47 protein-coding genes and 2 pseudogenes are annotated in these 54,653 nt (G+C 73.5%); 31 read left to right on the top strand and 18 right to left on the bottom strand.

Going from position 1 to position 54,653, the window contains the following annotated elements; genetic code table 11:
- Positions 1-663: 663 nt before the first annotated feature.
- Both IH80_RS0127420 and IH80_RS0127415 read left to right on the top strand, forming a co-directional pair.
- Positions 664-936, top strand: coding sequence for a DUF3253 domain-containing protein (locus IH80_RS0127420; protein ID WP_030964056.1), 273 nt, complete (start codon positions 664-666; stop codon positions 934-936).
- Between the two features lie 391 nt (positions 937-1,327).
- Positions 1,328-1,771 (top strand): transglycosylase SLT domain-containing protein, encoded by a 444-nt coding sequence (locus IH80_RS0127415; protein ID WP_051810016.1) that lies wholly within the window; start codon positions 1,328-1,330, stop codon positions 1,769-1,771.
- A gap of 454 nt (positions 1,772-2,225) precedes the next feature.
- Here the strand turns inward: IH80_RS0127415 and IH80_RS0127410 are convergent, their stop codons facing one another.
- Positions 2,226-2,966, bottom strand: coding sequence for a ferritin-like domain-containing protein (locus IH80_RS0127410; protein WP_030964054.1), 741 nt, complete (start codon positions 2,964-2,966; stop codon positions 2,226-2,228).
- 440 nt (positions 2,967-3,406) lie between these two features.
- On the opposite strand from IH80_RS0127410, the gene IH80_RS41050 reads away from it, so the two are divergent.
- Positions 3,407-4,507, top strand: coding sequence for a hypothetical protein (locus IH80_RS41050; protein WP_051810014.1), 1,101 nt, complete (start codon positions 3,407-3,409; stop codon positions 4,505-4,507).
- A gap of 285 nt (positions 4,508-4,792) precedes the next feature.
- On the opposite strand, the gene IH80_RS0127390 is transcribed toward IH80_RS41050, so the two are convergent.
- Complete coding sequence (locus tag IH80_RS0127390) at positions 4,793-5,785, bottom strand: DUF4344 domain-containing metallopeptidase (protein ID WP_078906772.1); 993 nt, start codon at positions 5,783-5,785, stop codon at positions 4,793-4,795.
- 483 nt (positions 5,786-6,268) lie between these two features.
- Between IH80_RS0127390 and IH80_RS0127385 the strand changes: the two genes are divergently transcribed.
- Together IH80_RS0127385 and IH80_RS0127380 are read left to right on the top strand one after the other, a co-directional pair.
- Positions 6,269-7,753 carry an exo-alpha-sialidase gene (locus IH80_RS0127385; protein ID WP_037881242.1) on the top strand — a complete coding sequence of 495 codons (1,485 nt, stop codon included), beginning with the start codon at positions 6,269-6,271 and terminating at the stop codon, positions 7,751-7,753.
- A gap of 52 nt (positions 7,754-7,805) precedes the next feature.
- Positions 7,806-8,156 carry a hypothetical protein gene (locus tag IH80_RS0127380; protein ID WP_234432398.1) on the top strand — a complete coding sequence of 117 codons (351 nt, stop codon included), beginning with the start codon at positions 7,806-7,808 and terminating at the stop codon, positions 8,154-8,156.
- 132 nt (positions 8,157-8,288) lie between these two features.
- On the opposite strand, the gene IH80_RS0127375 is transcribed toward IH80_RS0127380, so the two are convergent.
- The 3 genes from IH80_RS0127375 to IH80_RS0127365 all read right to left on the bottom strand — a co-directional run bounded on the left by IH80_RS0127375 (position 8,289) and on the right by IH80_RS0127365 (position 10,896).
- Positions 8,289-8,963 carry a deoxynucleoside kinase gene (locus tag IH80_RS0127375; protein WP_030964046.1) on the bottom strand — a complete coding sequence of 225 codons (675 nt, stop codon included), beginning with the start codon at positions 8,961-8,963 and terminating at the stop codon, positions 8,289-8,291.
- A gap of 462 nt (positions 8,964-9,425) precedes the next feature.
- Positions 9,426-9,878 (bottom strand): LysR substrate-binding domain-containing protein, encoded by a 453-nt coding sequence (locus IH80_RS44920; protein WP_051810011.1) that lies wholly within the window; start codon positions 9,876-9,878, stop codon positions 9,426-9,428.
- A 277-nt stretch (positions 9,879-10,155) separates the two neighbouring features.
- The gene (locus tag IH80_RS0127365; protein WP_199819312.1) at positions 10,156-10,896 is read right to left on the bottom strand and encodes a rhomboid-like protein; all 741 of its coding nucleotides are present in this window, start codon (positions 10,894-10,896) and stop codon (positions 10,156-10,158) included.
- 292 nt (positions 10,897-11,188) lie between these two features.
- Here IH80_RS0127365 and IH80_RS0127360 point away from each other — a divergent pair, with 292 nt between their 5' ends.
- Entirely contained in the window at positions 11,189-12,076 is an 888-nt protein-coding gene (locus IH80_RS0127360; protein ID WP_030964043.1) for a C40 family peptidase, read from the top strand.
- 83 nt (positions 12,077-12,159) lie between these two features.
- The gene (locus tag IH80_RS0127355; RefSeq protein WP_030964041.1) at positions 12,160-12,543 is read left to right on the top strand and encodes a hypothetical protein; all 384 of its coding nucleotides are present in this window, start codon (positions 12,160-12,162) and stop codon (positions 12,541-12,543) included.
- Between the two features lie 91 nt (positions 12,544-12,634).
- On the opposite strand, the gene IH80_RS0127350 is transcribed toward IH80_RS0127355, so the two are convergent.
- A complete protein-coding gene (locus IH80_RS0127350) occupies positions 12,635-13,594 on the bottom strand; it encodes an MBL fold metallo-hydrolase (RefSeq protein WP_030964040.1) in 960 nt (319 codons plus the stop codon).
- 146 nt (positions 13,595-13,740) lie between these two features.
- Positions 13,741-13,911: pseudogene (locus IH80_RS42720) on the bottom strand (ATP-binding protein); the annotation flags it as partial.
- A 353-nt stretch (positions 13,912-14,264) separates the two neighbouring features.
- Here IH80_RS42720 and IH80_RS0127340 point away from each other — a divergent pair.
- The 4 genes from IH80_RS0127340 to IH80_RS0127325 all read left to right on the top strand — a co-directional run bounded on the left by IH80_RS0127340 (position 14,265) and on the right by IH80_RS0127325 (position 18,683).
- On the top strand, positions 14,265-14,588 hold the full coding sequence (locus IH80_RS0127340; RefSeq protein WP_234432397.1) for an antibiotic biosynthesis monooxygenase: 324 nt from the start codon (positions 14,265-14,267) through the stop codon (positions 14,586-14,588).
- 198 nt (positions 14,589-14,786) lie between these two features.
- Complete coding sequence (locus tag IH80_RS46250) at positions 14,787-15,302, top strand: hypothetical protein (protein WP_030964035.1); 516 nt, start codon at positions 14,787-14,789, stop codon at positions 15,300-15,302.
- A gap of 212 nt (positions 15,303-15,514) precedes the next feature.
- The gene (locus IH80_RS46940; protein WP_158943639.1) at positions 15,515-17,095 is read left to right on the top strand and encodes a lipase family protein; all 1,581 of its coding nucleotides are present in this window, start codon (positions 15,515-15,517) and stop codon (positions 17,093-17,095) included.
- A 115-nt stretch (positions 17,096-17,210) separates the two neighbouring features.
- Positions 17,211-18,683 carry a hypothetical protein gene (locus IH80_RS0127325; protein ID WP_030964033.1) on the top strand — a complete coding sequence of 491 codons (1,473 nt, stop codon included), beginning with the start codon at positions 17,211-17,213 and terminating at the stop codon, positions 18,681-18,683.
- A gap of 52 nt (positions 18,684-18,735) precedes the next feature.
- Here the strand turns inward: IH80_RS0127325 and IH80_RS0127320 are convergent, their stop codons facing one another.
- Positions 18,736-19,518 carry a lysophospholipid acyltransferase family protein gene (locus tag IH80_RS0127320; protein WP_051810004.1) on the bottom strand — a complete coding sequence of 261 codons (783 nt, stop codon included), beginning with the start codon at positions 19,516-19,518 and terminating at the stop codon, positions 18,736-18,738.
- A gap of 227 nt (positions 19,519-19,745) precedes the next feature.
- On the opposite strand from IH80_RS0127320, the gene IH80_RS0127315 reads away from it, so the two are divergent.
- Both IH80_RS0127315 and IH80_RS0127310 read left to right on the top strand, forming a co-directional pair.
- The gene (locus tag IH80_RS0127315) at positions 19,746-21,038 is read left to right on the top strand and encodes a HEAT repeat domain-containing protein (RefSeq protein WP_051810002.1); all 1,293 of its coding nucleotides are present in this window, start codon (positions 19,746-19,748) and stop codon (positions 21,036-21,038) included.
- Between the two features lie 159 nt (positions 21,039-21,197).
- Complete coding sequence (locus IH80_RS0127310) at positions 21,198-21,785, top strand: hypothetical protein (RefSeq protein ID WP_030964028.1); 588 nt, start codon at positions 21,198-21,200, stop codon at positions 21,783-21,785.
- A 184-nt stretch (positions 21,786-21,969) separates the two neighbouring features.
- On the opposite strand, the pseudogene IH80_RS46240 reads toward IH80_RS0127310, so the two are convergent.
- Positions 21,970-22,273: pseudogene (locus IH80_RS46240) on the bottom strand (hypothetical protein); the annotation flags it as partial.
- Positions 22,274-22,338: 65 nt separating this feature from the next.
- Here IH80_RS46240 and IH80_RS0127305 point away from each other — a divergent pair.
- Both IH80_RS0127305 and IH80_RS0127300 read left to right on the top strand, forming a co-directional pair.
- Positions 22,339-22,734, top strand: a complete 396-nt coding sequence (locus tag IH80_RS0127305; RefSeq protein WP_030964027.1) for a nuclear transport factor 2 family protein — start codon at positions 22,339-22,341, stop codon at positions 22,732-22,734.
- Between the two features lie 121 nt (positions 22,735-22,855).
- The gene (locus IH80_RS0127300) at positions 22,856-23,296 is read left to right on the top strand and encodes a VOC family protein (RefSeq protein WP_030964026.1); all 441 of its coding nucleotides are present in this window, start codon (positions 22,856-22,858) and stop codon (positions 23,294-23,296) included.
- Positions 23,297-23,330: 34 nt separating this feature from the next.
- On the opposite strand, the gene IH80_RS0127295 is transcribed toward IH80_RS0127300, so the two are convergent.
- Both IH80_RS0127295 and IH80_RS0127290 read right to left on the bottom strand, forming a co-directional pair.
- Entirely contained in the window at positions 23,331-24,695 is a 1,365-nt protein-coding gene (locus tag IH80_RS0127295; protein ID WP_030964025.1) for an NAD(P)/FAD-dependent oxidoreductase, read from the bottom strand.
- A gap of 119 nt (positions 24,696-24,814) precedes the next feature.
- Positions 24,815-25,330, bottom strand: coding sequence for a MarR family winged helix-turn-helix transcriptional regulator (locus IH80_RS0127290; RefSeq protein WP_199819311.1), 516 nt, complete (start codon positions 25,328-25,330; stop codon positions 24,815-24,817).
- 72 nt (positions 25,331-25,402) lie between these two features.
- Here IH80_RS0127290 and IH80_RS0127285 point away from each other — a divergent pair, with 72 nt between their 5' ends.
- The 6 genes from IH80_RS0127285 (at position 25,403) to IH80_RS41045 (ending at position 32,192) form a co-directional block, all read left to right on the top strand.
- Positions 25,403-27,520 (top strand): MMPL family transporter, encoded by a 2,118-nt coding sequence (locus tag IH80_RS0127285; RefSeq protein WP_030964023.1) that lies wholly within the window; start codon positions 25,403-25,405, stop codon positions 27,518-27,520.
- 672 nt (positions 27,521-28,192) lie between these two features.
- Positions 28,193-28,504: a hypothetical protein gene (locus IH80_RS0127280; RefSeq protein ID WP_158943637.1), complete on the top strand. Its 312-nt coding sequence runs from the start codon at positions 28,193-28,195 to the stop codon at positions 28,502-28,504.
- A gap of 8 nt (positions 28,505-28,512) precedes the next feature.
- Positions 28,513-28,749 carry a hypothetical protein gene (locus IH80_RS0127275; RefSeq protein WP_030964019.1) on the top strand — a complete coding sequence of 79 codons (237 nt, stop codon included), beginning with the start codon at positions 28,513-28,515 and terminating at the stop codon, positions 28,747-28,749.
- Entirely contained in the window at positions 28,746-29,864 is a 1,119-nt protein-coding gene (locus IH80_RS0127270; protein WP_030964018.1) for a radical SAM/SPASM domain-containing protein, read from the top strand. The genes IH80_RS0127275 and IH80_RS0127270 overlap by 4 nt, the downstream gene beginning before the upstream one ends.
- Positions 29,865-29,886: 22 nt before the next feature.
- The gene (locus IH80_RS0127265) at positions 29,887-30,993 is read left to right on the top strand and encodes a radical SAM/SPASM domain-containing protein (protein ID WP_078906768.1); all 1,107 of its coding nucleotides are present in this window, start codon (positions 29,887-29,889) and stop codon (positions 30,991-30,993) included.
- Positions 30,990-32,192, top strand: a complete 1,203-nt coding sequence (locus IH80_RS41045) for a 2OG-Fe(II) oxygenase (protein ID WP_051809999.1) — start codon at positions 30,990-30,992, stop codon at positions 32,190-32,192. Before IH80_RS0127265 ends, IH80_RS41045 begins: the two co-directional genes overlap by 4 nt.
- A gap of 60 nt (positions 32,193-32,252) precedes the next feature.
- On the opposite strand, the gene IH80_RS0127255 is transcribed toward IH80_RS41045, so the two are convergent.
- Positions 32,253-33,161, bottom strand: a complete 909-nt coding sequence (locus IH80_RS0127255; protein WP_030964014.1) for a glycosyltransferase family 2 protein — start codon at positions 33,159-33,161, stop codon at positions 32,253-32,255.
- Positions 33,162-33,250: 89 nt separating this feature from the next.
- Entirely contained in the window at positions 33,251-34,093 is an 843-nt protein-coding gene (locus IH80_RS39750; RefSeq protein ID WP_051809998.1) for a 50S ribosomal protein L11 methyltransferase, read from the bottom strand.
- A 252-nt stretch (positions 34,094-34,345) separates the two neighbouring features.
- Between IH80_RS39750 and IH80_RS41040 the strand changes: the two genes are divergently transcribed.
- The 3 genes from IH80_RS41040 to IH80_RS0127235 all read left to right on the top strand — a co-directional run bounded on the left by IH80_RS41040 (position 34,346) and on the right by IH80_RS0127235 (position 39,492).
- A complete protein-coding gene (locus IH80_RS41040) occupies positions 34,346-37,744 on the top strand; it encodes a LodA/GoxA family CTQ-dependent oxidase (RefSeq protein ID WP_051809996.1) in 3,399 nt (1,132 codons plus the stop codon).
- A complete protein-coding gene (locus IH80_RS0127240) occupies positions 37,744-38,853 on the top strand; it encodes an NAD(P)/FAD-dependent oxidoreductase (RefSeq protein WP_051809994.1) in 1,110 nt (369 codons plus the stop codon). Before IH80_RS41040 ends, IH80_RS0127240 begins: the two co-directional genes overlap by 1 nt.
- Before the next feature lie 117 nt (positions 38,854-38,970).
- Positions 38,971-39,492 (top strand): DUF4396 domain-containing protein, encoded by a 522-nt coding sequence (locus IH80_RS0127235; RefSeq protein ID WP_030964009.1) that lies wholly within the window; start codon positions 38,971-38,973, stop codon positions 39,490-39,492.
- Positions 39,493-39,660: 168 nt separating this feature from the next.
- Here the strand turns inward: IH80_RS0127235 and IH80_RS0127230 are convergent, their stop codons facing one another.
- Complete coding sequence (locus tag IH80_RS0127230; RefSeq protein WP_030964007.1) at positions 39,661-40,002, bottom strand: HopJ type III effector protein; 342 nt, start codon at positions 40,000-40,002, stop codon at positions 39,661-39,663.
- A 192-nt stretch (positions 40,003-40,194) separates the two neighbouring features.
- Here IH80_RS0127230 and ligA point away from each other — a divergent pair, with 192 nt between their 5' ends.
- On the top strand, positions 40,195-42,267 hold the full coding sequence (ligA, locus tag IH80_RS0127225) for an NAD-dependent DNA ligase LigA (RefSeq protein WP_051810018.1): 2,073 nt from the start codon (positions 40,195-40,197) through the stop codon (positions 42,265-42,267).
- A gap of 113 nt (positions 42,268-42,380) precedes the next feature.
- On the opposite strand, the gene IH80_RS0127220 is transcribed toward ligA, so the two are convergent.
- Entirely contained in the window at positions 42,381-43,127 is a 747-nt protein-coding gene (locus IH80_RS0127220) for a lytic polysaccharide monooxygenase auxiliary activity family 9 protein (RefSeq protein WP_051809992.1), read from the bottom strand.
- A gap of 102 nt (positions 43,128-43,229) precedes the next feature.
- Positions 43,230-44,567: a fibronectin type III domain-containing protein gene (locus tag IH80_RS42705; protein ID WP_158943635.1), complete on the bottom strand. Its 1,338-nt coding sequence runs from the start codon at positions 44,565-44,567 to the stop codon at positions 43,230-43,232.
- Positions 44,568-45,130: 563 nt separating this feature from the next.
- On the opposite strand from IH80_RS42705, the gene IH80_RS0127210 reads away from it, so the two are divergent.
- From IH80_RS0127210 to IH80_RS0127195, 4 genes are all read left to right on the top strand, one after another.
- Positions 45,131-45,790, top strand: coding sequence for a maleylpyruvate isomerase N-terminal domain-containing protein (locus tag IH80_RS0127210; protein WP_030964002.1), 660 nt, complete (start codon positions 45,131-45,133; stop codon positions 45,788-45,790).
- A gap of 293 nt (positions 45,791-46,083) precedes the next feature.
- The gene (locus IH80_RS0127205; protein WP_078906766.1) at positions 46,084-47,724 is read left to right on the top strand and encodes a vWA domain-containing protein; all 1,641 of its coding nucleotides are present in this window, start codon (positions 46,084-46,086) and stop codon (positions 47,722-47,724) included.
- Between the two features lie 252 nt (positions 47,725-47,976).
- Positions 47,977-48,990: an SPFH domain-containing protein gene (locus tag IH80_RS0127200; protein ID WP_030963999.1), complete on the top strand. Its 1,014-nt coding sequence runs from the start codon at positions 47,977-47,979 to the stop codon at positions 48,988-48,990.
- Positions 48,987-49,883 (top strand): hypothetical protein, encoded by an 897-nt coding sequence (locus IH80_RS0127195; protein ID WP_030963998.1) that lies wholly within the window; start codon positions 48,987-48,989, stop codon positions 49,881-49,883. Before IH80_RS0127200 ends, IH80_RS0127195 begins: the two co-directional genes overlap by 4 nt.
- Positions 49,884-49,996: 113 nt before the next feature.
- Here IH80_RS0127195 and IH80_RS41035 read toward each other — a convergent pair whose 3' ends face one another.
- Together IH80_RS41035 and IH80_RS39745 are read right to left on the bottom strand one after the other, a co-directional pair.
- Entirely contained in the window at positions 49,997-51,619 is a 1,623-nt protein-coding gene (locus tag IH80_RS41035; RefSeq protein ID WP_158943633.1) for a sigma-70 family RNA polymerase sigma factor, read from the bottom strand.
- Positions 51,620-52,061: 442 nt separating this feature from the next.
- Positions 52,062-53,714 carry a hypothetical protein gene (locus IH80_RS39745; RefSeq protein WP_037881238.1) on the bottom strand — a complete coding sequence of 551 codons (1,653 nt, stop codon included), beginning with the start codon at positions 53,712-53,714 and terminating at the stop codon, positions 52,062-52,064.
- A gap of 246 nt (positions 53,715-53,960) precedes the next feature.
- Between IH80_RS39745 and IH80_RS41030 the strand changes: the two genes are divergently transcribed.
- Positions 53,961-54,371, top strand: a complete 411-nt coding sequence (locus IH80_RS41030) for a hypothetical protein (protein ID WP_051809986.1) — start codon at positions 53,961-53,963, stop codon at positions 54,369-54,371.
- Positions 54,372-54,396: 25 nt separating this feature from the next.
- The coding region (locus IH80_RS42695; RefSeq protein ID WP_158943631.1) for a helix-turn-helix domain-containing protein at positions 54,397-54,653 on the top strand (257 nt) is incomplete at its 3' end.

The following is a 54,653-nucleotide window of genomic DNA, read 5'->3' as shown; positions in this document are numbered from 1 at the left end:
CGCCCGCACCGCGGAACACACGCCCGCGCCGCCGCCCCTCCGTACGGCTGAGTGCAGCCAGTGCAGCCAGTACAGCCCCCGCCCCGGAAGCCGGACCATCCACCGCAGACGACCAGAAACCCCGCCCCCCTTGACCGAAAACGACAAACACCCCCCACGGGATGGCCGGGATGCCCGCCCTCCGGGCGCCGGCCGCCCCGAGGGCGGCCTCCGACCTCCGCGGAAACCCCGTCCCGCACCCCGTCCCGCGTTCCGGCGAGCTCCTCCAGTCGCCCCAGCCGCCCAGCCGCTCCCGCGTCCGCGTCCGCCCGTCCAGCGGCACGTACGACACCAGCCGCACCGCCGTTCTCCGGCCCGAGCCACCCGTGGTGGGCTCCACGCGCAGCAGGCCCACGCGCGCGTTGCGCAGGTACTGCGCCGTCGAGCTCAGCCCCACCCCGCCCGGGCAAGGTCGCCGCGGGACCCGCCCGGGGGCCGCCGTGCCGGGGACCGCCGTCCCGGTCGAGGGGCGCCGGTACGGGCGCCCGCACCGGCCGGGCGCCCGTCACCGCTCGGCGACCCGGGGGACCGCCCGCTCTCGGTGAGAGCGGTGTCCGTGCGTCCCCCGCCGCCGGGCCGGCCCGGCGGCGGGGGAGGGGCGGTGGCCGGTGCGACACTGGCGCGGTGACCGGTACCGATCGGCAGATGGACCGGCGGCTGGAGCGCGCCATCCTCGAACTCCTGGACCGCCGGGCCCCCACCGCGACGATCTGTCCCTCCGACGCCGCGCGCGCCGTGTACGAAGGGGACGACGACGGCTGGCGCGCCCTCATGGAACCGGCCCGCCGTGCGGCCCGGCGGCTGGTCGCCGCCGGCGAGGTGGAGGTCGTCCAGGGCGGCCGCCCCGTCGACCCGGAGCAGGCCCGCGGTCCGGTCCGTATTCGCCGCACCCCATGAGGACACAGCCCAAACCGCACATCTCCTTTGATTTCGGTGCAATACGGACATGCAGCCCAGTCTCTCGAAGGGGTACACGCGGTGACGCTCGGTGAGATCCGGGCGCCCCGGGGGTGAGCCGCCCCATAGGACTCACGTCACACACGAACCGGGATAGTAGACCCCCACGGTCCGCCGCGCCCCCCTCCCGTCCCGCTCCCACCTGCGCGAATCCCGCCCCGCCCCCCACCAGGCCGTGGGGCCCCGACTGCGAAGCCCCCTAGTAATGGCGGTCGTTGCCAGGGCGGTGGGGCGTCGGTAGAACTGGATGAGTCGCCGGGCGGCACGGGTTCCTCACCCACCGCCGACGAACCCCTCTCCACCGCGTGAGTGGCTCACGCATGCCCCAGGCATGCCGCGACCGCCCCAGTCCCCTGTGGAAGGAACCTCCGTGTCCAACGCCGTCATCCGCCGCATCGCCGCCTCCAAGAAGGCCCTCGCAGGTACCGTCGTCGCCCTCGGCGTCGCCGGCTCCATGCTCGCCACGGTTCCCGCCCAGGCGGCCCCGATGAGCGCCAAGGCGATCGCCCAGCAGATGATCAAGGACCCGGCGCAGTTCGCGGCCTTCAACAACATCGTTTCCCGCGAGAGCGGCTGGAACCACACCGCCACCAACGCCTCCTCCGGCGCGTACGGCCTGGTCCAGGCCCTGCCGGCCTCGAAGATGGCCTCCGCGGGCGCGGACTGGAAGACCAACCCGGCCACCCAGATCAAGTGGGGCCTGGACTACATGAACGAGCGCTACGGCAGCCCCGTCGGCGCCTGGAACTTCTGGCAGACCCACCACTGGTACTGAGCCACCAGCGGGCAGCCGACGCACACCACGAAGACGCCCCGGCCGGGACCTCCCGGCCGGGGCGTCTTCGCATACCCGGGGCCGCGTACGCGCGGACCGGCAGGAGCGCGCAGCGGGTGGTTCTCCCCGCCGCCGCCCCCCGCGCCCCCTGCGCCCCGGTCCCCGCACCGAGCCGTGACCGCACCCGCTCCCGGAGGGCGGTCCGGCCGTTGTCACCCCGGGGCCGGGCCGTCGCCGAACGTCCCGGGCAGCGCCTCCGCGGCCGGCCGCCGCTCCAGCCGGCCGGCGACCGCCGACGGCCCTGCCCCCCAGTACGCCGCTTCGCCGAGGAGCGCCGCGACCGCGCGGACCGTCCGGAGGCCCTGCCGCGGACGCCGCCGAGGAGGGTGCGTTCCCCGCCCCGCGCCGGCCCCCCCCCGCCATCGCCTCGGCCGCCCGCCCGCGCCGGCGGCGGTCACACCCGGGTGCCCGTCTCCGCCGGCGCGGGGACCGGACCCCCCGACATCGCGCGGGCCATCCACCCCGAGGCGCGCACGGACTGCGCGACGAAGGCGCGGCGGCCCACCCCGCAGGCCCGCAGGGCCGGGCCGTGGTCCACCGCGACCAGGGCGGCGGCGCCCGCCAGCAGCCCGCGCCACCCGGCCGTCACCGCCCCGCGGACGGGCCGGGGCAGCCCGGTCAGGCCCTCCCGCAGCCGCAGGCAGTGGAAGGGGACGTGCCGCTCCTCGTCCGCGAGGATCCGGCCCGCGACCTCGCGGGCCAGCGGATCGGCGGCGCCGTCGCGCAGGGCCCGGTAGTACCCCAGGGCCACCACCTCGGCGATCATCAGCACCAGCAGTTCCATCCGCAGCCCGAGCAGCCGCCGTACCCGGACGAAGGCCGCGTCGCTCCAGTGCCCGTCGAGAGTGCCGGCCCCGCCGGCCTCCAGCAGCAGCTTCAGCATCCGCGCATGGTTCTGCTCCTCGGCGATGAAGAGCCGCACCGCCTCGGAGTAGACCGGATCGCCCGCGAGATCGGCCTTGCCGCACAGCGCGGAGCCGTCACCGTCCTCGCCGACCTGGAACTTCTGGATGCTGCGGACGATCTCCGCCGGCAACTGCGCGCCCCTGCCCCAGTCGGGGTCGCCCAACGCTGCCCGGCGCTCCCGCTCGGCCTCGAACTCCCGCACCCATGAACCGTACCCAGTTTTGATCATGTTCAAGAATTTAGCCAATGTTGATCGTGTTCAAAAGCGTGGGGACGTCATGGCCGCGTAACAGAACGCCCCGAGCCCCCGGGTCCCCGGGCGCGCCAGATCCAGCCGTTGCGCGCCGCGCAGAGGGCGCTACGCCGCCTCCGGCCACCTCACCACCCGCCACCTCACCACCCGCCTCGGCGCCCGCGAACTCAGCGCCCTGCGCACGAACGTGACTTCACGACACCACCGCCGCCCACGGCCGGGCGGAGCAGGGCAGGCCCTTCGTCCGCGCGGTACCGGCCGGCGGTCGCCGGAAAGCCGGTGAAACTGACCGAGGGCAGTTCCCCGTCCATGACTACGGGCGCACCTGACGGCGCGCCCCCGCGACCGGCAGCCTGCCGCCCCGCGACGACCCCAGCCGCCCCCCGCCGACCCGCCCCGTGAGGAACAGCCCGAGCATGCACCAGCACCCCTCCGCGCACTCCGCCCCGGCCCCGGTCGTCCCCCTCCCGCAGCCCCACGACACCCGGCACCGGGCGCTCCTGCTGGCCTCGCCGCTCACCAGCCCGCCCCGATCGCGGTCCCGGAGCCAGCGGGGCGCGGTCATACGGATCACGCACACCTACGAGTACCGCGTCACCGACGAGGACGCGCTCCTGCACGCCGCCGCCGACCGCGGATGGCAGCCGCTGCCGGCGTCCGAACGCGGCGAGGACGACCCGCGCGACCTGATCGGGGCCATGACGGCCCTCACCGCGCAACCCGACGTCGCCGGAACCCGGACCCTGGAACACCGGAGCACCGCAGAACTCCACACCCTCACCCCCGTCCCCGCAGTCGCACCTGGCCCCGTACCCGCAGTCGCACCCGGTCCCGTACCCGGTCCCGGTGACGCGGCCGGACCGGCCCACCACGGTGCCGCACGTCCGCCGGACCGGCGGACCGGACCCGCCCCCGCCGCCGTCCGCACGCCGGACTTCGCGGCCCTCTTCGCCCCCCGCGACCACCCGTGCACGGCCGCGGGCCGGCACCCCGGCAAACACCGGTGGCAGCTCACCCCCCGCACCGCCGACCTCCTCCACACGGCCCTGGCCGTCCTCGCCGACCAGGCCTACGACGACGCGCAGTACCTCGCGGACCACCTCCTGCCCGGCGCCGGCCCCGCGTCGCTGGAGGTCTTCGACCGGCTGCCCCCGCTCACGTGGACCGCCGACCACCGCTGGCGGCGGCGGATGGCGCGCGCCTTCGACGACCTGGCCGGCGACCTCGCGGACGGGCACTGGCCCGAACCGACCTGCACCGCCGAGGAGATGGCCCTCCACCTCGCCGTCCAGGACGTTCCCGCCCACCTGGACGACCTCTGCGAGGACGACGACCACCACACCCTCCCGCAGCACCAGGACGACTACGACCTCTCCCACCCGCTGTTCCGCAACGAAGACGTCCTCATGCTCTTCCACACCGACCCCACGGGCCCGGCCGGCCTCGGCCGGGCCGCCTGGTTCACCCCCTTCGACCCCAGCAGAGGCAGAAACCCCCGACGGGGCTTCCGCCGCTAGAGCACCCCGTCCCGCACCCCGTCCCGCACCCCGTCCCGCAGCCCGCCGGGCACGCCCTGGCGGGCTGCCGCCGGGCCGGTGCCCAGACGCAGGACCGGGCGGCCGGCCACACCCGGCCGAGGCCCGCGCCGGCGGTGAAGGCCAGGACGGAGACGGCGGGGGCCGCGAACCCGCAGAGACATGGCCACCGGCCCGGACACCGACGTCACCGCTCCCGGGGAAAACAACTGCGCCACACGCCCGGGAGGCCGGGGGAGCGGCGCTCCCGGCCCCTGCCGGACGGCATCACTGCGCGCGGCGGAGCTCGTCGAGCTGCTCCGCGAAGGCCTTGGTCGCCGCGATCAGCCGGGCGTGCGCCTTCTGCTGCTGCTCGTCCCCCTGGGACTTGAACGCCGCACTGAAGTGGGGCCGGAGCTGGGTCCACCAGCCGTAGTCCAGCATCGCCCACGCCTGCGGGCACAGCGGGGCGCGGGTCCGGGGGAGGTAACCGCCGTCGACGAGGGGCTTCTTGTACTTCGCCGGGTCGCTGCCCTCCAGGTAGCACAGGAAGTTGAAGACCCGCTGCTGGGTGACGGGGTGGTCGCTCGCCAGGCCCTCCAGGGTCAGCCGGCCTTCCTTGCGGGCGATCTCGTCGAAGAGGATCGCGGCGGCCAGCGAGGGGCCCGGCCCGACCTCGTTGACGGTGTAGAAGGACGCGTAGCCATCGGCCGCGTCCTCTTCGAGGCCGAGGTTGGCCAGCAGGAGCTGGCGCTGCAGGGCGTGGCCCATCTCGTGGCCGAAGATGAACTCCGTCGACAGCACCGTCAGGTCGTCGGTGTTGTACTCCGACGCCGGGAACGGCGCGGGCCGTTCGACGGTCTTCACCACATCGGCGAGGGCCTTCTCGATCTGCGCCAGGAACGAGGGCGGGATGTAGATCGTCCTGCCGTCGGGCTGGGTGACGGCGTCGGTGACACCGGGCGGCACGTCGGCGGTGACCTTGACGACCATGTCGTGCGGGAGGGCGAGGGATCTGCTCACCCAGTCGGCCGACCGCTCCAGCACACGGGAGTTCCGGATCAGCGCCACCACCTGCCGGTCCTGCGGCTGCACGGTCCTGTCCTCGTAGACGACGGTGACCCTGCCGGAGCGCGCCGCCTGGGGACGGGCCCCGGCCCCGGCCCCCTGCCCGGTGTCGCGGGCCGTGCCGCCGCACCCGGTGGCGGCGACGGAGGCGAGGACCAGCACCCCTGACAGGACGGCACGGATCCTCTTCGAGCAACCGGTGGTGTTCGGCATCCTGGTCGGCTCCCGTCGCGTGTCCCCGCACCGATCCTGCGGCCGTCCGCGGACGGGTGCCCCTCGAGCCACCCGTTCGGGCGACCACACCCATGTGCGTCCGCCTCCCCGCGGCGCATCGCAGTGCCGCCACCGACCGCGGCGGACCGCAGCACCTCCCGCCCCCGCGGCGCATCGCAGTGCCCCGGCCCCCGCCCGCCGGGGCAACAGCCCCGCCCGCGGCGGACCGCCCACCGCGGCCCCCGCCCCCGCGGCCCCGTCCGCCGCTGGCGCCGGCCCGGTCCGAAGGGCTTCACCCCAGGGGGCTCCCGCGGCCACCGCGCTGCCGCCGGCCCCGGCGAAGACCTGCGCCGTTCGGCCCATCAAGGCCACCCGCCACCACGCCGAAGAACACCAGGCGGAGCCGTCAAGCCGTCCCCCCCCGCCCCGCCGGCCACGGCGGGTCCCGCACCCGGCCGCCGAGGCCCGGCAGGAGAATCCCGCATGCGCCTCGTCCCGCACCTGACCGCCGTCACCGCCGCCGCAGCCGCGCTCCTGCTCGTCACGGCCACCGGCGCGACCCCCGCGGCGGCAGACCGCAACCCCGCCCCCGACGGCGCACCCCTGACCCAGGTCTCCCACGGCGACCCGTACGCGCACTGCACCGTCGGCGCGAGGTCCCCCGACAGCGTCGTCCACCCGGGCACCGAGGTGGAGCCGTACCTGTCCGTCGACCCGCGCGACCCCCGGCGCGTGGTCACCGTCTACCAGCAGGACCGCTGGAACGACGGCGCCGCCCGCGGCCTGGTGGCCTCCTGGACCACGGACGGCCGCACCTTCCACCGCAGCACGCTGCCGTTCAGCCTGTGCGCCCCGGGCGGCGCGGACTACGAACGGGCCTCCGACCCCTGGGTGAGCACCGGACCCGACGGCACCGTCTACGCGAGCGGGGAAGGCGTCGACTTCACCCGCAGCACCCGCAGCGCCCTGCTGACCGCCACCTCCCGCGACGGCGGCCGCACCTGGCACAACGTCACCACCACGCACGTCGACGAGCAGCCGTTCTTCAACGACAAGCCCTCCCTGACCGCGGACCCGATCCGAAAGGGCACCGCCTACCAGGTCTGGAACCGCCTCGACAACGACCCGCCCGGCCCCGGCTCCCTCGACGGTCCCGGCTACATCTCCCTGACCCGCGACGGCGGCCGCACCTGGAGCACGGCACGGCCGTTCGTCGACACCGCCGCCGTGCCCAACACGCAGACCATCGGCCACGTCATCGTCGTCGACCCGCGCACCGGCACCCTGTACGACTTCTTCGACCGGATCACCTACTCCGACGACCTGAGCACCGTCACCGAAGCCCACTACGCGATGGTCACCTCCACCGACGCCGGCCGGACCTGGAGCGCCCCGACCACCGTCGCCCGGGACACCTCCGTACCGGAGGTGCACCCGAACGACCCCACCAAGCAGCTGCGCGCCGCGTCCACCCTGCCCAGCCCGGCCGTCGACCCGAGGACCGGCACGCTGTACATGGCCTACGAAGGCTCCGACTTCTCCGGCGGCGACTTCGACGCCGTCCAGCTCGTGCGCTCCACCGACGGCGGACGCACCTGGGGGACCCCCGAGCTGATCAGCCCCGAGGGCGTGCCGGCGTTCTCCCCGTCGATCGCGGTCGACGAGCGGGGCACGGTCGCGCTGACCTACTACGACCTGCGCTTCCTCGAGCCGGGCGACACCACCACCCTGCCCACCGCCTACCAGCTGGCCACGCTCCCGCACGGAGAGGCGGAGCGGCGGACCGAGCGGCGGATCTCACGGGTCTTCGACTGGCTGCAGGCGCCGTTCGCCGGGGGCTACTTCCTGGGCGACTACCAGGGCCTGGCAGCGGACGGCAGGGGAGTGAGGGCGGTGCTGACCGAGACCCACTCCGACGCACCGCGCAACCGTACGGACGTCTACACCGCCACGTTCAGCACCCGGTGAAGGCCGGCCTGCCCCCCCCCGTTCGCCGGCGAGGGCACAGAGGGAACGCCCCGTGGTGTACGTGAGCCTCGACGGCGAGGCCGGGCCGCTCGCGCTCGGGCTCCCGGAGCTGGTGCGGCTGTGTCTGGTGGCGCCGTGGTGGGAGTCCGCTCCCGGGCGGACGGCCGGGGGACTCCGGGCGCTCGCCGAGGAGTACCGGGAGGATGGCCCCGGCCTCTGCCGGCGGCGTGACCGGGCGGCCCGGGTGCTCGGTCTCGATCCGGCCGGGCTCCCGTCCGAGGCGGCGGTCCTCGCCCGGCTCGCGGAGCTGTCCCGGGGACCGGTCGCGGCGGCCTGCCCTGTCGTCGGGGACGGGGGCGAGTCCTTCCTTCCCCTGTTCGCCGCGGCCCCCGGCCGGTGGTGAGCGGTCAGGACTGCGGAGGGACCCATCCCTCCCCGCGGACACCGTCCGCCCGGGCCGCCGGCCCATCGGGCCCCGGCGCGGCGGGGGCGGGCGCGGCGGGGGCGGGCGTGGCCGCCGCGGCGGCCACGCCGTTCAGAGACCGGCGGGGGCGTTCCGCCTGACCGCGGCCAGGGCGTCCTTGACCTCCTGCACCACGCGGGCCGCGTCGTCGGGGTTGTGCACGACATCCGTGCTGTTCATGTCGACGATGAGGACCTCGCTGGCCGAGTAGTGCTTGTGCACCCAGTCGTCGTAGCCGGACCACAGCGTCCGGTAGTAGTCGATGAGGCCCTCGTCCTGCTCGAAGTCCCGGCCCCGCAGGCCGATCCGGTGCAGCACCGTCTCGAAGTCCGCCTTGAGGTAGACCATGAGATCGGGTGCCTTGCGGTACGGCAGGCCGTCGATCTCGCGCATCATCTCGCCCAGCAGCCCCTCGTACACCTGCATCTCGAGGGAGCTGATCCGGCCCAGGTCGTGGTTGACCTTGGCGAAGTACCAGTCCTCGTAGATGGACCGGTCCAGGACGTTGTCGCCCTGCTTGTACGCCTCCTTGATCGAGGCGAACCGCGTCTGCAGGAAGTACAGCTGGAGCAGGAAGGGGTAGCGCCTCGCCTGGATCTCCTCGGGGCTCGCCGTGTAGAAGAGCGGAAGGATCGGATTGTCGTCGACGCTCTCGTAGAAGACCTCGCTGCCCAGTTCCTTCGCGAGCAGTTCGGCGACGCTCGTCTTGCCGATCCCGATCATGCCTCCGACGCAGATCACTGCCATACCTCACTTCTCCCCGGCGGTCATATGTGCGTGGGCGTGCGGGCTGGGCATCTCACACCACTGAGACGCACGCCGACGGCACGCGATTCCCCGGGAGCTTCATGATCAGCGTCAGACGGTCCCCGTCCGGACCGGACCGGAACCCCCGACGCGGGCCGCTCTCATCGACCGGCCGGCCTGGCCCTTCCGCGGTCGCCGCGCACTGCGACGAGCCCCGGCCCCGCGGCCAGCTTGAATCTTAGATGACGATTCACCCGCGCCGACCAGCGCTTCGCTCCGCGACGCACCCTGCTCGCCCCGCCCCGGCCGCGGGCCGGCGGGGCTCAGGTGGACCGGGCCGCGCCCGCCCCCACCGCCGGCCTGCGCCCTGCCCCGCCGGGGACCCGCGTGGACCCGCACGGCCCCGCCGGCACCCGCCCGGCCCCGGGAACCCGCCGGGTCCGGCGGCCGGGCCCGGCCGGGTCAGAAGCGGAGCACGCCCAGATCGCACACCGTGGCCGCCGGGGCGCGGACGAGGTCGTTCCCGGCTTCGGTGCGCCAGACCAGGGCGAAGCGCAGGGTGCCCCTGTCGGGAAGGGGGATCCACCGGATGTTCGGCATCCCCCAGTACCGGGTGACGTGCCCGGGGAAGGTGTGGACGATGTCCCCCATGCCGACATGGCCGATCAGGCCGTCGGCGTTGTCCGAGGCCGCGGACTCGATGCGCTCGATCGGCCGGCCCCGCGGGGTGTGGAAGGGCAGGTAGCTGTCCTCCCAGTAGTCCGGCACGTCCAGGGCGGTGCCGTGCGGGAAGTCCGCGAGCAGCTCCAGCGGCACCGAGTCCCGTTCCGCGAGCCGGTGGCCGGCGGCCACGGCCAGGATCCGCGAGTCCGTGCACAGGGTCGGTCCGACGGTGAGGTCGCCTGCCGCCCCCACCCGTCCGCCCGACGCCCCGGTGTCACCTTGGCCGGAATCCGCGGAAGAGGGGGGCGGGCCGGTGAACAGTGCCCTGCGGCGCACGGCGGTCGTGGCGCTGGTCGAGCCGCCACTCCGGCCGGATCCACACCGCGCTCCGTGACGCGTTCGCCATCTGCGCCGCCGAACGCGACGAGGCGATGCGGATCTGCGAGGAACTGGCCCGCGACCCCGACGAGCACGTCGCCCGGGGAGCACGCGGGCTCCACGAAGGCCTGGCCCGCATCGACTGCGTCCTTCACCCCGCGCAGCGCCCAGGCCCCGGTGCTCCGGCCGCCGCCGCCCGCGCACCGCGCACCCGCCGACGCCCGAGAGCGGGGACGGCCAGCAGGGCGAAGCCGATGACCGCCGCAGTGAGATGGCCGACGGTGGTGAAGTCCGGCAGCGGACCGGACCATTCGGCACCCCCGAGGGGCCACGCCAGCACGAACGCCGCCCAGGGCAGACGGCCCCGGCGCGGCAGCGCCGGTGTGCCGGCCGCCAGCACGGTCTGCGCACCGTAACTGATCCCGAAGTCCAAGGACTCCCGCACGGCCGCCGGATACCAGCCGTACCGCAGCGCGACGACGATGACGACAGCGGTGAGCAGGGTGGCCGCGACATGCCCGCCGAGGAACACCGCCACGGCGCGCCGCTTCCCCCACCGGTACTCCGCCCGGGCCAGGAAGCAGCACACCCCGAGACCCAGGGTGATGAAGGTGCCCACGAAGCCGGGCGAGGCGACGTCCGTGAGCGTCCCGTCGAAGAACAGCGCACTGCCGGCCAGCGCGGACAGCGGATGGTCCCGCAGGTTGTCCAGGTTGGTGCTGACGTGCCCCAGCACCCCGGCCGCCCGTCCGGCGGACAGCCCGTGGCCCAGCCAGACGTGGCCCGCCAGGAGCACACAGACGTAGGCGAGGGTCAGCGGCGCACGGCGCGGGTACTCCCGCAGGGCGCGGAGCGCTCTGCCCGACAGACCCGACGGTGACGGGCGGTTCATACTGCGGCATTCTCCAGACCGGGTCGAAGACGGACCGGTCCCGGACCGGCCCCTCAAGGGGATGCGGTTCATCGCGCCCGGGTTCCGGCCCCTCCCGCACAGCCCCCTGACGGATCCTCAAAACCCCTGGTGGGACGGGGTTTCCCGGAAGTTTCCCGTTTCCCGTTCGCAAGGGGCGACCCGCGCCTCCTCGACACACGGCGGCGCCGGGGAACAGTCTCGGAGCCGACGAACACGACGCCCACGACGACCTCGACGGGCACGGGGCGCCGACGAGACGGGGGACCGGAACATGACGACGCGCAGGACGGCGGCCGCAGCGGTGACGGCGGCGACGGCACTCACCCTCCTGGCCACCTGGGGAGGCGCCCGCACCGCCGGCGCCGCCACCGTGGCCGCGGCACCGGGCACGGCGAGGACGGCGGCAGCGGCGGGGGAGTGCCGCACCCTCGCCCCCGGGGCCTCCGCTGTGGCAGAGAAGGCCGTGGCGGCCGCGTGCGAGCAGATCGGCGTCTGGTACACCTGGGGCGGCGGCCACGGACCCCAGCCGGGCCCGACGTACGGCCAGGTCGACCCCAGCGACCCCGACAGCGCACACGACCCGGAACGGCTGGGCTTCGACTGCTCGGGACTGGTCCGCTACGCCTACCACCGCGCGGCCGGCGGCGATCCGCTGCCCGGCAACGCCTACCACCAGTTCCACGCACCGCAGGCACAACAGCGGTTCACCGCCGCCCAGGGAACCGCGCCACTGCTCCCGGGCGACCTGCTGGCCTGGGGCTCGGGGGGCTCCATCCACCACATCGCCCTCTACCTCGGCGCGGGGAAAATGGTCGAGGCCCGCGAATCGGGCACCCGGATCACCGTCAGCGACGTACGGCTGGGCGGCGACTACGCCGGAGCGGTCCGCATCGCGCCGCCGGCGACGGCACCCGGCACGTTCAGCACCTGGGGCACGGACGTGTGGACCCACAAGGAGCCGTCCACCACCAGCGAGCGGGTGCACAGGTTCCCCGGCCCGACCACGGTGCGCATCGCATGCCAGAAGCACGCCGAACCCGTGACCGCCGAGGGCTACACCAACGACGCCTGGTCCTACCTGCCCGAGTACGGGGCGTGGATCACCAACATCTACATCAAGGGCCCGGCCTGGCTGGACGGCGTACGCACCTGCCCCTGAACACCCCCACCTCCCACGCACAGCACGCCCGTCACATCCATCACACCCCGGCTCCGGGAGGAGCCGTTTCCCGAGGAGGAACCATGTACGCAGGCAGGAAGATCGCCCTGGGGCTCGCCGTCGCCGCTCTGGCGGGCGGCATGGCCACCGTGACCGGCCCCGCCGCGGCCACGCCCGCCACCGGGCGGAGCGCAGCCGCCGAATGCGGCGTCCGCGCCGACGGAAAGCTGTGGTGCGGCAACCGGGTCGGCGCCAAGGGCTACGAGCACCGCCGGTACAACTCCGCGGTGCGCGGGCCGCTGAACACCAGCCCCAGCTGGTTCCAGTGCTGGGGCCGCGGTGACCAGCACGCCGGCGGCAACAACGTCTGGTACTGGACCCAGCTGGACAACGGCCAGTGGGGCAACGTCGCGGCCGTCGACGTCCACACCTCCGTCGACCCCGCGCCGGGCCTGCGCGAGTGCTGACCCCCTGAGGAACCGGCCCGCCCCCGGCCCCCGTCGGCAGCACGCCGCCGGGGGCCGTCAGCCGTCAGCCGTCAGCCGTGCCCGGCCGTGCTCAGCCGTGCTGGTGCTGCTCGGGCAGCCGGCTCTCCGGATGCGCCCACAGCAGCACGTTGCCGGGCTGCTCGTCGCGGAAGAAGTCGAGCACGTCCCGGTCCGAATGGCGCAGGCTGAAGTGCGTGAGGACGAAGAGGGTCTCCGGGTGGGCCTCGACGACCGGCCTCAGCCGGCTCCACACGGTGTGCCCCACCCGGTCGGCCCGCGCCAGCTCGGCGTCGTCGAGGAACGTGCACTCGGTGATGACCACCGGGTACTCGAACAGCCACGGATTCTCCTCGAAGACACGCACGTGGGTGTCCCCGAGGAACGCGAACAACGGTCTGAACACCTCCCGCTCGACCTGCGCGCCCTCCCTGCGGCGCTCCGCGAGGACCCGGCCGAACTCCGCACCCCGGCCCCGCCCCACCAGGCCGCGCCGCAGCTCCTCGTACTCGGGCAGCAGCACCTTGCGGGGCTCCGAGAACGCATACCCCACGCACGGCACCTTGTGGACGCAGTCCACCACCCGCACCCGGTGCCCGCGCCGCCCGAAGGTGAACTCGTCACCGCCGCGCACCCCGTGCAGCCGGCAGCCCGCGGCGAGCGAGGGGTCGTAGGCGGCGCCGTGGTTCAGCTCGGCCGAGGCCCGCAGGAAGGACTCCACGTACGGCACCGCCGCGGCGGGCAGGTGGATGTCGACACCGCCGGGCCTGGCGGCGAGGTGGTCGAGGTCCTTGGAGTGGTCGTGGTGGGTGTGGGTGAGGAAGACGGTCTCCGGCTGCCGTCCCTCCGCCAGCCCCGCGTCGAGCGCGCACCGCAGCTCCGGGACGACGAAGAACGTCTTGTCGTTGGCCCGCGAGTACCCGGTGAGGGTGAGCTCGGTACCGGGTATCCGCCAGGTCTTCCACTGCCGGAACGGATGCCCCCGCTCCAGCCGTTCGGGGTGGGCGGGCATCCGCGCAGGGGCCGGTGCCATCGATGCCTCCGTCGGACGGCCGTGATCGGGTGAGGCGCCGATCGTAACGGCCGGAGCCCGCGGCGGCCTGCGGTTTTCCCGGCCCGCACCTCACCTCGACAACGCCGCCGAGTACAACCCGGCCGGCCTGCCCGTCGAGGGGGGTGGGCCGTCAGGTCGGCGGAGTGGGCTCGGGCGATCTGGCGGGCCATGGCCGGGCCGAGGCCGGAGCCGGGCAGGGCGCGGGCCGTGCCGGCGCGGTAGCGGTAGCGGTCGAAGATGTGCGGGAGGTCCTGCGGGGAGATGCCGGGGCCGTGGTCGCGGACCGTCAGCTCCGGGCCCCGGCCCGGGGTGCCCGCCGACAGGTCCCGCCCCGGGGCGGCGGCGCCCTGTTCCGCCTCACGTTCTGACCCACCCCCGGGCAGGCCCATGACGTTCAGCACGGGCTCCTCACCCTCGGGATCTCCAGGACGAAGCCCGCTCCCGACGGGACCACCACGAGCGAGCACGGGCCGGCGTGGGTACTGCTGGAGCGACGTGACCACGCCGACGACCTCGGCTCCGGCCGGTGGGCCGCACGCAACAGCCACCTCGCCGCTCGACGCGGCGGACCTCGGCCTGCGCCTCCTGACGGCCTGAACTCCCTCCACGACCATGGCGCCGCGCCCGGACGCCTGACACCCTGGGGACCGTGATCATCAGGGTGAGTGAGGCACGCGTACGTCCGGACCGGTTCGAGGCGTTCCACGACATGATCGTCTCCGCGGTGCGCGAGTTCCCCGGCCGCTACCCGGGGCTCGTGGACCACGAGGTACTGCTCGCGCCGCCCGACTCGCTGGTGTACGTCAGCCGCTGGCGCAGCGAGCAGGACCTGGTCGGCTACGCCGGCGAGCACTGGCGCAGCAGTCCCGTGGTCCTGCCGGGCGAGGAGGAGTACCTCGTCGCGCCGCTTCAGGTACGGCACTTCACGCTCGCGTCCCTCGCCCCGGCGAACGCACCTCGGTCGGACCGGTAGTCCGGCGGCCCGGACCGCCCCGGCCCCGTCGGCCCGCCGCTCCGGCGGTGCCGGCAACGGCGGTGCCGGCAAACGGCGGGTCGACCACCCCCGCAGGAAGCCGGCCCCGGCCCCCGGCCCCTGCTCGGAGCTCCAGACCGGTGCTGTAGGGTCCGCCTGCTTGAGTATGCCCAGGTCAGGGCTACCGGGGAGGGAGACATGAGCGGTTCGGGAACTATCGACAGCGAGTGGAAGCTGACGGACGCGGAGGGCCGGGCACTCTCGGGCCGGTGGTGGCGATGGGCCCTGTCCGCACCGGGGCGCCGCAGCCCGGTCAGTGACACGACCGGCGAACACGCCGGCTGGAAGCAGCCGGACGACCTGTGGTTCCTCGCCGGCACCTACGGCGGGCGGGTCGTGCGCCGCTGCGCCGTCCCCGCGGGACGCCCCCTCTTCTTCCCCGTGCTCAACATGCAGCACAACCGCTTCTACGCCAAGACCCCGCAGAGCATGTACGTGCTCAAGGCCACGGCCGCCCTCAACGGCGTCGACCTGCCCCTGCGGGAATACTCCGCACGGTTCCGCACCCCGTGGCTCACCCGCCGCCTCACCTGGGGCCTCTGGGCCGGCATCGCACCCCTGCAGCCCGGCGAGTACGTGCTGGAGATCAAGGCGAAGGCCCACGGCGGCTTCTGGGTCGACACCACCTACCACCTCGAGGTCACCCCCGCCTGACCCGACCGCCCCGTTCCGCCTCCCCTCCCGCCCGTCTGCGGCGGCCCGTCAACCGGGAGCCGCGGCATCATCCCCCGGCCCCCGGACGTCGCCCCGGGGGCCCGTTGGCGCGCCGATCCCAGTGCCGCTGGGGCGCGCGCCGGGGCCCCGCGCCGCCCGAGCGCTGGTACGGGCGCTCCGGTGCGCCGGAGGCGCCCCCGTTCGGTGCCACCATGCCTCCCGAACAGCGGGCCATGCGACGAGAGGTCTGGAACGTGATGCCTCAAGCGACCGGGAACCCCACCCGGCAGCTCTCCGACGGGCAGCAGAAGAACACCCCCCACGCCCCCTACATCCCCCACATCCCCGACACTCTCGATGTCCTCGACGGTTCCGGTCCCGCGGACGACGGCCCCGCGGCACGACCCCCGGCCGCCACCGCCACCGCCACCGCCACTGCCACCGCCACCCGTACCGACACCGAACTCCTCATCGCCGCCTCCGTCCTGCTCGCCGACGCCGCCCTCGCCGCCAGGCAGGCCGGAGCCGACCTCACCGACGCCCTGACCGGAGGCCGCTTCGCCCTGCAGGCCCTGCGCCGCCCCACCTGGGCCCTCGGCGCGGCACTGTCCTGCGCACGCGCCCTCACCAGCCCGGCCGGTCTCGGCTTCGGCCCCAACGGCGGCGTCATCGGCGAACTCGCCCGCATCGCGGGCAACGTGACCCGCCGGCGCCCCGCAGCGGTCGCCATGGCGGTGGACGCCTTCGCCCTGCGCATCGAAGCGGCCACCGTGACCCACCCCAACCTGGACTCCGCCCACGCCCGCCGCCTCACCGGCGCCGTCGTCGCCGGGGACCGGCTGGAGGCCGTCCGCGCCCTGCACGCCCTCGTGGAACGGCTCGGCGTCACCCGCGCCCTCACCACCGTCAGCCCCGTCGTCATGGAACTCCTCGCGCTGACCGGCCTGCTGGACGAGAACCCCGTCAACGACGAATTCTCCTGGGTGACCCTCGCGGGCGGCGTCCCCACCACCGACCCGTTCCTCGGCCTGCCCAGCTCCCTGCTCAAATACCTCAACCCCGGCCCCGGCCGCGCCGAACGCGTCGACGCCGACCCGATCCTCGCCAAGGTCCTCGGCACCTCCCGCAACGACATCGTCAGCTACATCAACGACATCGGCGCCCTCGGCAACCACGGCCTGGTCCTGCTGCGCCGCGTCGCCTGCGCCGACGGCACCGCACGGCACGTGCTGCTCCTGCCCGGCACCAGCTTCGCCCTCCTCAGCAACAGCACACCGCAGGACCTGGTCGGCGCCTTCGACGGCTGCCTGCGCGCCGACACCACCTACACCCGGGCGGCGAAGAAGCTCCTGCGCCGGGCCGGTGTGCCGGCGGGATCGGAGCTGATGCTGGTCGGGCACAGCCTCGGCGGCCTGACCGCGATGAACCTGGCCGCCGACGTGGACGTCGCCTCCGAGTACCGGATCACCCACGTGGTCACGCTCGGCTCCCCGATCGACGCCAAGCGGCCCGCCGACCACACCACCCGCGTCATCAGCCTGGTCAACAAGCACGACGTCATCCCGATGCTGGACGGCCGCGGCCCGGCCTCGCCCCATGACCTCCCCGCCGGCTGGGTGGAACTGGCCTGGCTCGACGAGTCCTACGACTACCCGCTCTCGCACGCCCCCCAGGCCTACTCCGACAGCCTGCGCGGCGAGCTCGCCCACTACCGAGAGCAGGTCAACGCCTCGATCCGGCGCTACGACGGCGAGATCACCGGCAACCAGCCGTACATGCTCCGCGACAAGTGACCCACCCCGCAGCCGGGTCCTCGCCCGTGCTCCGGTCCGGGCCCCCGCCCCCGCCCGCGCCCCCGTTCGTGTCCGTTGTCCGTGCCTCCGTGCGATCCGAGGGAGAACGCCCCCGATGACCACCCCCGCCACCGCCTGGCCCCTGGAGAACGCAGTGTTCAGCGCGGCCATGCTCGCCCACCGCCTGCCCTGGGCGGACGCACCCGCCCGCGCCCTGGGCCTGGACTCCCTCACCCGGGAGGGCGCGGCCCGCAAGGTCCTCGCGCACCTGCGCCGCAGCCGCTCCGGCCGCCCCGTCCGGCTGCGCACCCCCTTCGGCTCGTTCCTCGTCCCCCTCGGCGCGGCCGGCACCGCCGGACTCCTCGCCGAGGCCGCCGCATCGCACGCCCTCGCCGCCGCCGTCCGGCTCGACGCGGCCGGACGCCGCCACGGCCTGTACCCGCACGTCCCGCTCCCGCCCGACGGCGTCCCGCCGGCGGCCGCACTCCGCGGGCCGCTGGCCGAAGAACTGGAGAAGGTGGCCGCCGCGCGCCGGGACGACCACGCCGTGCCCTGGGAGGTCTGGCGGCCCGGTCTGCTGCGTGCTGCCCGCCGGGTGGTGGCGGGCGGTGCCGCGGCGGACGACACCCTGCTGACCGAGGTGCTGCTCAGAACGGCCGGGGCCGCGGGCAGCCGCGCCTACGACGGCCGGTCGGCGGCCCTGAACCGGCGGCTCGCCCCGTACCTGGCCGACCCCGACCCCGGCTCCGCGGCCGCCGTCCTGGGCCGCGGCCGGGCCGCCGGGGCCGTCGTACCCGCCGCCCGTACGCAGGGCGTCCCGCCGTCCGGGGAGGTACGGCCCGAGGAGGCGCTGGCCCACACCCTGGCCGTGGTCTCCGAGGCGGCCGTCACCACCGCCCTCCAGGCACTCGCCCTCGCCGCCGCGGGCGTACCGGGCGCCGCGGACGACCCTGCCGGGGCCGTGGCGCTCGCGCTCGACCACTTCCCGCCCCTCGAAGCCGTCGTGCACCCCGTCCGCACGCGCTTCGTGTGGGACGGACTCGTCATCGACGCGGGCACCGAGATCCTGGCCGCCCCCGGCTGGCTCCGGGACCCCGCGGACGCCACGGCACACGCGGGCTCCGGCGGCGGCCGGGACGCCGCCCTCGGGCACGACCACGACGGGCCGTCACCGCTGTGCGGATCCACGACCGGCTGCTCCGCCACCGCTTTCGCCGTCCACGTCGCCGAGGAGATCGTCCGGTTCTTCACCGAGGCCGCCCGGCCGGCCCTGCTGTCACCGGCCCTCACCCCGGACCGCATGCCCTTCACCCTCGCCCCGCACACCGTGCTGGTCGCCCTCCCCGCGGCCGGCGCCGTCCCGCGGGCCGTACGCGCCGGCACCCCGGCCTCGTCCGCGGCGCTGGCCCGCGCCGGTGCGGACCGCCTCGACGGGCACGCCCGCAGCCTCGCCGCGTGCGCCGCCGCAACGGGCTGGGACGGCGACGAGACCGGCGAACGCTTCCGGATGCAGCTGCTGGAACACGCGGAGCGGTGCACCCGCGCCGCCTCCGACGTCCGCGCAGCCGCCCGCCGTCTCGCCGACTGACGCGACCCCGGGACCGCGCGGGCGACGCAGGAGCCGCCGGCGCCCGCGCGGGCTACCGTACGAAGGCGTTCCGCCGTTCCCGTTCCCGCTCGACCATGTCCTGCACGGTGGCCCGGACCTCGGCGCAGAGCCACCGGGCGGCCGCCGAGCGGGCACCGGGGCCCCGGGGCCGCTCGGGCGGCGCGATCGGCTCACCGATGCTGATCAGCCACTTCGCCGGCAACGGGAAGGGCGAGGTCAGCGGGAAGCAGGGGAGTCCCAGGAGCTTCGCCAGCGCGGGCACCTCCCCGATCCTCGGTGAGGACTCCTCCGCCCCGATGACGCTGACCGGAACGATCGGCGCTCCCGCGTGCAGGGCGGCCACCGCGAAGCCGGGGTTGAACGGCTGGAGCCGGTACCGCTCGCGGAACGGCTTCTCCAGCCCGGAGACCCCTTCGGGGAACACCACGATCAGTTCACCGGCGCTCAGGCGCTGCATGGCCGTCCGTGCATCGATGGGCACGCCGCCCTTCTTCACGGCGTACGAACCCAGCACGGGAAGCCGCAGGACGAACGGCGCGGCCAGCACGTACAAGGAGCGCTGCAGCGACCGGTGCAGGGCCTTCTGCAGCACGAAGGCGTCCAGCCCCCAGGCCCCGGAGTGGTTGGCGACGAGCACCGCCGGCCCGTCGGCGGGAATGTTCTCCAGCCCCAGCACCTCCAGCCCGAACCAGTCGTCGATCAGCCATTCGAGGAGCCGTTCCCAGGCGTCCTCGCCGACGTCTCCCAGCAGCCTCCGCAGGAAGCGCAGCTCGCCCCCGGCGGCCCCGATGACATCGGCCAAGCTCTCGGACACGGACCAGCCTCCTGTCTCTTGCGGCAGCACGTCCCTTCGCACGAGGGACTTCACCACCAACGGACCCGGAGCCCGAAAGGTCGCGGTACCACCCCGAAAGGTCGTGCCACCGCGGCACAGCCGCCACCGCACGCACCCGGCGGCCGAGAGGAAGATCCGTACAGCCCTAGACTGGCTGACCCGCAGGGAACGCGACGGGGAGCCGGGGGAGTCGGGGGAGTGACGTCATGGACGTGAGGGATGCGAGCGGGCCTGCGAGCGACGGGGCGGAACCTCCCCTGGTCGCCGCCGTCCGGGCGGGGGACACCTTCCTGGTGAAGTGCCTCCTGGAGGCGGACAAGAACTACGACGAGGTGTCCCAGGCGTTCGGCGTCGCCGCCCGGGCCTTCCGCGGGGACCTCGCCGAACTGCTGCTCACCGGCGGCGCCGACGCCGGGCAGTGCGCGCCGCACGAGCTGCCGTCCCTGCGCGAGGCCGTGGACTCCGGCTCGCCCGCGCTCGTGGAAGCCCTCCTGGATCACAGCATCCGCGACCGGTACCCCGTGTCCGAGCTGCAGGAGATGCGGGACCTCGCGCGAAGCTGGTACGAGGCGGGAACCGAAGCCGAACTGCGGCGCCGCACCGGCTCACAGGAGGAGACCGTCCGGACCCGGGTCCAGGACGACACCTACCACACGGTCGGCGAACTCACCCTCGGCGCGACGACCGTACGCGACGGCCACGGGGCGATCCTCACGGACCTGGAGGAACTCCTCGGCATCCGCGCCCCGTTCGAGGAGCTGATGGCACGGGCGCTGGACCACGACCCGGACCACACCACGTGGTCACGGGCCACCATCCAGCTGTCCCACCGGCGCGACCCGCAGACCTGGACGGCCACCACGGCCCTGCGCACGCACACCGACCCCTCCCACCGGCTGTTCGGCGCCGAGCTGATGCGGCTGACCGAACTCTTCTCCGACAGCTCCGAGGACGAGGCCTGCGTCCGCGCCGTGGACGCCCTCACCGACTGGTCGGCCGAGGAGACGGACACCGCCGTCCTCACCGAGGTGCTGCACGGCCTCGGCTCGTACGCCGGACCGCGCGCCGAAGCCGCCCTCCTGGCCCACGCCGGCCACCCCGACGCCGGTGTCCGGCAGGCGGTGGCCGGCGGGCTCGGCACGCGCGGAGAGCCCGCGTCCCTGTCCGGCGAAGCCCGAGACGCACTCCTCGCGCTCATGGCCGACGACGACACGGACGTACGGATCGCGGCCTGCCACAGCGCCGGCGGGACCGCCCGTCCTCATGCCGGCAAGGGCGATCCCGTCCTGGCCGACGCCATGGCGGCCCTCCTGCACCACCCGCAGCGCCGGGTCCGGCTCGTCGCCGTGTACGGGCTCGCACTCCACGAGGACGAGCGGTGCGTGGAGGCGGCGGACCGCCTGGGCCCGCCGCGCCCCGGCTTCCGCGCCGAGGAGATGGTCTGCCTCGACGTGGCGTGGCGGTACAAGTGGCGCCGCGACGCCGTGACATCGGCCTGAGCCCGAAAGACCGGAGCCCGAAAGACCGGAGCCCGAAAGCGTCCGAGCCGCCGGTACCGGGCGGGGCAACTGCACGCGTTGTTGGGCGGCCGGGGGTGTCGGGCGGGCGCGGGGGCGGGGCAGGGTGTCCGGCGGGAACGGCCGGAAGGAGGTGCGCCGGTGGAATGGGACTGGTGGACGGCGGAGTTCGGGGACGCGCACGCGGGTGCGGTGGGTGTCCTCGCCGACGGCGGTGAGCCGGGGCCGGTGTACTTCGATGTCGGGAGCGGCCCGAACATGCCGTCGACCACGCACTGGTCGGCCTACGACGGCCGCCGGCACCGCGGCCGGCGCGCCGAGGCGCTCCGGGCGGTGTGCGCGTGCGGATGGCGGGGTGCCGCCGAATACCAGCTGGACTGGTCCTCCATCGGCGACCGGCCCCTGTACGAGGCGGACGTCGACCTCACCGGACCGCTCGCGGACTGGAACGCCCACCTGTCCCTCGTCCGCGACAGGGCGGCCCCGCTGCCCGAGCCGCTGGCCGCCCTCCTGGTGGCGGTGGCCGAGCAGCTGACCGCCACGGCCGCGGACGCACCGATGGCGGCGCCGCGCGCCGTCGGTGTGCTGGAGCGGATCGCCGCCGGCGTCGGGCGGGAGGCGGCCGGTGCGCTGCGCGACGACGGTGTGTCCGCCGAGACGGTGGCCACCGGGCTCGGAACGACCCGGTCCAAGGCCCTGGTGCTCCTCCTGACCGCCCAGGACCGGTGACGGGCGCGGCGACGGCCGCGGCGCGTCAGCAGACAGCAGACAGCAGGAGGGCCCCGAGTCGCCCCGGGACCCTCCTGTACTTCGCTGACCTCCCCGTCCAACGACCCCGCCGCCCAGGAGTCACGCCCCTCTCCGAGCGCCGCCGTCCGCCCGGTCGTCGAAACGGAGCTCCGGCCGGGTCCGGAAGGGTGGGGTCGCTGCTGGTGGCTGCGGCCGGGGTCAGGCCGGGGGGGGAGAACCCGGCTGCGCGCAGTTGCGAGTACTCGGAGGGGAATCGGAGGGGAAGACGTGCCACCACGTCCCTCCCGCCGGCCCCGGTGGGAGCCGCCGTCGGCGGAGAGGAGGACCCGGTCGTGGGGCCGCTCGGGGCTGACGACGGCCGGGGTCCAGCCGTCCGGTGTGGTGCGGTGCAGGCCGCCGCCGAAGAGCCCGGCGACGCGTACCGGGGCGCCGGCGAGCGGGCCGAGCCCGGCGCAGGTGAGCTCCGGCGACCCGGATTCGGCAGGGACCGTCCCGGGCGCCTGCTGGGGGAGTCTCTGGCAGGGTGTGGCGTATGGAGTCGTGGAGGGTGGTGGAAGCGCTGTGGGACCGGATCCAGGCGCGGGACTGGGACGGTGTCGCCGGGCTGGTCGCGGAGGACGCCGTCGTGGAGTGGCCGGTCAGCGGCGAACGCATCGTGGGCGGCAGGAACTACGTCGCGGTGAACTCCGCGTACCCGGAGGGCTGGGCGATCCGCGTGCTGCGGATCGTCGCCGGCGGTGACGAGGTCGTCTCCGAGGTCGAGGTACCGCACGAAGGCGTCGGGGTGTTCCGGGCGGCGTCGTTCTGGACCGTCCGCGACGGGCGGATCGTCCGCGGGCGGGAGTACTGGACGAGCCCCGGCGCCGACCCGCGCCCCGAGTGGCGGGCCGCTCTCGTCGAACCCATGGAGCCACAGCACGCGCCGTGACCGGGCAACAGCCGCACGGGTCGCGTGGGTTGGGGGACCTGAAGACGCCGGGAACGCCGAAGACGCCGGGAACGCGGCTGCGGCTCCGTCCCGGCCGCACGAGGAAGAAGGAGGGACCGGCATGGCGATCCAGCGGATGGACAACGTCGGCATCGTGGTCGAGGACATGGACGCCGCCGTCGCGTTCTTCGAGGAACTCGGCATGGAACTGGAGGGCAGGGGAGAGGTCGAGGGCCCCTTCGCCGACCGCTGCACCGGACTCGACGGTGTCCGCTGCGACATCGCGATGCTCCGGACCCCCGACGGACACAGCCGGCTCGAACTGGCGAAGTACCGCAGCCCCGCAGCGATCGGCGCCGGACCGCGCGACCGGCCGCACAACATCGTGGGCACGCACCGCGTCATGTTCGCCGTCGACGACATCGAGGACACCGTCGCCCGCCTGCGCGCCCACGGCGGCGAACTCGTCGGTGAGATCGCCCGGTTCGAGGACAGCCATCTGCTCTGCTACCTCCGCGGCCCGGACGGCGTCATCGTCGGACTGGCCGAGCAACTGGGCTGACCCGGGCGGCCTCCCCGGAGGACCGCCGGCGCGGTCAGCGGCCGCCGGCCGCCGTACGGGCCCGTACCTCCTCCGGGGTGAGGTAGTGGTCGGTGTACTCGAAGTCGCGCAGCGTCCCCGGCTTGTACGTCTGGAAGCCGGTCCGGACGAAGTCGTCACCGGCCACGGCGTGCAGGAGCCAGTTCGTCATCACCCGGGTCTTCGCGGCGCCGGTGCGCAGCGCCGCCCAGTGGTAGCCGCGGGCCACGGCCTGGGCGGGCATGCCGCGCAGGCCGATGCCGAGCGGGCGGGATACGCCGTCGCGGCCGCCGAGGTCCACGACCAGCCCGAGGTCCTGGTGGACGTACCGGCGCAGCGGTGTGCCCCGTAGCGTGGCGACGAGGTTGTCGGCGGCGACCTTGCCCTGGCGCATGGCGTGCTGGGCGGTGGGCGGGCACACGGCGCCCTCGTCGCCGCCGGCGAGGTCGGGCACGGCGGCCGCGTCACCGAGCGCGAACACGCCGTCCGTCCCCGGCACCCGCAGGTCCGGGGTGACGACGAGCCGGCCGCTCCTGGCGGTCTCGGCGCCGAGCGTGGCGATGAGCGGGCTCGCGGCGACCCCGGCCGTCCAGACGAGGGTGCGGCTGGGCAGCACGCGCCCGTCGGTGAGGGTGATGTCCTCGGGGCCCGCCTTGGCGACGGAGACCCCGAGCGAAACCTGGATGCCGCGGCGGCGCAGCACGTCGAGGGCGGCGCGGCCCAGCCGGTCGCCGAGCTCGGGCATCAGCTTCGGGGCCACGTCCACGAGGTGCCAGCTGATCTCGCGCCGGTCCAGCCGGGGGTAGCGGCCGACGGCGTTCGTGGTCAGCCGCTCCAGGCAGGCGGCCGTCTCGGTGCCCGCGTAGCCGCCGCCCACCACGACGAAGCCGAGCCGTGAGGTGCGTTCCGGCGAGCCCGGTGCGGCGGCGTCGGCCAGGTCGAGCTGGGCGATCACGTGGTCGCGCAGGTGAGCCGCCTCGGCCAGCGTCTTCATCCCGCGTCCGTGCTCGGCCAGGCCCGGGATGTCGAAGGTCCGGGTCACGCTCCCCGGCGCGAGCACCAGGTGGTCGTACGGCTGGTCCACCAGTTCCCCGGTGATCTTCCGGATGACGCAGACCTTGGCCCGGGTGTCGACGCCGACGGCCCCGCCGGGGACGATCCGGGTCCGGTGGCGGCGGCTGCGGCGCAGCGACACCGCCACGGACTGGGGCGTGAGCACCCCGGAGGCCACCTGCGGCAGCAGGGGCAGGTAGAGCTGGTAGGAGAACGGAGTGACCAGCAGGATCTCCGCCTCCCCGGGTGACAGCGTCCGCTCCAGACGGCGTACGCAGGCGACGCCGGCGAAGCCCGCGCCGACGACGACGATCCTCGGTCGTGCCATGGTGTCCGTCCCTTCTCGGGTGTACGGGTTCCCCGGCACGCCTTCCCCCGCAGGCCGTTCCATGCACGCGCAAGCGGGACGGACACCTGCGGACGGCGGGGGCCGCGCCGCGCCTCACCTCACCGGCGCACCAGGTCGAGCTGGCGGTTCATCTCCGCGAGGAAGCGCACGACGGTGGCGAGTTCGTCGGCGGTGAACCGGCGCCGTGCGCTGTCGGTGGCGTCGGCGAGGGGGCGGAAGTAGTCGCGGGCCGCGGTCCGGCCGGCCTGCGCGTAGTGCAGATGGACCACCCGGCGGTCGTCCTCGGCGCGGACCCGGTGGATGTGGCCGGCGCTCTCGAGCCGGTCCAGGCAGGCGGTGACGGCACCGGAGGTGAGGTTCATCCGCTTGCGCAGCCGGCCGGGGGTCATCGGGCCCGGTTCGGCGTCGTCCTGGTCGGCGTCGAGGATGGCGATCAGGGCCTGTACGTCGGTCAGGTGCAGCCCCTGCGCCTGCGCGAACTCCTGGGTGATGCGGTTGAACTCCGCGTTCATATGACGCAGCAGGACGGCGAAGGACTGCAGCCCGCCCGGGTCCTGGGACGGAGACGGGGGCGGGGGCGGGGGTGTCTGGGAGGGGGCGTCGGCGCTGCGCATACCTCAGCATAAGATCTCTCAATGATTGAGATACTTTATCGCTGACATAGTCGGTGCGTTCTGAGGACGGACATGGTGAGAGCATCACGCTGGGTACGCCGGACGATCCCCCTGGTACTGGTGGTGGTCTGGCTGGCGATCGGAGGGATGCTCGGCCCCTACGCGGGCAGGCTGGGCGAGGTCGCGACCAACGACCAGGCGGCGTTCCTGCCGCGCAGCGCCGAATCCACCCAGGTGCTGCAGGCCCGCAAGGCCTACGAGCGCTCCGAGACGGTGCCGGCCATCGTGCTGTGGACCGCCACGGACGGCCGCGTGGACGACGCCCGGCTGCAGGCCGCCACCCGGGCCGTCGCGGCCCTGGCCGGCCGGCCGGGCATCGCCGGGACGCCCTCCCCGGCCACGGCCTCCGCCGACGGCGCCGCCCTGCAGGCCGTGGTCCCGCTCGCCCCGGACCTCGGCAAGGAACTGCCCGCCGTCCTGGAGGACGTCCGCGCGGCGGCCCGGCAGGTGCCCGGCACCAGCGCGCAGATCGCAGGCCCGGCCGCGAGCCAGGCCGACCTGGCGGACGCGTTCTCGGGGATCGACGGTCTGCTGCTCGGGGTGGCGCTCGGCGCGGTCCTGCTGATCCTGCTGCTGGTCTACCGCAGCGTCCTGCTCCCCCTGATGATCATCCTCAGCGCCGTCCTCGCCCTCGGCCTGGCCTGCGCGGTGGTGTACGGGCTGGCCGCACGGGACATCGTCCGGGTCGACGGACAGGTCCAGGGCATCCTGTCGATCCTCGTCATCGGCGCGGCGACCGACTACGCGCTGCTCCTGGCCGCCCGCTTCAGGGAGGAACTCGCCACCCGTGGGGGAAACCGTACGCGCGCCGCGTGGACGGCCGTGCGCCGCTCGGCCGGCGCGATCACGGCCAGCGCGGCCACCGTGGCCCTGGGCCTGCTGGCACTGCTCGCCGGCGACCTGACCAACAACCGCGCGCTGGGCCCGGTCGGGGCGATCGGCATCCTCTGCGCGGTGCTCGCCACCCTCACCTTCCTGCCCGCCCTCCTGGTCCTCACCGGCCGCGCCGCCTACTGGCCCGCCACCCCTGCGCCCGCGGACACCGAAGGCGGCGGCCACGGCGTGTGGCGCCGGGTGGCCGCCCTCGTCGACCGGGCTCCGCGCCGCGTGTGGGCCTCCACCACGCTGGTCCTCCTGGCCCTCGCCGCGTTCGCACCCGGCCTGTCCTCCAAGGGAGTTCCGCTGGACGAGATCTTCGTGGGCGACGCACCCTCGGTCGCCGCCCAGCAGACCCTGGGCCGGCACTTCCCCGGCGGCTCCGGCAACCCGACGGTCATCATCGCCACCGCCGACCGGGCCGCCCGGGTCACCGCGGTCACCCAGGACACCGACGGAGTCGCCTCCGCCGCCCCCGTCACCACCACCGGGCGCCCCGGCCCCGGCACCCCCCTGGTGGTGGACGGCCGGGTGAGGATCGACGCGACGCTGGAAGCGGCCGCGGACAGCGACGCCGCCAAGGACACCGTCCAGCGGCTGCGCCAACGCCTGCACGCCGTCGACGGCGCCGACGCCCTGGTCGGCGGCTACACCGCCCAGCAGTACGACACCCAGACCACCGCCGCCCGCGACCGCACCGTCATCGTGCCGGTCGTCCTCGCCGTCATCGTCCTCGTGCTCGTCCTGCTCCTGCGCTCCCTGCTCGTCCCGATCCTCCTGGTGGCCACCGTGGCCCTCAACTTCGCCGCCACACTCGGCGTTTCGGCCCTCGTCTTCGAGCACCTGCTCGGCTTCACCGGCACCGACGCCTCCGTACCCCTCTACGGATTCGTCTTCCTGGTCGCGCTCGGCGTCGACTACAACATCTTCCTGATGTCCCGCGTACGCGAGGAGGCCCTGACCCACGGCGCCCGTAAGGGCGTGCTGCGCGGGCTCACCACCACCGGCGGCGTCATCACCTCCGCCGGTGTCGTCCTCGCCGCGACCTTCGCCGCCCTGATGGTGATCCCACTGGCCTTCCTCGTCCAGATCGCCTTCATCGTCGCCTTCGGCGTCCTGCTGGACACCCTCGTCGTGCGCTCCCTGCTCGTCCCCGCCCTCGTCGTCGACATCGGCCCGCGCGCCTGGTGGCCCAGCACCCTGGCCCGCCCCACCGCGGACCGGGACCTGCCGGTGCGGGCGCCCGCCGGCTGACCGCCGGCCACGCAGGTGGCCGACCGCACCCGGGCGGCAGGCCGGGCCGCCGGCCGCACCCGGCCCTCCACCGGATCAGGCGTGCGCCCTCCGCCGGGCTGATGTCCTTGGCGATGGGGGAGCCGCCGGCAATGCCGGGCGCGGGCCGCGGGCCCGCGTTCCGGCGGATTTCCCTGCGTTCCCGCGCACGGCACGACACCGCCGCACGCATGCCCTCCGCCGGCCGCGATCCCGCCGACGATCAGCCAAAACCCCTCAACCCCGGCCCACTTGGGAACCCACTGACCGCACTGCTCCGCATCGGACGCCCGCCCGGGCCCCAACGGCCTTACCGGTCACCGTCCTTGCGGCGGAGATGCGCACGCCCGCGCCCGCCATCGCCGGCCGCACCGGGCCGCCCCTCTCGCCATTTGATTGACCGTTCCACAATTCGGCCGTGAAGAGTCCGCCCCGCACCAGGCGTTGCCGCCCGGCCCGGCGGCCCCGGTCCGCCCCCGCCCACCTTCACCCGCATGGCACGCCGTACCCGGCGTGCCGGACAAGGCGCCGGTCGCACCTGTAGGGGATGCTCGAGAGGTGTGATCAATTGCACCTGCCCGGGTCGAGTCCCTGTTCGCCGATGCGGGGGCCGGCCGACGGGATGGCGCACCACCCCACGTGAGGGAGGCCGTCATGGCCGAGGAGCACGAGAGCATCTCACAGGACGAGGTCACGGCATTCGTCCGCAAGCTGGAGCAGTGGAGCGAAGGCCTCGACGACAAGGAGAAGGTCTTGCTGCAAGCGATGCTGACTCCCCCCGAGGACGTCCAGCAGGACAGGTCGAGCCTCGAAGAACGCGGTTTCAAATTCAACAAGTTCAGCATCGAGGTACCCCTGGAGAGCCTCCTGTACCGCTTCCGGTACGAGGAGGAGGGCCCCGAGAAGCGCGTGTACATCAAGGAAGCAGGCCCGTCATGGGTGAGGTTCATCCAGCGACAGAGGTGAGGAACGGCATGGAACCGACCACGACCGTACAGCCGGACCGGCAGACAGCGGCCAGTCTCGCGGCCAAGCTGGTCGACTGGGGCGACGCGGAACTCTCCGACAGGGAACGCGCGATCCTCATCGACCTCGCCTGGCGGCACACCGGCCCGCACGACCGGATGCGCATGGAACAGGCAGACGTACTGGACGCTTCGGAAGAAGCCCTCGTCCGTGAACTCGAAACGGAGTTCCGGCGGCCGCAATGACCAGTGTGGAACTCATCGTCAAAGCAACGCGCCTGTGCAACCTGCGCTGCACCTACTGCTACGACTGGCGCGCGGGTGAGGGCAACACCATGTCCTTCGCCACACTTGCACGGCTCGTCGCCAGGACGCTCGGCCACCCCGACCACCGTTCGGCCGGGTTCGACTGGCATGGTGGTGAGCCCACGGTCCTTCCCCTCGCCTTCTTCAAGAAGGCACTGCACCTTCAGCAACGCTTCCGGCAGCCGGGCCAGTTGGTCAGGAACGCCATTCAGACCAACGCCACGCGGATCACGCCGGAGTGGGCCCGGTTCTTCGTGGACAACCACATCGACGTGGGCATCAGCATCGACGGCCCGGCTGCCGTCCACGACCGCTACCGCGTCGACCGGGCGGGCCGCCCCACATGGGCCCGGACCATCGAAGGGCTGCGGCTGCTGCGGGACCACGGGATCGAACCGGGCGTCGGCGTCGTCGTGGACCGGGCGGCCCTGGACCTCGGCCCCGCAGCCCTCTTCGACTTCCTCGTCGAGCACGACATCAGCGCGTGCGGCCTCAACTTCGTCATGCCGGACGCCCTGGCCGGCGAGATCGGGCACGGCGACGGACGGCACTACGTCGATCCCGGGCAGTCCGCCCGGTTCCTCATCGGCCTGTACGACCGCTGGCGCAGCCACACGGGGCCGGACGTCCACATCCGGGAACTGGCCGCGCTGGTGGAGTCCCTGCACGGCAGAACGCCCTCGCCGTGCACTCTGGCCGGCCGCTGCTTCGGCGTGGTCTACCGCATCGAACCCAACGGCGACGTCCACCACTGCGACTACTTCGGAGACGACCCCCGCTACCGCTGGGGGAACATCAACACCGACGACTTCACCGCCGTCCGCCGCAACGCCCTCCTGAACGAACGGGCCGAGGAACACGCCGAGGACCGCGAACGGATGCGGTCCTGCGCCGAGTTCGACGTCTGCCACGGCTGGTGCCCCCACGTACGGCACACCTCACGCCAGCACTACCCGGAACACCGCGAGGACTGCTGCGGCCTGCGTCCCCTCATCGCACACATCCGTGCGAACCCGCCGCTGAACACCGAACCGGCTCCGGCCGCATCAGGCTGACCGACCCCAGGGAGAACACGCGATGCGCGACGTCGGGCTCATTGTCAAAGTAACCCGCCTGTGCAATCTGCGGTGCACGTACTGCTACGACTGGCGGTCGGGACCGGACCAGAGAATGCCCTTCGACGTGGCCGCCCGCATGACGGCCGCGGCGCTCACCGACCCCGAGCACCGCGGGGTCGAATTCCTCTGGCACGGCGGCGAGCCGACCCTGATCCCGATCCGGTACTTCGAGAAGGTGATGGCCGTACAGGCGCGTTTCCGCCGCCCCGGACAGCCCATCGTCAACTCGATTCACACGAACGCCCTGCACATCAGCGAGGCGTGGATCGACTTCTTCCGCCGGTACGAATGGCAGGTCGGCATCAGCGTGGACGGCCCGCGCGAGGTCCACGACAGCCAGCGCGTGGACGCGGTCGGCCGTCCCACCCTGGAACGCGCCCTGCGCGGCTACGAGAAGCTCCGCGCCGAGGGACTCGGCGTCGGAGTCATCTCGGTGGTGGACCGCAAGACCCTCGCCCTCGGCCCCGACGCGCTCTTCGACTTCATGGAGGAGGTCGGAATCCGCGACTACGGGATCAACTTCGCCATGCCCGAGCCCCAGCCCCACGCCCCGCCCGGCACCAGGACCGATCACTACATCACGACCAAGGAACGCACGGAGTTCCTCATCGGCCTGTACGACCGGTGGCGGACCCAGGGCGACCCGGACATCGAGATCCGGGAGATCGCCACGGTGCGGCACCGGCTGGCGAAGACCCCCGGCGGCTCCCTGCCGTGCACGTTCGCCGGCAACTGCTTCGGGAACCTCTACACGGTCGAGGCCAACGGCGACGTCAACCACTGCTGCTACCTGCTCGGCGACCCGCGCTACCGCTGGGGCAACATCATGCACCAGGACTTCGAGGACATCCGGCGCAGCCCGAACATGAACGTGGTCGTCACCGAGCGGGGCGAGGAAGAGGCCTCGCTGCAGCAGTGCCCCGAGGTCGACGTGTGCCGGGGAGGGTGCCCGATGGAAACGTACATGGCCGCGCGCCACGACCCCGAACCCCCGGGCGGATGCTGCGGGCAGGCCGACTTCATCCGCCACGTCCGCGCGCACCCCGTGGCGGCCGAGCGCCCATGACCGGCCGCACGAGCGATGCGGGAGCCACCTCACCGGCCGGCTCCCCGGCGCTCCGGCGCGAACCGTACCCGCACGCCCTCCTCGACGCCCTCCTCGACGACGACACCGCGACACGGATCCTCGACTGGCTGGAATGCCAGGGCTCCTGGACCCTCGAGCGCACCGGTCTCTACGAGCAGTACCGCTGCACGAACATCCTCGACCTGCTCTTCACCCCCTCGGCCGGCCTCGGCACGACGCTGCTGCGGGTGGCCGACCGGATGGAGGAGGTCTTCGGCCGCCCGGTGGAGCGGCGGCGCATCGAGGCAGCCGCGCACAAGCTGGTGGCCGGGCAGTACATCCAGACCCACACCGACGTGCCGCACGACCTCACCGAGACCCATCGGGCTGTCGTCTCGCTCGCCCCGGCCGCCGCCCCCGTCACAGGGGGAGAACTGCTGCTCCAGCACTCCCGCTCCGCCGTGGACGACGCCGTGCGGGTCCCGGCGGTCCACAACAGCGCGGTGCTGATGGAGTTGTCCGACCGCTCCTTCCACTCCGTCCTGCCCGTGCGCAGCGGCATCCGGTACAGCCTGGTCCTGTCGTACTGGGCCGCGGACGAACGCGAGCAGCCGCACCGCAGACGGCACGCGCAGGCCGTTCCCGCCCCTGTCCTGGACTTCCTGGAGCGGATCGGGGCCCACGAGGTCCCGCACGCCGGCCGGCGGGCCGCCGCCGGCGGGCACCGGGTGCGAAGACGGCCGCTGGCCGACCACCTGCTCGGCACACACGCGATCCTGCGGTCCTGGGGATGCGACCCCGACGTGTGCACGGCCGGGCTCTTCCACGGCGTCTACGGCCCTCTCGGCCTCGGCACCGCCCTCCTGTCCCCGGACGCCCGGGCCCCGCTGCAGGAGGCCATCGGCCCGCGGGCCGAGCGGCTCGTCCACCTCTACACCGCACTCGACCGCCGTACCGACCGGCCCGCCCCCGGCGGGGGGTTCCTCGCCGGTGTCCTCGGGGAGGCGCAGGCCGCCGCACTGGACGGCAGTACCGTGGCGGGCGTCTTCCTCATCTCCTGGGCCAGCCTGCGCGAACAGGTCCCCGGCATCGAAGTGTCCGGCGCCGAGACGGAGGAGATCCTGGGCCGGCTGGAGCTGTTCGGATCCCTGATCCCTCCTCCCGCCGTCGCGGACATCACCGCGACGCTCTGCTCCTGAACGCTCGCGCCGCCCGCCCCGCGCGGGGTGCCGCGCCCGGCTCTGCCGGCCGCCGGCGGGTCAGACCGGCTGCCGGCCCGGCAGCCCGCCGCCGTAGTGGTCCCGCAGCCGGGCACCGGCGTACTCGCCGGCCACCCGCACGTGCTCGCGGAGGAGTTCGACGCCGGCGTAGTCGTCGTGCGCATCGGCCGACCACGACATCTGCCCGAGGTGGCGGAACTTCGCCGCGACAGCCGGCGGGAACGGCCTCCACGGCAGCCCTTCCCGCTGCAGGCGCTCGAACAGAACGGCCGCGGTGTCGTAGAAGGCCGCCGAAGGGAAGCCGTCGAAAGCCGACGGATCGAGCACGTGGTGGCGTGCGCGCGCGTACCACCGCTCCTCCTCCCGCGGATCACCGAACCGCAGCAGCGGGCGGAAGGGGACGCCGAGCGCACGGAACACGTCGGTGCGCAGCAGGAGCAGGTAGGTGGCGAGGCGGTCCCGGCAGGGGAACCGGCCGGGTTCGAACTCGCCGACCGCTGCCAGGCCCTCGGCGTCCGCGAGAGCGACGAGATCCTCGAGCCAGCCCGGCGCCAGGAACTCGACGTCGGAGTCGAGCAGCAGGAAGTACGGGGTGTCCACCTGCGGCGCGAGCCAGTCGAGCGCGGTGGCGTGCCGGCACAGCTCACCGTCGTCCGGGACCACGATCTCCACGCCGGTCCTGAGCCCGTCGAGCACGGACCGCTGCCCCGGCGGGCACTCGGCGACGAGCGCGTCCAGGTCCCGTCGCAGCTTCTCCAGCGTCCTGCGCGCCTGCGCCGCCTCCTCCCGGGCCCGGCGCCTGCGCTCGTCCAGTGACACGACGGTCAGCCAGTCCAGCCGTCGCAGGTCGTCCAGGGTGCCGTCGGTGGACCCGTTGTCGGCCACGAGCACGCGGACGCCTCCGGGAGCATGGCGGCGGAACGACGCGTACGTCAGACGGGTCGCCATCCGTGCGTTCCTCGTCGCCCCGATCACCGTCACGCGCGGGCCGGCCGTGCGCGGCTGCGCCGTCCCGTCCCGCCGGCCGCCCCGGCCCCTCATGGCCGTGCCGCTTCCAGGGCGAGGTTCAGCGCGTCGAGGTCGTGCCGGGCCGTGAGACGGACGGCCGTGCCCGCCCTCACCGCGACCGGGGCGGGGAAGGTCTGCACCGCCTGCTCCCAGTGACCGCAGCCCGCACTGTGGTTGCTCACCCTGATGCCGCCGCCGAGGTCGAGCTCGAACCACATGACGAGGGCGTGCGCGGTCCCGTCCGCGGTGACGGGGACCGTGAGGTGCCGGGTGCGGGGAGCGGGCGGCTCACCGAAGTCGAAGTCGAGGAGCCTGAAGGCCGGAGCCAGAACGGTATGGGGATGACGGTCGACGCGGCCCGGGAAGTAGCCCCGGGTGCTCGCGACGTTGAACGGGCTCAGGTCGAAGCCCTCCACCTCACCCACCTGGTTGAGCCCGTGCAGGCTCTCGCTCTCCACCAGCTGCGCCCACAGGCGGCCGCCGCGGGGAACGAGGCGCGTGGTGGTGGAGACGAGCTCGCGGTGGGCGTGGTCGAGGGCTCGCAGGGCCGACTCCCCGATCAGCCCGCAGTCGAAGATCTCCGCGGTGACGACGTCCGGTTGCCGGGGCAGGTCGCGGCCGACGACGAGTTCGGTGGAAGATGCCGGGATCAGCGTGATGCGGTCGCCGTAGCCGTTGGCGCGGATCACCCGGTCCGCGAGGAACGCCGTGTGGGGGTTGCTCTCGCAGGTGACGACGTGCCCGCCGGCGCGAGCGGCCATCAGCGCCGTGACACCGGCGCCGGTCCCGATGTCCAGGACGAGGTCGCCGGGGCGGACCGTCGCCTCGATCGCCTTCCGATAGGCGCGATTGCGTTCCCGGTCGTTCATCATGGCGAAGTGCCAGGGCGGAATCGCCTGTTGAATCGGGATTTCCCCGCTCCGGGGAGGCGCGGCGGGCAAGGAGGTCATCCGTGAATGTCCCATCAGTTTCCGACGTCGCAGAACCGTCGTTTCACCGTAGCCCCTGACGGCCGGGGACCGGCCCACGACGACCGCCCGGCGCGGCGTGGACCTTCCCGCTCCCGCCCGTGCGACCATGCGGAGGTTTCCAGACGGAGGTTTCCAGCCCATTCGGAGGCCTGGTTGAATCCCGACGACATCGCCCATTGCGAAATCCACCCGACCATCGGCATCGCGCGGGTCGGCAACAGCCCGGACGCCTATTTCGTCGGACCGGAGTCACCGGGAATCACGGTGCACCCCGAGGGCGGATTCAAGGACTGCGAAGGACGGGTCAAACGCCAGGCGGCACGCTTTCGTCTCTACGCGTTCGACAAGGACGGCAACGTCCTGGGCGAGGTCTCGGCCGCCGACGCGGATGTGGAGTGGTCGGTCGAGCTGGCCAACACCAAAGCGGCCTGGTTCCGGTTCCGCGGACGCTTCCACCCGTCCCGGTCCCCGGACAACCGGCGCAATCAGCAGGTCGATCCCGCCGATCCCCAGGCGCGCGCCACACTGACGATCACGCCGGGGCCGCGCCGGGTGAAGGGCCCGGACGCCGACGGCACCGACGCCCGGTTCGACACCGGAACCTTCCTCGGACGGCCCGTTCCCCTCGGGGAGCTGCGCACCGACGGGGCGGGCCGGCTCCTGGTCCTGGGCGGCCTCGGGCAGGCGGCCTCCGTCAGGCCGGACAACCCCGTGACCCACTACGCGAACAACGACCACTGGTACGACGACACCTCCGACGGACCGGTCACGGCCACCGTGCGGTTCGGTGCGGACCGCACGGTCCCCGTCCGATCCGCCTGGGTGATCGTCGCTCCCCCCGACTTCTCACCCGACACCACGAACCTGGTCACCCTGTACGACGTCGCCCGCGAGGTAGCCGAGGAGGCCGGCTGGTCGCCGCGGCCCGAGGAGGTCTCCTTCACCCGTGACGTCCGCCCGCTGCTGGACCGCGTCCACGGCTACTCATGGGTGAACGCGAACGCCCTGCGAGGGCACGGCACGGGCACGCAGGGCGACTTCCTGGACCCCGAGCGCCTCGCGCGCCTGGCATCGAACGCCCCGGAGGACTCGGGTGTGCGCACGTCGGTCTTCGACCGGCTGCGCACGCCCGGCACGGAGGACGTGGTCCAGGCCGGCTACGCCTTCATGCCGCAGCTCGCGGGGGACGACGGAGACCCCGTCGACGGCAAACCCCGCACGTGGATGTCCCTCCTGCCGGGCCAGTACGAACGGATGCGCCGCTGGGCCGCGGGCGACTTCACCGCCGACGGCACGGCCCCGCCCGCAGCGGTGCCGCTGAGCGACCTGCCCCTTGCCGAGCAGCCGCACGCCCTGGTCCGGGCCGCCCTGGAGGCGTGCGTCGGGGCGTCCTTCTTCCCCGGCATCGAGATGACGTACATCGCTGCCGAGCCGTCGACCTGGGCGGGGCCGTTCCGCCTGCGTGAGGATCTCTCCGCCGGGGACGTCACCAAGCACATGGCCGTGCCGTGGCACGCCGACTTCTACGAATGCCATACGCACTGGTGGCCCGCCCAACGCCCGGACGACGTCCTGCCCGAGGAGCAGTACCGCCGGCTCATCAGCACGGCGGAGGCCGCCTGGGAACCCACCGAGCTCAGCGTGTACCGCCGGCCGTGGGCCCGTGGCGTCGGCGTGCAGCCGGTCTACCCCCCGCTGCTCGACCCGCTGCCGGACGAGAGCGAGGACCAGTACCGCGACAGGGTGGCCAGGCGCTGGGCACTGCTGCGCGAGCACGCCGGCGACAACGAGATGGTGGAGAAATGGAGCCGCCTCGGCTTCGTCGTGGCCCGTACCGGCGAGTCGGGCGAGACGATGCTGGTCGAGACCGAACGCGCGGAGCACGTCGGGCTCAGCGACCGCGACTGGTTCCACATGCTCCAGCACCCCGACCGCCACCCCGAACAGGCGGAGGCCGCCCGGTACTACGCGGAGGCGGTTCTGGCGCAGGCCAGGACGGCACAGTCCGACCCCCTGTTCCCGGTGATGCTGCGTCCGTTCCGGTACACCCGCGAGGCCTTCGAAGCCCGGCTGCAGCTCATCTACACGGACATCGCGGAACGGGTGGAGGACGCGGACCCGGCGCTCGACCCGCTGCGCACCCGCAGCGACGTCATCGAGCGGATCCGCCAGTTCGCCCCGTTCAACCTCCTGGACGGGGCCTGGCTGCGCAACATCACGCCCCTGGGGCCGATCGACGAAGTCCGTTCACTGCTGTTCTCCATCTGGATGGACGAGATCGGCGGCGGTGACCCCGCCCTGAACCATTCCAACCTCTACGCCGACCTGCTCCACAGCGTGGGCATCTACCTTCCGCCGGTGGATTCCCACCAGTTCGCCATGCTTCCCGACATGCTCGATTCGGCGTACACGGCAAGCGCTTTCCAGCTGGCCATCTCGCAGCATTCCCAGCGCTTCCTCCCGGAACTGCTGGGAATGACGCTGCAATTGGAATGGAACGTTCTGGAGATCGTGCCGGTCGTGAGGCTGCTGGACTACCACGGCATCAACTCGCAGTTCTACCGGATGCACATCGGCATCGACAACGCGGCGGCGGGGCACGGTGCCAAGGCCCGCGATGCGGTCATGCTCCACCTGGACGAGGTGTACGAGAACGGCGGGGACCAAGCCGTCCAGGAGCACTGGCGGCGCATCTGGGACGGCTACGTGGCCTTCCTCATCGTCGGCACCCTCTCCGACGACCTCAGGGCCCTGGTGGCCGACCGGCCGGACCCGCAGGAACGACTGCTCGAACTGATCCGGCGCAAGGCCCCGTTCGCCCGGATGAACCACAACGGCAAGCAGCTCGGCGGCAACAGGATCAACGACTGGTTCCTCGACCCTCCCGGTCTTCTGCGCGAACTCCAGGAGTCGGGACTGATCGTGCCGGGGGAGCCGCAGAACAGCCCCTTCTTCGAACTGACCACGTTCTCCGGCCCCATGTACAAGGTGTTCGAGGACAGCGAGCTCGAACTGTGGCGCGAGTGGACCCGTTCACTCGCCCTGCCGCCCGACGGCCATCCCCTGCTCTCCCCGCTCCAGGCGATGATCCGGCTCGTCGACACCCTGCGCCCGCGGCAGACGGGCTCGGCGGCCCACACCGGGATCCGCATCACCGGCCCCGACCCCGACGATCCGGCCCGCACCAGGCGGGAGCCGGTCGCCTGGTGGTTCACCCGGCCCACGGCGTTCCTGCTCAGCGCACTCGTCCACCCCGCCAACGAGCTCATCTCTCCCGGCCGCCCGGAGGAGAGTTCCTTCCTCGCCCTCCTCCGCCCCGCGACCAGCATGGGCAGGGCCTACGCCGGTGTGGTGCCCGGCACGGGCAGGACCGGCCACCAGATCACCATCGACTGGATCACTGCCGGCTGTCCGCTGCCGGACCTGACACCGCCGGACAACCGGCCGCTCCTCTCGGCCCCGCTGGCGGCCGAGCGCGCCGGTGCCGGTGCCGGTGCCGGCGTCGTGGCGGGAGCCCCTCTGCACGTCTACGGCATGGGCGCCGTGCACTGATGCGGGCACCGAGGACCGACGCCTGCGGCGACGGCGTGATCGACGTGGTGATCGCCGGGGCCGGACCGGCGGGCGCCGCGGCCGCGATCACCCTCGCCCGCCACGGCGCCCGCGTCACCGTCGTCGACCCGGGCAGCACACCCCGGTGGAAACCCGGGGAGAGCCTGGCGCCCCGGGCCGGGCCCCTGCTGCGGCGCCTCGGCGCACTGGAGGCGGTGGCCGCCGGCCCCCACACCCCGTGCCTCGGCAACCAGTCGCTCTGGGGCGCGGAGACACCCGGTGAAGTGGACTTCCTGTCCAGCCCCCACGGAACCGGCCGGCACCTCGACCGCGCCCACTTCGACCGGACGCTCCTCGACACCGCCCGCCTGGCCGGTGCCCGCCTGCGCACCGCCCGCGTCAGATCGGCGCGGCGCGCCGGGGCCCACTGGCAGCTCTCCCTCGGCCCCGGCGGCGGCCTCCGGGCCCGGTACCTCATCGACGCCACCGGCGCAGGGGCCCGCCTGGCACGTCAGGCGGGAGCCACCGTCGTGAAGACCGACCGCATGGTCGCCCTCACCGCCCGCCTGCCGTACGACACCTCGGGCCACGCCCCGCCCCGGACCTCGCTGGTCGAGTCGGCCCCGTTCGGCTGGTGGTACACCGCACCGCTGCCCGCAGGCTCCTGCTTCGTCATGGCGGTGACGGACGCCGACCTCGTCGCCGGCCGGGCACTCCACCGGCCGGACGGCTGGTGGCGGGCGCTGCAGGAGACCACCCTGCTGCGCCGGCGCCTCGACCGCGCGGCCGTGGCCCCGCCGTCCGGGCTGCGCGTCGTACGGGCGGCGACCTCCTGCACCGTCCCCGCGGCGGCTGCGGGATGGGCCGCGGTGGGCGATGCCGCCACCGCGTGCGACCCGATCGCCGCGAGGGGCATCGTCACCGCCCTCGCCACGGGCATCGCGGCGGCCGACGCCGTCCACGCCGACGCGTCGGGCGATCCCACGGCTCTGGGCACCTACGCCGAACTCGTCGGGGCGAGCCACGAGGAGTTCTTGAGAGGACGGCTCGTCTGCTACGGCGCAGAGCGGCGCTGGAACACACCGTTCTGGAACAGACGGCACCCCTGAGCCCCCCGGCCCCGGGACGGCGCGGCCCGAGGGCTTGCATATACCCCCCAGGGGTATACAGTGAGGGTGTGAGCCCACGGGGAAGGGGTCACACTGACGGTATTGGGGATGACGGTCATGGATCACAGCGCACACCACACAGCCACCGCACACGACCACGCCGCGCACCAGACGCACGCGGGTCACGCAGGGCACCGGACGGGCGGCGTGACGTGGGGGGCCGCGGCGAAGGCGACGCTGCACTGCCTGACCGGATGCGCCATCGGCGAGATCCTCGGCATGGTCATCGGCACCGCCCTGATGTGGGGCAACGTCCCGACGATGATCCTCGCGATCACGCTCGCGTTCGTCTTCGGCTACTCCTTCACCCTCTTCGCGGTCCGCAGGGCCGGCCTCGACTGGAAGAGCGCGGTCAAGGTGGCCCTGGCCGCCGACACCGTCTCGATCGCGGTGATGGAGCTCGTCGACAACGCCATCATCGCCCTGACGCCCGGCGCGATGGACGCCCACCTCTCGGACGGACTGTTCTGGGGGGCGCTGCTCGGCGGCTTCGCCGTCGCCTTCCTGGTCACGACGCCGGTGAACAAGTGGATGATGGGCCGCGGCCAGGGCCACGCCGTCGTCCACGCCCACCACTGACCCGTCCGCCCGCCCGTACGGAGTCCCGCGTCCGGCCCCGCCCCCTCAGGCGCGGCCGGACACCGGCGCGGACGGCGGCGGGGGCGGTGGCTGACGCGGGCGGGGGCGGTGGCTGACGCGAGCCCGGTCGCGCTCCGCAGGACCGAACCGCCCCGCTGCCGCCGGGGTTCAGCTCGTGGGGGACAGCGGCCGGCCCGCGAAGCTCACCCCTGCCAGACCGTGGGCCATGAGGTTGCGGATGTTGGCGTGATCGGTGCCGTCCGGCGTCGCCAGCACGCTGCGGTAGTGCTCACCGAACGCCTGCAGGGCCTCCTGGTCGCTCAGCCCCTCCAGCAGGGCCAGCCCCAGCGTCTTGCAGGAACCCTCGTTCTCACCCGCGGCGTTCTCCAGCTCCCCGTTGCGGAACGCCTGCGGCTGGTACGCGTAGTGCGCGGCGATGAAGGCCAGGGTGTCGGCGAACTCGTGCTCACCCGAGGCAAGGCTCGCCCGCAGCGCGTTCAGATCGGTCATGTCGGTTCCCTCGGGTCGGACAGACGATCCGGTTGCCGTCCGTGACCGGGCGACCATACCCCCGCACGAGGCCACCCGGCACGAACCGGCCACATGCCGGAACGAGCACCATCTGCGCAGGCCACGACGCACGGCGGCACGACGGCGCCGGCCGCCGGGCGGCGGGGCCCATTGTCAGTGGGGGACACGATGATGACCTTCATGACCGAAAACACCGCCCTGCTCTCTCCTGCCGCCTACATGGAGGCCGTGACCACCGCCGTGGCGGCCTCGGCCGCGTACTACGGCGACGGGACCACCCCGCTCGGCGACGACGAGTACGACGGGCTGCTGCGCGCCATCGCGGCCTACGAGGAGGCCCACCCGGACGAGGTGCTCGCCCAGTCGCCGACCGGGAAGGTGGCGGGCGGGGCCGTGCAGGGCGACGTGCCGCACTCGGTGCCGATGCTCTCCCTCGACAACGTCTTCGACGCCGACGAGCTCGCCGAGTGGGCCGCAGGACTGGAACGGCGCCTCGGACACCCCGTGGCCGGATGGTGCGTGGAGCCGAAGCTCGACGGCCTCGCGGTGGCCGCCCGCTACCGGGACGGCCGGCTCGTCCAGGTCCTCACCCGCGGCGACGGCCTGGCCGGCGAGGACATCACCCACGCCGCCGACGCCGTCGTCGGTCTGCCGCCGGCCCTCACCGAGCCGATCGACGTCGAGCTGCGCGGCGAGGTGCTGCTGACGACCGCGCAGTTCGAGGAGGCCAACCGGATCCGGCTCGCCCACGAGGCCACGCCCTTCGCGCACCCGCGCAGCGGAGCCTCCGGCACCCTGCGGGCCAAGGACCGCCCCTACCGCATCGAGCTGACCTTCTTCGCCTACGGCGCGATCGGCCTGGACGACCTCGGCCACGCCGCTCTGCTGGAGGAACTGGCCGCGCTCGGCGCGAACACGGCCGCCAGCACGGCCGCCGCCCCGATGCGATGCGAGACCGTGCAGCAGGTGCAGGAACGCATCGACACGATCGCCGGCCTGCGCGCCGACCTGCCGTTCGGGATCGACGGCGTCGTCGTCAAGGCCGACACGGCCGAGGACCAGCGGCAGGCCGGCAACGGCTCGCGCGCCCCGAGATGGGCGGTCGCCCGGAAACTGGCGGCCGAACACAAGGTGACGCGCCTGCTGGCGGTGGAGTGGAACGTCGGCCGGACCGGGATCATCGCCCCGCGCGCCGTCCTGGAACCCGTGGTCATCGACGGGGTGACGGTCACCTACGCCACGCTGCACAATCCGTCCGACATCACCCGCCGCGGGCTCATGATCGGCGACCAGGTGTTCGTCTACCGGGCCGGCGACGTCATCCCGCGGGTCGAGGCACCCCTGGCCGACCAGCGCACCGGCGCCGAGAGCCCGATCGTCTTCCCCGGGGCCTGCCCCCGCTGCGGCGACGCGATCGACACCTCCGAGCAGCGCTGGCGGTGCGTGCGCGGCCGGAGCTGTCAGGCCGTGGCCTCGGTGATCTACGCGGCCGGCCGCGACCAGCTCGACATCGAAGGCCTCGGCGGCACGCGCGCGATCCAGCTGGTGGAGGCCGGTCTGGTCAGGGACGTCGCCGACCTGTTCACGCTGACCCGCGAGCAGCTCCTCGGCCTGGAGCGGATGGGGGAGACCAGCGCCGCCAACCTCCTGGCCGCGATCGAGACCGCCCGCGGGGCCGCACTGAGCCGGGTGTTCTGCGCCCTCGGCGTCCGCGGCACCGGGCGCACGATGTCCCGCCGGATCGCCGCGCACTTCGGCTCGATGGCCGCGATCCGGGCCGCCGACGCCGACACGCTCGCCGGGGTCGACGGCATCGGCACCGAGAAGGCCCGCGTCATCGCGGCCGAACTCGTCGAACTCGGCCCGCTCCTCGACAAGCTGCAGGCCCAGCAGGTCGGCACGCAGGTCACCGCACCGCAGAAGCCCGCCGCCGCGGCCGGCTCGGCCGACGGGGGCGACGGGGGCGACGGCACGGACCCGGCGGCCGGCCCGCTGGCCGGACAGGCCGTCGTGGTGACCGGCTCCATGACCGGCCCCCTCGCCGTGCTGTCCCGCAACGAGATGAACGAGCTGATCGAGCGGGCCGGTGGCAAGGCATCCTCGTCGGTGTCCAAGCGCACCACCTTGCTGGTGGCGGGCGAGAAGGCCGGCTCCAAGCGCACCAAGGCCGAGGAACTGGGCATCCGTATCCTCGGCCCCGAGGAATTCGCCGTCCTCGTCGCCGACCTCCTCCCCACCCCCTGAGGGGTGAGCCCCCGAGCCGGGGAAGGGGGCCCGGCCCGGGGAGGCGGAGGGGAGGGGAGGGGAGGGGAGGGGACGGGACGGAGGGGGATGGGGAACCGCCGGCGTCCGTCCGCCTACTTGAAGGTGACGTCCGAGCAGGAGTAGAAGGCCTCCTCGCTCTGGAAGGAGCCGTCGGGCCGCTTCAGCCCGTGCCAGATCGTGTAGATCAGGTGCTTGCCCTTCTTCTCGGGGAGCACCGCCTTGAAGGTGAACGCCTTCGCGCCGAGGAAGCCCGAAGGGGCCGCCGTGGCCGCGGTGTTGTCGGCGCTGAGGAACGGGGTGTCCTCCAGGTCGGACCACTTCAGCGGCTTCTTCGGGTCGTAGCCGTCCTTGGTGACGTACATCTCCATGCGGTACGGGTTGTGCAGCGCGCTGATGTCGTAGCGCAGGTCGTACTCGGCACCGCCGGGCAGCGTCGTCGAGGGGAAGTCGTCCCGCGCCAGGTCCAGGCCGGAGAACTGCGCGTTGCCGGCGCTGCACAGCTTGCCGTCGGGTATGCGGGCGCGGTGCTGCGGGGAGGAGGTCGGCGTGCTGTGGTCGATGGCGCGGCCCTGCACGATCGACTTCCAGTCACCGGGGATGCCGGGGCTCTGGGCGAGGGCCAGCCGGCAGGCCTCACTCGCCTTCGGGTTCTTGGTGCAGGCCACGCTGCGGCTCACCGGATCGGCGGTGGAGCCGTGTGCGGAGGCCGGCGCCGAGCCGAGGGTGGTCACGGCGAGGGGGAGGGCCACGAGCGCGGTCAGGCGCAGGAGGGCGGCGCGGCGGGCCGGGGGCCGGACCGCGCCGGGGGAAGCCGTGGCGGCGGGACAGGTCGTACTCATGAGGGGGACGCTCCTGGTCATGGGGTGGGTCATGTGCGGGGCGGCAGGCAGGCAGACAAGCAGGCGGCAGCCAAGCAGGCAGGCAGGCGGTCTGCCGCCGGGTCAGCCGCCCGTCTTCACGGTCACCTCGCGGGAGAACGCCCCCCACGTGCCGTCGCCGAGCCGCGCCCGGATCTTCACGGCGTACGTCGAGCCGGGGTGGGCGCCGACGAGCACCTCGCGCGAACCCTTCGTCGTCGGCACCGGCAGGACGGGGTCGCCGGTGCCCCACATGAAGGTCTGGGCGGGCTTGCCGTTCAGGTGGACCTGGTAGGTGGTGATCTGGCCGACGCCCTGCGGGACGGACCAGGTGAGGTTCAGGTAGTGCTGGGTGACACCGCCGTCCTGCTTCGTGGCGGTGGTGGCGGCGAAGTCGCCGGGGGCGGCGGTGCCCCCGTTCCCGTCGGGGGCCGCAGCCGTCGTCACCTGCGCTTCGCGGGTCGGCTCGGACTCCTTCCCGGAGGCGTCGACGGCGGTCACCTTGAAGCGGTAGGCGGTGCCCGCGGCCAGGCCGGAGACGGTGGCCGAGGTGGCCTTGGCGTCCGCGTCCTGGACCTTCACTCCGTTGCGGTAGATCCGGTAGCCGGTGACCGCGACGTCGTCGGTCGCCGCACGCCAGCGCAGCGCCGCCTGGTACGGGCCGGAGGCCGTCGCCTCCAGGTCCGCGGGGATGACCGGCTTCGCCTTGTCCTGTCCGGGCGCCGCGAGCGTGGTGAGCACGATGTCCTTGCTGAAGCCGGTGGTACGGCCGTCGGCACGGACGGCGCGGACCTTGAACGCGTAGCGGGTGGCAGGGGCCAGCCGCTCGATGTCCGTCATCGTGTCCTTGACGGTCTTGACCTGCTTGCCGTCCTGGAAGACCTCGTAGCGCACGACCTCGGCCCCGCCCGCGGGCGGCTTCCACATCAGGTGGACGGCGGTGTGGTCCTTGACGAAAGAACCGCTGTCGGCGGGCACGGCCGTGTTCGTGCCGCTGTCGCCCCCGTTGCCCGACGCGCCGTTCACACGGCATCCGGTGATCTTGGGCAGGCCCTTGCCGGCGGGATTGATCCCGACCTTGACGGTCCGGTTGCCCTTGGCGGCCACGTCGGCGCGGTCGGCGACCGGCTTGACGGTGACGTGCGTGCCGTCCTGGCGCAGCTCGTACGCCCAGGGGTTGTCGAGGGTGACCTGCCCCTGCGACACGTCGAACTCGGCGGTCCAGTCCCGTACGGGCCGGTCCCCCTTGTTGGTCAGGGAGACCTCGCCGGACGCCCACCACACGGTGGCCTGGTCCGCGACGCGGCAGGCGGCGCCGAGCCCGTCCTTCTCCTCTCCCGCATTGGCGGCCACGGGGATGACGACGGAGCCGACCCCGACGACCACGGCCGCACAGGCCAGGGCAATTCGCTTTCGGGACATCAGAAACCTCTTGGTAAAGCCGATCCGCCGGTGCAGCGGCGGCATCGAAAGTGCCTCGGTCAACACCCGTGACCCTAAACGCGGTTCACGGCCCGAACGGCCCTCCGAGGGCCGCCGTGCCCGCTGTTATCCGTCCCTTAAGGTCCGGATAGGGCGCCCTTGATCCCCCGCCCGCACCCTTCGACCCTGCGGAAACCGAAGATCACGCTCCGTTCCCGCCCCGAGCCGTGCGCAGGGGGTCCGGTCCGGTTCGCAAACGTCAGCCGGAGGCCTCGCCGCCGCGCTCTGCGCCGTAGTGGCAGTGCCACCGCCCCCGGGGGACGTCCCAGAAAACGGGCCCCCGGCACCGGGGCGGGGGAGGACGGGCAGCGGCCCGGGCGCTGTTTCGACGAGGCGGACCGGTGTCCGGCCGACGCCGTAGCAGTCGTCCGGTCCGAAGCAGGAAGCCGGTGCGTGGGCCTCCTCCGCGGTGACGGGCCTGGTGATCGCGTCCGGCTGCAGCCGGCGCCTGTCGAAGGGTTCCGCGTCCGTCCGCCGGGGCGGCACCGCACTACGGTGCCGGTGTGGACCTCTTCACCCGTTCCTGGGCGGCGTTGCGCACGGCCGTCGCCGAGATCCCGGACCCGGACTTCGCGCGGCCGTCGGGCTGCGCCGGCTGGCTCGTACGCGACCTCGTCTGCCACCTGGTCATCGACGCCCAGGACGTCCTGATCACCCTCGCGACCCCCGCCGCGGCGGAGCCGACCGTCGACGCGGTGACCTACTGGCGCGTCCAGGACCGGCCCCCGTCCGGCGAGGACCCGCTCGACGCCCTCACCGTCCGGCTGGCCGCCGCGTACGGGGACCCGCACCTGCTCCGGTTCCACCTCGACGACGTCGGATCCGCCGCCGGCCGCGCCGCCGGACTCGCCGACCCACGGGCCCGCGTGAGCACCCGCGGCGAGGTCCTCACCGTGGCCGACTACCTCGGCGCGTACGTCCTGGAGTGGACGCTGCACCACCTCGACCTGATCGCCCACCTCCCGCACGCGGCGACCCGGCCGCCCCGGGAGGGCCTGGCCCGCTCCCGCGCCCTGCTGGAGCGGATCGCCGGGACGGCGTTCCCCGCGTCGTTCACCGACAGCGACGCGCTCCTGGTCGGCACCGGCCGCAGCACGCCCACCGACGCGCAGCGGGCCGAACTGCACGACACGGCGGTGAAGTTCCCCCTCACCCTCGGCTGACCGGGCCCGGGGGACCGGCACGTCCGCACGTTCCCGGATCACCGCTGCCGGCCACCGACGCCGCCGAGCGGGGACAGGCGGGGGGCGGCGCGGGGTCGTGCGCCGCCTCCCCGGGACCGCTCGGCGCTCGCCGGGGTTGCCCTCCGCGACACCATCGTGTCCTGATCTCCGCCAGAGCTTGACGTTCCGCCTGCCGTTGTCCTTTCGAGACGCGTTCGCAACACCCCTGTCGGCTCCAACTCCCCGCCCCGGACGTCACATTCGCAGAGACCCACCGTCCGAAGGGGGACACCATGACGTTGTGCACGCCCAGCCACGAGGGCGACGGCGGCCACGGCCGCGCTCGAGGCCGTGGCCGCAACCGCCGCCCGGCGGGACCGGCCCTGCTCGCCGTCCTCGCCGCCGGGGCGGTACTGCTCTCCGGGTGCAGCGCCTCCGGCAGCGGCCACGACCGCAGCAGCGGCACCGCCCAGGAAGACAGCCGGCGCACCCGCGGCAGCAACCCCGCCCCCGCACCCGGCGGCACCGCCCAGGGCACCCCCGGCACCGCCGACCGGGCCGGCGGCACGACGGAGGGCGAGGACGACGGCCGCCGCACCCCGGCACCTCCCCCGGACTACCTCTCCACCTTCGCCCTCGACGTGGACACCGCGAGCTGGGGCTACGCCCGCCGCACCCTCGCCGACGGCAAACTCCCCGACCCCGGGGCCGTCCGCCCGGAGGAATTCGTCAACAGCTTCCGCCAGGACTACCGCCGGCCGGACGGCAACGGCTTCTCCGTGACCGTCGACGGCGCCCGCACCGACGCCGCCGGCTGGTCCCTCATGCGCGTCGGACTCGCCACCCGGGCCGGCTCCGGCCACGACCGCCGCCCGCCCGCCGCCCTCACCTTCGTCGTCGACATCTCCGGCTCGATGGCCGAGCCCGGACGCCTCGACCTCGTCCGCACCTCCCTGGACCTGATGACCGACCGGCTCCGCGACGACGACTCCGTCGCCCTCGTCGCCTTCAGCGACAAGGCCGAGACCCGGCTCCCGATGACCCGCCTGGACGGCAACCGGCAGCGGGTGCACCAGGCCGTCGACCGACTGCGCCCCACCGACTCCACCAACGTGGAGGCCGGCATCACCCGCGGCTACGACACCGCCGTCGAGGGCCGCCGGGCCGGCGCCACCAACCGCGTCGTCCTGCTGTCCGACGCCCTCGCCAACACCGGCACCACCTCCGCCGACGCCCTGCTGCAGCGGATCGACGGAGCCCGCCGCGACCACGGCATCACCCTCTTCGGGGTCGGCGTGGGCAGCGACTACAACGACTCCTTCATGGAACGGCTGGTCGACAAGGGCGACGGCCACACCGTCTACGTCTCCGACGCGGAGGAGGCCCGCAGGGTCTTCTGCGACGAACTGCCCGCACAGGTCGAACTGCGCGCCCGCGACGCCAAGGCCCAGGTCTCCTTCGACCCGCGCAACGTCGAACGGTTCCGGCTCATCGGCTACGACAACCGGCGCGTGGCCGACGGCTCCTTCCGCGACGACTCCGTCGACGGCGGCGAGGTCGGCCCGGGCCACACGGTCACCGCGCTGTACGCGGTGCGGCTGAGGCCGGGCGCGTCCGGACACGTGGCCACCGCCACCGTCCGGTGGCTCGACCCCGACGGCCGCGCCCCGCACGAGGAGTCCGGCCGGGTGGAGGCCTCCGCGCTGACCGGCGGCGGCTGGGAGCAGGCCGCACCCCGCTTCCAGGTCACGGCCGCGGCGGCGTACCTGGCCTCGTCGCTGCGCGAGCGGGGCGGCGGCTGGGAGCCGGTGCCGGGCGCGGTCGGTCTGGGCCGGCTGTCGGAGATCACCGGCCGGCTGGCCGAGCGGACCGAGGACCCCGAGGTCCGGCAGCTGTCCGAGGCGGTATGGCAGGCCCGCCGCCTGCTGGGCTGACGTACGGGAAGGACGGGAAGGACGGGATGGACGGGAAGGACGGGAAGCGCGGGGGATGCGGGTGCGCCCCCGGCCCGTCGCTTCCCGGCCCGTCCCCCGGCTCGTCCCCCCGGTCCGTGAACCGGCTTGCGCACGCCGGGTGTTGGTGCCGGGGGTGCGGTCGGCCGGTCGGCCCCGGCGGATTTTTTCGTCACCTTGACGATATGAAGAGCTCCCGTTATCGTCGCCTTGACGAAATGAAGGGGGTTCGCCATGGCCGACATCACCCGGCGCCTGGGCTGGCGCCATCTGCGCTCCGCGCCCACCGCCCACATCCGCCACCACAAGCGCGGCCGGCTCGTCCACGACGGCCGGGGCCTCAGCTTCTGGTACCGGTCCCTGTCGGCGGCACTGTCCGAAGTGCCCGTCGACGACCGGGAACTGGCCATGGCGTTCCACGCCCGCACGGCCGACTTCCAGGACGTCACCGTGCAGGCCACCGTCACCTACCGGATCAGCGACCCCGCCCAGGCCGCCGAGCGGCTCGACTTCTCCGTGGACCCGGACACCGGAAGCTGGCGCGGAGCCCCCCTGGAGCAGATCGCCACCCTCCTCACCGAGACCGCGCAGCAGCACACCCTGGACGTACTGGCCCGCATCCCGCTGGCCGACGCCCTGGTCGACGGCGTCGCCTCCGTACGGCAGCGGGTCGCCGACGGCCTCACCGCCGAACCCAGACTCCCGGACACCGGCATCGAGGTGGTGGCCGTACGCGTCGTCGCGATCCGCCCCGAGGCCGAGGTGGAACGCGCCCTGCGCACCCCCGCCCGCGAGCAGATCCAGCAGGAAGCGGACCGGGCCACCTACGAACGCAGGGCCGTCGCCGTCGAGCGTGAACGCGCGATCGCCGAGAACGAGCTGGCCAGCCAGATCGAACTGGCCCGGCGCGAGGAACAACTGGTCAACCAGCGCGGCATCAACACCCGCCGCGAAGCCGAGGAGCAGGCGGCCGCGGACAGCGTGCGGACCGAGGCCGAAGCGGCCCGCAAGGTCCGCCTCGCCCGCGCGGACGCCGAAGCGGCACGCGAGACCGGCGCGGCACGCGCCGAGGCCCAGGCCGCCTGGCTGCGCGTGCACGGCGAAACCCACCCGGACACCCTGCACGCCCTGGCCGCGACCCGGCTGGCGGAGAACCTGCCGCGGATCGAGAGCATCACCCTTTCCCCCGACGTCCTCACCTCCCTCCTCACCCGGCTCGGCCGCCCGGACGGCGGAGCGGGCGCGTGAGCCTGGCCCCGCGCGCGGTGATCGTGCACCGCAGGACCGAGTACGAGGAACTCCTCGCCCGGCACGGAACGCACGGGCAGGCCGCCTTCTTCCTCTCCAGCCGCGGCCGCTCGATCGACGAGGTGGTCCGCCGCCACGACCGCACGCGCCAGGCACTGCGCGACGTGGCGGCCGCGGTGCCGCTGACCTGGCGCAACTCCCGGGTGGAACGCGCCGACCTCGACCGCTTCCTCTTCGCCCCGGAGGACGTGGTCGTCGTGGTCGGCCAGGACGGCCTGGTCGCCAACACCGCGAAATACCTCCACGGACAGCCGGTGGTGGGCATCGACACCGACCCGGGACGCAACCCCGGGGTCCTGGTCCGCCACCGCTGCACCGACGCGGCCGCCCTGCTGCGCGCCGCCACCGCCGGCGGCCGGACGGACGCCCTCACCATGGTCGAGGCCGTCGCCGACGACGCCCAGCGCCTCCTCGCCCTGAACGAGATCTACCTGGGCCCGCCCGGCCACCAGACGGCCCGCTACCGCCTGGGCCCCGACGGTGAGAGGGGCCAGGGCGAGGCCCAGGCATCCTCCGGGGTCCTGGTGGGCACCGGCACGGGCGCCACCGGCTGGCTGCGCTCCCTCTGGCTGGAGCGCGGCAGCACCGCGGCACTGCCCGCACCCTGCGAGGAACGGCTCCTGTGGTTCGTCCGCGAAGCCTGGCCCTCACCCGCGACCGGCACGACGCGGGTCACCGGCGAGCTCGGGCGCGGACAAGGACTGCGGCTGACCGTGGAATCGGACCGGATCGTGGTCTTCGGCGACGGAATGGAGTCCGACGCCCTGGAACTGACCTGGGGCCAGAGCGTCCGGCTGGGCATCGCGGACACGTCCCTGCACCTGGTGACCTGACCCGCTGGCAGACCGCACGCCCCCACCCCGACCGCACGTCCCCACCCCCGAGGCACGGCGCGCGTACCGGACGCCCGCGCGCAGACCGGACGCACGGCGCGCAGACCGGGAGCTCACTTCAGGGCGAAGAGCAGGTTGGCCGAGTTGTAGTAGTTGGGCAGGTGCACGATCTCCGACCCCGGACGCGGCGGGTCGGCCTTCGGCCAGTTCCGCGGGCCCAGCAGATGGTCGGCGTAGTCGCTGTCGGCGACCTTCGGCACGAACCAGACGCGGTACGCGCCGGGGTACCCGTCCCGCTCGAACCGCCAGAGCTGGGTCGCACGGTTCCCGCCGGTCCGGCAGGCACGCAGGGTGACCCCGACGACGTTCCCGCCGCCGGTCCCGTCGAGGCAGGTACCGGTTCCCGCGTTGCGGAGCTGGTAGGCGTTCTGATGGGCGGGCAGCCGCTCCCACCTCTGCTCCGCCTTCCCGGTGCACGGCTCGAGCTGCACCGGACCGCCGCCCACGCCGACGCACAGCCCCGAGGCCACATTGACCAGGGAGGCGCCGGCACCGGTGCGCTCCGTCGAGGGCGACGGGGAAGGCGGCACGGCGGAGGCGGAAGCGGTGACGGAAGCCGAAGGCGAAGGGAGCGGCGCGGCAGGAGCGGTGGCGAACGCCGCCGATCCGATGGCCGCGATCGGTGTGGCCTCCGGAAGCGGGCCGCGCGGCACCGCGAACGTGCTGACGGGCGCCGCGACCTGCCCGGACCCCTTGCCCTCGGAGTCGGACGGCAGCAGGACCACCACGGCGGCAGCCGTCCCCGCCACGGCGGCCGCAGCGGCCCACTTCACCGCACCGGCCTTGGCCCCGGCGAGCTGCGTCCCGCTCAGTACGCCCGACGCGGCGAGCTGCGTCCCGCCCCCGCCCAGGGCCGACAGGAACGAGGCGGGGTTCCACAGCAGGATGCCGCCCAGCAGCAGCACACCCAGACGGCTGTTGACATCGCGCAGGTCCCGCTCGGCCCGCGCACAGGCGGCGCACCCCTGGAGGTGGCGGCCGAGGTCCCGGGTGAGGCGCGTGCCCGGCCGGCGCAGCCTGGCGGCGATCTGCCCCCCGTAGTACTTGCACTCATCGCTCGCACTCCGGTCCAGGTGAGCGCGCAGGTACGCCTCCCGCAGGCCCTCCCGTGCCCGCGCGGCCAGGGAACCGACACCTCCCGCCGATATCCCCAGGCGCGCCGCGGTCTCGGCCGCCGGCTCGTGCTCGACGACGGAGTGCCACAACACGGCCTGCCAGCGCTCCGGCAGCGACCGGTAGGCGTGCAGGACCAGCGATCCCTCCTCCGCCGAGAAGACGGCTTCCTCGGCGTCCGCACCGTCCGAGAGCTGGTCGACCCATTCCTCGAAATCGTCCGACAGCCGCGTACGGGAGGCCTCCCGCGCCCAGGCGGCCGCCAGACGGCGTACACAGGTCAGCAGGTACGGCCGCCAGGCGTACTCGGGGCCGGCACCCCAGGCGATGGCCCGGTAGGTACGGGCGAAAGCCTCGGCGGCGAGATCCTGAGCAGTGGAGAGGTCCCGGCAGCACGTACGGGCGTACGCGAGCACCGACGGATGGTGACGGGCGAACACCTCGTCCATCACCTCCCTGACCGCCGTGTCGGAGTCCGAGGTGCGCCCGCGCAGCAGGGCACACAGCTCGCCGTCGCTGAGCGCTCGGAGATCCTGCTGACGGGCGGTACCAGGTCTACTCAACACGTGCTCCTGTGTGGGTTGCTGACGACCCGGGCGTCGGTCCCGGGGACATCCGTCATGGAGGGTGCGACGCTGCGCCCGACCGGAATTCGCGCAAGTGTGCACGCTCGCAGGGCCGCAGGCAAACAGCAGGAAGGAAAGTTGAGCCCGTCGCTCCGGATCCGCTAACGTGACGACAATCCCTGGTCAGGGCGGCTAAGATCCGCCCACCACGGGCTGCGGCACAGGCGCCGGGAGCCCCCGCGCGCTCACGCCGACGAACCGCCCGGGTGCCCGCACGGAGCCGTGAACACCCCCGCTCCGAGGCCCTGCTGGACACCCGCGCTCACCTTCACACCCGCGCCCGTGCCCACGCCCTCCGCACCGCGCCGGCCATCGCCGCACCGCGGCATCCCGCCACCCCCGGGACCTCAGGGGTGGCGGTAGGGCCGTCGGAGGCCGCTCAGTTCCTGTCGTAGACGCCGAAGACGTCGATGACGAGGTCGATGCTGTTGCCGCTGCGGTTGAAGAAGTCGACGATGCCGTTGACGCCGAGGCTCGCCTGGACCAGGTTCGGCACGGTCTTGCCCGCCGTCCAGTTCAGGGTCGAGGAGTTCGGCGGGACCGGCGGGGTGTGCGTCTTGTTCTCGTACTGCCACAGGGCGTTGGGGTCGGGGGAGACCGTGAGGTGTCCGGCGCCGCCGGTGTTGGTGACCGTGGTGTTCAGCACCATGGCGGTGGCGGTGGTGTTCTCCTCCCCGAACGTCGAGTAGATGTAGCGGCCCGCCTTCAGCGGCCCGGAGGGCCACTGCGAGGCGTTCCGGGTGTCGAGGTCACGGACGGGGCGGACCGGGATGTAGGCGCTCACGCTGTCCGGGCTGTAGTAGCCGACGACGTCGACGATGACGTCGGCCGGGTCCCAGCCGCCGTTGCGGACGACGATCCTGCCGTCCGCACCGACCGGGACGATGACCGCGTTGGCGATGGTCTGGCCGCCGCTGAAGTTCACGTTGGACGTGTTCGGCGCGGCCTGGCCGCCGGGGAAGACGGTCAGGTGACCGGCCGCCCGCGGGTTGGTGACGGTCACGTTGAGCGCCACGGCCCTGGCGCCGGCCGGGATGCCGCGGGTGCCGGCGATCTGGACGCCGAACTGGCTCTGTCCGGGCACCATGCCCCTGGAGGTGCCGAGGCCCTCGCGGGTGTCGACGAAACGCGTGGGGTCCGTCGGGGTGTAGCCGTTGGCCGGCGTCCGGGTGAAGTAGCCGGTCACGTCGGCGATCAGGTCGACGCCCTGCTCGCCGCTGTTGTACAGGTTCACGTAGCCGTTCTTGCCGACCGGCACGATCACCAGGTTCGGTACCGAGTCGCCGGCCGCGTAGTTCACGTTCGACGTGGTCGGACGCTCGGTGCCGTCGGCGTAGGCGCGGACGTGACCGGCGGCCTTGGTGTTGGTGGCCGTGACGTTGAGGACCACGGCGGCGACGTCGGCCGGGATGCCGTGGTTCCCGGCGACCTTCACGCGGGCCTCGCCCCACGCCGGTACCTGGGCGGCCTGCGCGGCGCCGGTGCCGTCCCGGGTGTCGAGCAGGCGGGTGGGGCTGTGCGGGGTGAACTCGGAGCCCGGGGTGATGAACGGCATCTCGTTGGTCGCCGAGGGGCCGTTCGCCCCGTCGGGGCCGTAGACGGTGACCTTGACCGTGTAGCTGCCCACCTCGGCGTACGTGTGGTGGGAGGTCATGGTCACGTTGCCGCTGCTGCCGGCGACGTCGCCGCCGTATGTGCCGTCGCCCCAGTCGATCACGACCGAGAGGGGCGTGCCCAGGTCGCTGGTGATCTCGGACTTCAGGGCGATCGTCCGGGCGCTGCCGGCCGTGCCACTGAGGCCGACCGTGAGGCCGGCGCCCGCCGTGGAGGCCTGCGGAGCGGCCGCGGTCCCGCTCCCTGCCGCGGACGGGTTCTTCTGCACCGACCGGCCGGCGGGGCTGCTGAAGGTGAACGCGTTCGCGGCGCTCTTGAGCACGTCCTTGGACGAGGTGACGCCATGGGCCCCGTCGGCGGACGGCCCCGCGGCCTGGGCCGCGCCACCCGGCACGAACCCGACGCCTGCCGCGATCACGGCAGCGGAAACAACAAGTCGGCGACTACGCACCGGCCCCCCAAAGTATTGGTCGAACGTTCGAGTTGATCTCGAATGGTCGCTCACCCTACAGAGCCGTGCCGCCCCGCCCTCCCGGGTTTTCGCGGCGGCACGACCGCGGGGAAGGACCGTTTGCGCCACCCCGCCGCCACCGGGCCGACCTGCCCCACCGTGCAAGGAAACAACAGAACGTTGTTTCCTTGCACGGTGGGCTAGGGTGGTGCCATGCCGGACGACCCCCAGACCACAGCCCGCCGCGGACCCGCCGCCCCCGCGGGCCGCTCCCCGGCCGACGACGCCCCTGCATCCCGTACCCCGCCCGGCGGTGCTCTCGCGGCGGGGCTGCAGCAGGACATCGCCTTCCTGGACGGGCTGTTGGCCGGCGCGGCCGGACCTGACGGAACAGCACAACACCGCGACACCGACGAAGGCGTCGCTGCGGCTCTGGGCCTGTTCGAGGGCATGCGGACGGCACTCGACCGGCTGGAGGCGCAGGTCGTCATCGAGGCCCGGCGCCGCGGGATGGACTGGCGGGAGATCGCCGGCCATCAGGGGATGAAATCGTCCCAGGCCGCTTCCCAGCGCTACCAGCGCCTGGTGACCCGCCTCGAAGAGATCCGCCAGGGCATCCGGTAAGACCAGGCAGGAGACCCCCCTTCCCATGAGCAGCCAGCCCTCAGACCCCCTCGCCGCGGTCGACGCCCTTCTCGCCGCCGTCGAGGCCGGACACCTCCTCCCCGCCCCTGCGGAACGCGTCCGTCTGCGGGAAGCGGCCGGCCTGACCCAGGCCGCCGTTGCCCAGGCCCTCGGCGTACGCATCCCCAGCATCCAGGCCTGGGAAGAAGGACGCGCCGAGCCGAAACCCGAACGCCTCCAGGCCTACCGCCGCCTCCTCGAGGGCCTGGCCCACCGCTACCC

Origin of the sequence: Streptomyces sp. NRRL S-378 (genome assembly GCF_000720645.1) — a bacterium.
Classification (GTDB): domain Bacteria; phylum Actinomycetota; class Actinomycetes; order Streptomycetales; family Streptomycetaceae; genus Streptomyces.
The sequence above is the reverse complement of the archived record's forward strand: the minus strand, read 5'-3'. Positions and strand labels throughout refer to the sequence as shown.

Bases quoted from the DNA above. Each gene is read 5' to 3' on its own strand.
- IH80_RS41050 (WP_051810014.1), top strand. From the start codon at position 3,407: ATGCACCAGCACCCCTCCGCGCACTCCGCCCCGGCCCCGGTCGTCCCC.
- IH80_RS0127325 (WP_030964033.1), top strand. From the start codon at position 17,211: ATGACCACCCCCGCCACCGCCTGGCCCCTGGAGAACGCAGTGTTCAGC.
- IH80_RS0127275 (WP_030964019.1), top strand. From the start codon at position 28,513: ATGGAACCGACCACGACCGTACAGCCGGACCGGCAGACAGCGGCCAGT.
- IH80_RS46940 (WP_158943639.1), top strand. From the start codon at position 15,515: ATGCCTCCCGAACAGCGGGCCATGCGACGAGAGGTCTGGAACGTGATG.
- IH80_RS0127270 (WP_030964018.1), top strand. From the start codon at position 28,746: ATGACCAGTGTGGAACTCATCGTCAAAGCAACGCGCCTGTGCAACCTG.
- IH80_RS0127290 (WP_199819311.1), bottom strand. From the start codon at position 25,330: ATGCGCAGCGCCGACGCCCCCTCCCAGACACCCCCGCCCCCGCCCCCG.
- IH80_RS41030 (WP_051809986.1), top strand. From the start codon at position 53,961: ATGCCGGACGACCCCCAGACCACAGCCCGCCGCGGACCCGCCGCCCCC.
- IH80_RS0127410 (WP_030964054.1), bottom strand. From the start codon at position 2,966: ATGATCAAAACTGGGTACGGTTCATGGGTGCGGGAGTTCGAGGCCGAG.
- IH80_RS0127375 (WP_030964046.1), bottom strand. From the start codon at position 8,963: ATGGCAGTGATCTGCGTCGGAGGCATGATCGGGATCGGCAAGACGAGC.
- IH80_RS0127285 (WP_030964023.1), top strand. From the start codon at position 25,403: ATGGTGAGAGCATCACGCTGGGTACGCCGGACGATCCCCCTGGTACTG.
- IH80_RS0127240 (WP_051809994.1), top strand. From the start codon at position 37,744: ATGCGGGCACCGAGGACCGACGCCTGCGGCGACGGCGTGATCGACGTG.
- IH80_RS0127220 (WP_051809992.1), bottom strand. From the start codon at position 43,127: ATGAGTACGACCTGTCCCGCCGCCACGGCTTCCCCCGGCGCGGTCCGG.
- IH80_RS0127300 (WP_030964026.1), top strand. From the start codon at position 22,856: ATGGCGATCCAGCGGATGGACAACGTCGGCATCGTGGTCGAGGACATG.
- IH80_RS0127415 (WP_051810016.1), top strand. From the start codon at position 1,328: ATGCCGCGACCGCCCCAGTCCCCTGTGGAAGGAACCTCCGTGTCCAAC.
- IH80_RS0127280 (WP_158943637.1), top strand. From the start codon at position 28,193: ATGGCCGAGGAGCACGAGAGCATCTCACAGGACGAGGTCACGGCATTC.
- IH80_RS46250 (WP_030964035.1), top strand. From the start codon at position 14,787: ATGAGCGGTTCGGGAACTATCGACAGCGAGTGGAAGCTGACGGACGCG.
- IH80_RS39750 (WP_051809998.1), bottom strand. From the start codon at position 34,093: ATGATGAACGACCGGGAACGCAATCGCGCCTATCGGAAGGCGATCGAG.
- IH80_RS0127305 (WP_030964027.1), top strand. From the start codon at position 22,339: ATGGAGTCGTGGAGGGTGGTGGAAGCGCTGTGGGACCGGATCCAGGCG.
- IH80_RS0127365 (WP_199819312.1), bottom strand. From the start codon at position 10,896: ATGAACCGCCCGTCACCGTCGGGTCTGTCGGGCAGAGCGCTCCGCGCC.
- IH80_RS0127360 (WP_030964043.1), top strand. From the start codon at position 11,189: ATGACGACGCGCAGGACGGCGGCCGCAGCGGTGACGGCGGCGACGGCA.
- IH80_RS0127390 (WP_078906772.1), bottom strand. From the start codon at position 5,785: ATGCCGAACACCACCGGTTGCTCGAAGAGGATCCGTGCCGTCCTGTCA.
- IH80_RS0127295 (WP_030964025.1), bottom strand. From the start codon at position 24,695: ATGGCACGACCGAGGATCGTCGTCGTCGGCGCGGGCTTCGCCGGCGTC.
- ligA (WP_051810018.1), top strand. From the start codon at position 40,195: ATGACCTTCATGACCGAAAACACCGCCCTGCTCTCTCCTGCCGCCTAC.
- IH80_RS41045 (WP_051809999.1), top strand. From the start codon at position 30,990: ATGACCGGCCGCACGAGCGATGCGGGAGCCACCTCACCGGCCGGCTCC.
- IH80_RS0127385 (WP_037881242.1), top strand. From the start codon at position 6,269: ATGCGCCTCGTCCCGCACCTGACCGCCGTCACCGCCGCCGCAGCCGCG.
- IH80_RS0127355 (WP_030964041.1), top strand. From the start codon at position 12,160: ATGTACGCAGGCAGGAAGATCGCCCTGGGGCTCGCCGTCGCCGCTCTG.
- IH80_RS0127230 (WP_030964007.1), bottom strand. From the start codon at position 40,002: ATGACCGATCTGAACGCGCTGCGGGCGAGCCTTGCCTCGGGTGAGCAC.
- IH80_RS0127265 (WP_078906768.1), top strand. From the start codon at position 29,887: ATGCGCGACGTCGGGCTCATTGTCAAAGTAACCCGCCTGTGCAATCTG.
- IH80_RS42705 (WP_158943635.1), bottom strand. From the start codon at position 44,567: ATGTCCCGAAAGCGAATTGCCCTGGCCTGTGCGGCCGTGGTCGTCGGG.
- IH80_RS0127315 (WP_051810002.1), top strand. From the start codon at position 19,746: ATGGACGTGAGGGATGCGAGCGGGCCTGCGAGCGACGGGGCGGAACCT.
- IH80_RS0127255 (WP_030964014.1), bottom strand. From the start codon at position 33,161: ATGGCGACCCGTCTGACGTACGCGTCGTTCCGCCGCCATGCTCCCGGA.
- IH80_RS0127205 (WP_078906766.1), top strand. From the start codon at position 46,084: ATGACGTTGTGCACGCCCAGCCACGAGGGCGACGGCGGCCACGGCCGC.
- IH80_RS0127235 (WP_030964009.1), top strand. From the start codon at position 38,971: ATGGATCACAGCGCACACCACACAGCCACCGCACACGACCACGCCGCG.
- IH80_RS0127200 (WP_030963999.1), top strand. From the start codon at position 47,977: ATGGCCGACATCACCCGGCGCCTGGGCTGGCGCCATCTGCGCTCCGCG.
- IH80_RS0127350 (WP_030964040.1), bottom strand. From the start codon at position 13,594: ATGGCACCGGCCCCTGCGCGGATGCCCGCCCACCCCGAACGGCTGGAG.